Source organism: Streptomyces sp. NPDC048337 (genome assembly GCF_043201175.1).
Lineage (GTDB): Bacteria > Actinomycetota > Actinomycetes > Streptomycetales > Streptomycetaceae > Streptomyces.
Window position 1 is genome coordinate 1 of record NZ_JBICYR010000038.1, and the last position, 51,582, is coordinate 51,582.

Sequence of the window (51,582 nt, forward strand, 5' to 3'; positions counted from 1 at the left end):
CCCCGCAGCGGTCAGACCGCCGCCATCCGCGTACCTCATGACGAGGATGTAGCACCGTCAACGCCCGCTGTCACCCCACCCTTTCAACCTCAGCGTCGCCGGTGTGTCGGTGTTGCCGATCCGTCTTAACGGCTGCCCCATCGAAGGAAGAACGCGAAATAGGGATCTGAAATATAGAGAGTTGCCAGTTCTTTGTCGTAATCGACGACGGGCTCGCCCTCTAGATCCTTTTTTGCAATCTTGGACATGGCTTCGAGTACGCGAATTACCTGATGTCGCTGCGGGATGTCGCTGGCGAGGATCTCTCGGATGGCGGCGCGAATCTCTTCGTACGTCAATGCGACCTTGGGGCCTGTGTGGGAAATAGCTTCCAGGATTACTCCATAAATGTCCTTCTCCAGTCCATTCTTGAGTTTCCTGGCTTGCCTGTCCGTCCGCTGTCTTGGGCCTCGTGCGAGCAAGTCGAATGCCGTCTTCGATGTCATCGAAGAGCGCTGCCTGAAAAATGTAGCCCAGTCGGGGGCTGTTAGTTCTACAGGATGGCCCTGCTTCGTTCGATATCTATTCTTCTTGCAGAGTTGCAAGCAGAAATCTTGCATGAGGTGTGGGCTTGCGAAGCTCTCCTGGGCGAGGCGGTCGCTCAGGGTGCCGTCCTTGTCGTTGAAATCGAGGGCATCGAACCCTTTTCGGGGAATGCTGAGGAGTTCTTCCTCGGACCAGAATCCCACCTCAATCTGCTGAACTCGCCCGGTCATCTCCTTCTCGACGCGAACGACATCGTAGGCTCGGTGGGGGACTGCAATCACGATGAAGCGCAGGCCGTTGAAGACGAGATCCTTGATCGCTCGGACGATGTCGAGCTGAACATCCGGAGGGACATAGTGGAAGTCGTCGATGACGATCGGCTGGAGTAGGCCATCTAGCGCCTCGCGTACCTGATTTGAGACGTGGCGGGCACGGGTGACTTTATTTCCCTTTGTGTCGCCGACGATCTCCTTGCGTTCGAACACCGCCTTGAGGCTGCTGAAGCCGAAGCTTCCCTGTCGAGTGCGCCACTCTTCATCTTTTATGTCACTGGAGTATTCGATGCCAGTAAACCGTCCGAGCTTGTCGGCTACTGTTTCCCAGAAATCATCAGTGGACGTGATTGATCCACCGGACAGCCAAAGGGCCTCCGACTCTGGTATGACGTTCCGCACGATACGGTCTTACCTGTCTTCGTGGGTCCCGAGACTGAGAGGATCTTGTATCCCTCGTCAAGGTAGTCCTGAAGCTCTTCTTCCAGGTTCCGCGTAGACCGTGGGTTGTATGTGATCGTGGGCAGGCCGCCAGCTACGAAGACCTGAGCAACGCGAAGATCAGACGACTCCATGGCCCAAGCCTAACGCGACCAGGGTTTGTACGTGCGGCAGTTGGAGCGAGGCCGGTGGAGTGGCTCTGCCCGTCTCCCACCCCGGCTGGCGGTCAAGCATGATCAGGAAGCTCGCGAGGTTGGAAAGGCAGCTGAACGACGTGCTCATCGGCCGCGATGAGATCGGCACCGACGTGGAGCGACCACACCGGCCTCTGCCACATCGCGGCAGCAGCTACTCTCCGCCCCCCATTCCCGGTAGTGCGGTCGCCTCACCCTCCCGTCATCCGTGACGGCGTGGGGTAGGGTGCCCGGCCCGACTCAGGCCCGTCTGACGGCTGGCCGTGCGCAGCATGACGGGAGCGCAGGCCCGGGCGACGGGCCGCGCTCGCCGCGCCGTGCACGGCGGGTGCCTTGACGAAGTAGGGAAACTCTCAGCGCACTGTGAACAGCTGGCGTCCGTCATGGCACCGTAAGTGGGTCCCGGCCTCGCCCAAGGCATCCACTTGCCGGATGGCGTAGACCTCGGATCCGGGCCAACGCCACGATGGGACGGGTACGTTGTCCACATGGCTGACTTCTTGATCGTGATCACTACCGTGGACAGTCAGGACGCCGCGCGGAAGCTGTCGCGCTCGGCAGTGGAGGCGAATCTGGCTGCTTCCGGGCAGGTGACCGGGCCCATCGAGACGACGTACCGGCACCTCGGAGAGGTCTCCGAGGGCACGGAGTTCCAGGTGGCCTTCCGTACGGCCGGTGACCGGCGCGAAGCGCTGGAGAAGCACTTGGTGGACAACCATCCCTACGACTCGCCCGAGGTCATCGCCTTCACCATCGACGCCGGCCGAGCCGAGTACTTGGACTGGATCACGCGGGCCACCCGCTAACCCTTGGCCCGTTCCAGCAGCGCACCGACCGGGGCGAGGGACCGGTGGGGCTCCAGTCGCTTGACCATCAGGCGGGCCCGCACCATCGGCCGGATCGAGGCGAGTCCCTCGGAGAGGTCGAACACCCGGGTCGTGATCGTGGTCGCGTGCTCGATCTCGCCAGCGTCCAGATAGGCCGCCGCGAGCCACGACAGGTAGAGCGCCTTGTCGCGGGACCGGGAGTCGTCGTACCGCCCGAGGGCGTCCTCCAGTGCCGGGATCGCCCGCAGGGGCCGGTGCAGCTCGGACCAGCACCCGGCCCGTCATGATCGCGATCTCGTCGCGGTCCACCCAGTACGCCCAGTCGGGGCCCGGCTCGTCGCCGGGCTTGTGGATCTCCTCCTCGGCGAGGCCCAGCGCGTAGTCCGCTTCCCGGGCGTTCCCCGAGGTCGCGTGCTGCCAGGCCAGCCGGTCGGCCAGCAGTGCCCGAACGACGGGGGCCGTCCCCGAACCGAGCGCCTCGTACGCGGCCGTGGCGAGCCGGATCCCGGAGTCGCCGCCCACGGTCCATTCGAGGTAGGCGAGGAAGGCCAGGGAGTTGCCTTCCAGAGAGCTGTCCTCGGCGGCACGCGATGCGGCCAAGGCGGTCATGTAGTGCCCACGGGCCTCCTCGTACTGACCCGCGTCGTACGCTGACCAGCCCGCGAGTTGGGCCTGTTCGGCGATGATCCCGCGCAGGCCCCGGCCGGTCGCGTCGCTGTAGGCCCCTTCGTCTGCCAGCCGGGTCGTGGTCGTCAGCTCCCGGACATACATCTGGTACGTGTCGCCACCGCCCACGAAGTCGTCCAGGCGCCGGAGCCGGGCGGTGCGCTGGCTCAACTGCCTTGGAACGTCGGCCCCGATTCTCCGCCCTGACGAGAGCAGGGAAGAGGGTTGTATGACGGCGATCCCGGCGCCGGCCGAAGCCGTCATGAATCCGCGGCGGTCGAACACTTCGTTCTCCTGGTCGGTCTGGTCCTTCTGCTCCTGTCGGCGAAGGCGCCGGGCGAGAGCCACGGCCCGGCGGAGCTCCTCCTCCGGTACACCGAACTCCGCGGCCAGCAGCGCCCGTGAAGCGGGATCCGGCAGCCGCTCGTGGGTCTCCCACCTGGAGATCGCGCCCTGCTCCAGCGGGTACCCCCGCCGCGCGGAGAGATCGGCCGCCAGAACCTCCTGTGTGCGTCCGCCGGCCATGCGCAGGCGCCGCAGCAGCGGCCCGATCGGCTCCACGCCGTCGCCCTCGTTCGTGGTCATCATCGCCATCCCCCGACCGTCGGCAGAGCCCTGATCCCAGCCTGGCCATAAAACCTGGCCATGTCCCCGGAATGGCCATGCCTTCTGGCACATCCATCCAAACGCGTAGGGCAGTTGACTGGTCGCAGCCGCCCGGGAAAGGCGGCCTCCCCCTCGCAGCGGGCCGCAAGGCCGCACCCCATGTCGCACCTGCGGCCCGCTGCGTCCCCCGGAGCGAAGAGCCAGCCCGAGCCCAAGGAGAGAGCCGTGGCCCCTCAGATCCGTCCGCGCCAGCGTCAGACCGTGCCCGGTTGGGTCAGCGAAGGAACGCCGGTCTTCGACCCGCTGGAGAACCGGCGGGGCATCGTCCAGTTCATCGGCGAGTACGAAGACCCGGCCACCCGTGTCTCGTACGCGAACGCGGTCTTTGCCCGGCCCGAGGGCGGAGGCTCGGAGTGGATCGTCAAGGATCCCTCCAGCCTGGAGCGAGGCTGAACCGCAGGGCCCTGCGGGGATGGCGCCAGCAGCTCGCAGTCCTGCTCTACATCGCAGCCACCTGCGTCCTGGTGGTCGCTCTCGCCCTCGCCGGCGATACCGGGCCCTGACCCCGCGGGTGCACGCGCAGGACCATCCCCACCCCCAGATTTCCCGCAGGAACCCCTGCGGGCCACATCAAGGATCAGGAAGGAGTACGGGATGAAACGAGAACGCTCCCACCGAGCAGGCCAGCGGTCTGCTGATCGGTGTCCGCCGGATCAACGCGGCGCGGTCGCGCGCCGAAGAGGCTTCGGATAACACCGGTGGCAAGTCGGACATGAACGACACCTGATCGACTGAGGAGACCCACGGTGATTGATTCCGCATCGTGGGCGCAGCGTCTGGGCGGGGACACGTTCCTCGCCCAGACGTGTTTCCGCGCCCACGCAGTGATCCGTTCAGCCGGCACCGCCATTCCCACCCTGCTGACCTGGGACGAAATCAACGAGATCGTTGCCGCGCACCGGCTGGAGCCGCCCCGCATGCGACTCTCCCGCGCGGGGGAGGCCGTCCCCGCGACGGCGTACTCCGTCCTGCGCACGAACCGGCGCGGGGTGTCCTGGTACCAGCCGCAGCCGACGGAGTTCCACGCACGCCTCGCCGAGGGCGCGTCCCTCGTCATCGACGCGATCGACCAGATCCACCCGCCCGTCCGGGCAGCCGCCGCCGGACTCGAACGGTTCTTCCGGACCCCCGTGCAGGCCAACGCGTACGCCTCCTGGACGTCCGAAGAGGGCTTCGGTACTCACTGGGACGATCACGACGTCGTGGTCCTCCAACTTGAAGGCTCCAAGCGATGGAAGATCTACGGACCCACCCGGCAGGCCCCCGCCTGGCGTGACGTCGAAGCCCCCGAGGCCCCGACGGGCGAGCCGATCGCGGACATCGTCCTGACGCCCGGCGACCTGCTCTACCTGCCGCGCGGCTGGTGGCACGCGGTGAGCGCCGACCAGGGCACCGCATCGCTCCACCTCACCTTCGGGCTGGCCACGCAGACCGGTGCGGAGTTCCTGGGATGGCTGTGCGACGACCTCCGGACCAGCGCAACCGTCCGCTCCGACGTCCCCCGCTTCAGCACCCCCGAAGAGCGGGCCGACTACCTGGGCGCCATACGCAAGGAGATGCTCGCCGCTCTTGAGGACCCAGCCGTTCTGGACCGGTGGGAGACGTCGCTGGACACCACACACCCGGGGCGCCCACGCCTTTCCTTGCCGCACCTGGCGACGGTTCCGCCCGAGCCAAGGATCACCGTCCAGGTCACCGTGCCCCGCGCCCGGGTAGACCAGGATGCCGAGGCGGTGACCTTCTCCGGCGCCGGGCGTGAGTGGACCTTCGCACTGCCCGCCGCACCGCTGCTGCACCGCCTGGCCGACGGGCCCCCGGTCACGCTCGGGGACCTCGCCACCGCATCCGGCCTCACCATCGCCCAGAGCGCCGAGATCGTCTCGGCCCTGGTGGGCGGACAGGCCGCCGCCGTGATCGGGGCGACCAGGTGACCGCCGCCCTCGGGCTCGGGACGTACCGGGTGCGCGCTGTCGAGGAGCCGGCGCGCGCCGCGTGCTCCGACGGGCTGGTGTGGCTGGACACGGCACCCAACTACGCCACGGCTCACCAGACACTCGGCCCAGTCATCGCCGACCACCCCCGCGCCATGGTCGCGACGAAGACCGGGTTCTTCACCCGGCAGGAAGGCGAGGCCGCCGTGGCGGCCGGAGTCCTCGCGCCCGAGGAAGCCGCAGTCGGCCACAGCCTCCACCCCGGCTTCGCCCGCTGGCAGACCGATCGCTCCCTCGCGGCCCTGGGCCGCGCCGACATCGTGTTCGTCCACAACCCGGAGCACGCCGACCAGGACCGTGCGGTGCTGCACGCGCGGCTGCGTGATGCGTTCGCCGTGCTGGAGGAGTACGCCACCGAAGGCCGCATCGCCGGGTACGGAGTGGCCACCTGGTCCGGCTTCCAGCACGAGGCATTCACCGTTCCCGAACTCCTCGCCCTGGCCAAGGAAGCCGCCGGATCGGGTGAACACCACCTCGGCGCCATCCAGCAGCCGGTCAGCCTCGTCATGGTCCGCCCGATCGCGCTCGCCCTCGATGGGCGGGGCCCGCTCGTCCAGGCTCGCGCCGCCGGCCTGCTGACCTTCGGCTCCTCTCCCCTGCACGGCGGCGAACTCCTCGACTTGGCCACACCCGAACTCGCCGAGTTCATCCGCCCCGGCACCAGCACGGCCGCCGCCTGCCTCCTGGCTGCGGCGTCCTGCCCGAGCCTGGACGTGGTACTGCTGTCCGCCAGTACGCCGCAGCACTGGAAGGCCGCCAAAGAGGCCATCGCCTCCCCGCTTGAACCGGACCAGCTCAGGAGGGTCACCGATGTACTCGCCCAAGGATGAGACCACCAGGGCCCGCATGGAGGAGGCCCTCGCCACTGCCTCCTCACACCTGGCCACCGCTCCGACGGGCCCGCTGTCCTGGGGATGGCTCGGCCGGACCGTCGGCTCCCGCACCGAGAACGGCCACTGGCTCCGCGTCCACTGCGGTGAAGCCGCCAAGACCCCCACCACCCGGAACGAGGGCATCGCGCTCGCCGAGGAAGGGGTCTCGGACAAGGTGTCCCGCCCCCACCTCCACGACCTGTACCGGTGGGGGCGCGGGGAGTACGTCTTCGAGGCCGAGCTGATCGACTACGTCGCCCAGCCCGTCATCTCCCCGGAAACCCCGGACCTTACGGAAGACCCGGGACTCCCGGACTCCTGGTGGGCGACGCTGCGGGAGAGCCTGGACGCCCTCAGCGCTGCCGAGCCGCCCCGCGAGACCATCCGCCAGTCATGGGCGGACCGCGTGTTCCCCGAGTTCCTCGGCATCCCCGCGCCGACCATCACCGAACGCGTCACCGGCCACGCCGACCTCCAGTGGGCCAACGTCACCCACTACCCCCTCGTCATCCTCGACTGGGAACGCTGGGGCGCCGTCCCCGTCGGCTACGACCCGGCCATGCTCTACGTCAACAGCCTTCGCGTCCCCTCAGTCGCCGCACGCATCCGCACCGAATTCGCCGACGTCCTGGACACCCCCGCAGGCCGGATCGGCGAACAGATCGCCCTCGCCGAAATGCTCCAGGCCGTCGGCCGTGGCTGGTACAGGGAGCTGGCTCCACTGTTGCGCCGGCGCGCGGAGGAAGTGACGGGCATCCTTCCTCGCTGAGCGTCAACAACTAGGGAGACAGACCGACATGATGGAACGAGTCCGAGCTGTCCTCGTCACCGCGGACGACACGATGCTGGTCATCCGCCGCACCAAGCCCGGCCGCCCCGTGTACTGGGTGCTGCCCGGCGGTGGCGTCGAGGAGAGCGACGAGTCCCGGGAGGCAGCTCTCCACCGGGAGATCCACGAGGAGATCGCGGGGAAGGCCGACATCGTCCGCCTCCTGCACACGATGGAGTCCGACGACGAGCGCCAGCTCTTCTACCTCGCCCGCATCGCCACCTGGTCCTTCGAGGACCGCACAGGCCCCGAGTTCAGCGCCGAGGGACGCGGCGAATACGCGCTGGAGGAGATCCGGCTGACCATGGAGGGGCTGGATGGCATCGACCTGAAGCCCGAGGAGATCGCCCACGTTCTGCGGGGCGCTATCGGCGCCGGCACGCTCGGGGCTGGGGTCGTGGTCTAGCCGTACGACATGCGGACATGCCACCGGGGCCAACGCTGACTTGCGTTGGACTCGGTGGCATTGCTCGGATGACAGCCGAGGTGGTCGGGATGGGGCTCGATCGCGGCCCGTTCTGCTGCGTGGCGAGCAGCACGAGCAAGGGCGGTGCGTCCGCAGCGGCGGCTGCGCTCAGTCTCCTCATGCTCATCGATCCGCCCCCGGTCGAGGCTAGAAGGACCTGCGCCCCTGGTGCAGGTCCTCTCCTGCCCCTCAGGGGTGGGTTCGACGGAAGCTATGCTTCCGTCCCAACTTGCTGCGTCTGAAGCTGGGGTGGAGTTCTTCGACTGCGGGTTGGTGGTGCCTTCGGGGTCGTGCTGGTCTGGCATGCGGATCTCCTCTTGTGATGGCGTTGTGTGGGCGGGTCGGATGGCAGGGAGGGGGAAGCCTCGGTCTGGCCACCTTCACGCTGGTCAGGGCAGGTGCGGGTGGTGTGGTGGCGCCTGGTCGAGGGCTGCGTGACTCGTCCCCGGGTTCCGCCGGGCCTGGCGTGTGTCTGGTTGGCACCGGCCGGAGAGGTGGCCGGGTGGGGCGTTAGGAGCCTCCGGGACCCGGTTGGGGACCGAGTCCCCAAGCAGGTGCCCGGTCCCTGGACGGTCCCGTGTTGAACGGTCCCCAGCACTCTGGGGTCGCGAGTCGCCGCTATGGACGCCATTCATGAACGGCTTGTTGGCTGTTCGGTCCCCGGAGTTGGTCCCGGTCGCCTGAACCCCGCTGAGTCCCCGGTCCCCGGTCCCCGTCCCCGGTCCCGATCCCGGTCCCGGTCCCGGTCCCGGTCCCGGTCCCCGGTCCCCGTCCCCGATCCCGGTCCTGTGCGGTCATCCAGGCATCCGGACCCTCGGTCCCCGATGCGCCACCGTCCGCTGGTCCGTTGACGGGAAGCGGCGCGGCGAGAGCTACAAGACGCGCGCCCTCGCCGACTCTTTTCGCGCCTCGCTCCTCGCTGCCGCGAACAACGGCGAGCCCTTTGACAGCGAGACCGGTCGGCCCGTTTCCCACGCGGCGCTGGCGGCCGAGGTCAGCTGGTACGAGTTCGCGCTCCAGTACGTCGACATGAAGTGGCCGCGCATTTCCGCGAACAACCGCAAGAGCACGGCGAAGGCCCTGACGAAGGTCACCCTTGCACTTCTGCGTGCCCAGTTGCCCGAGCGATTCGATCCGGTGGAGGTCCGTACGGCGCTGCGTGAGTACGCCTTCAACGCGGGGCGCCGCGAGGCAGCCCCTCCGGAGGTGGCGGCGGTCCTTTCCTGGATCCGGCGCAACTCCCTTCCCGTGCAGGCCTTGGAAGACACTCAGTACGTCGACCGCGTCATGCTCGCGCTGGGCACGCTGCTCGACGGGTCGCCGACGGCTGCCAGTTCGGTCAACCGCGACCGGCGGATCATGAATGTGGTCGTGAAGTACGCGATCCGCCAGAATGTGCTCTAGGTCAACCTGCTGCCCAAAGGCAGGCAAGAGGGCGGCGCTGCCAAGACTGCGGAAGCGATCGACAAGCGTTCTCTGCTCAACCCTGACCAGGTGGCCCGGCTCCTCTTCTGGATCGGAGGCCGCCCCCGCACCGGATATAGGCTCCGCGCCTTCTTCGCCACCCTCTACTACGCAGGTCTCCGCCCGGAGGAGGCCGTAGCCCTGCGGGTTGCCGACGCAACGCTCCCGGAGGCCGGCTGGGGGGAGCTTCTCGCTCACGCGGCCGAGCCCGAGGTCGGCAGCCAGTGGACGGACGACGGCGAGGTTCACGAAAGCCGTCAACCTGAAGGGCCGGGCTGTCGGCGAGACCCGTCCGGTACCCGCGCATCCGGCGCTCGTCGCGGTCCTGCGTGAGCTGGTGGAGCGCGACGGGCTCGGACCCGGGGATCTGCTGTTCCCTGGGGAGAAGGGCGGTCTGCTCGCCGGCTCGGTGTTCCGGAGGGTCTGGGGCAAGGCCCGCGAGGCAGTGCTGGACGAGCACGAGTACGCCTCGCCCGTCGGCAAGCGCGTGTACGACCTGCGGCACACCTGCCTGACGACCCGGCTGAACAACGGTGTCCCGCCGGCGCAGGTCGCCGCATGGGCGGGCAACAGCGTCCCCGTCCTGCTGTCGACCTATGCCCGATGCGTCACTGGACAGTTGGCCGACCTCCAGAAGCGCGTCGAGGGCCCGCAGGAACTGCCCGCCGTGGTCTCGCCGCCCGCTGACCGGTCAGGGCAGAACTTCGGGAAGTTTTCGGGAAGAACGGCCGCCACGAGCCGTCCGAAGCCGGTTTCAGTCGGACTGCCGCCGCCGGTGCCAGGGGCCTCGGCTGGGCTTACGTCACCGCTACGACGCTCACGCTAGGGTGCCCTGACCTGGACGAAAGCCCTCCGCATGGGAGGGCTTCGGGGTGGTGCGGAAAGAGTGCCCCCGGCAGGACTCGAACCTGCGGCCAAGTGCTTAGAAGGCGCCTGGCACGTTTGAGGCAGGCATGCCTCTGACGCGTAAATAGCAGCAGGTGAGGGTGGGTGCGGGCAGGGCTGGGTGCCCGGTGACCGTCGAAGCCGCCGGGTATCGGGGTCTGTACCAGGAATTCTGACGCACGTGCTCACAGCAACACTCCACGGTTCCCGCGGACGGCCCCCAGCACCACGCTGACCTGCGAGCTCAACGGCGTCACAGAAGCACCGGTTTCGGCCGGAACGAACCCCACCACGATCCCGAACCGGGAGAGGCCCACATCAGGGGCAGACGGAAGCACCCCCCAGCGCGCGCCAAGGCATTTACCACGCCGCCGGCGCCCACCGAAGGTGCGCTGAATCGCTGACCTGTACAAAAGGGGGTACCGGCCGAGCGGAGTCTGAGACCTTCGGCTGTTCTCGGGAAACAGGCGCTTCCCACCCATCCGGGTTGCTGGCGGCTACGGCTAGCGTGCATCCCGGACTGGTGCACGGGTGGAGAGGCTCATGTGCCCCTACGGGACCTGGCGCTTTCCTTTCCGCTGGCCCTTGTGATGGCGGACGGGTCCTTCCGTCTGCGGCCGACCGACCGATGATGTTGAGGCGATCACCGCTTGCAGCGGATACGCCGTGGTGACGCTCGGCGATCAGCTCCCGCCCTGAACCCCAGTTCGGAGTCAGAGCAGGCAGCACTGCTGGTGGTCCGCTTCGTGAGAAGTCCTGCCATTCGTGGAGCGAATGACTTCCCTGTGGCTCTGACCTGGGCGTTCTCCTTGAAGTACGTCCTGACCAGCGAAACCCTGCTCGTGAGTTCTCGTCGTTCCGCACCTCTTCCGAGTCTCATGTGCCGGATGTGCTCTGGCCGGAACAGTGCCTTTCCTGCAGGCCCGCCCCTGACCGCACCGCTCTGGATCGCGGCCCCGGGTTCAGTCCTGCTGGGCACGGGCGGCGCGCCCGGCGAGCTCCGCCCCGCCCGCCGCGGTCAGAGCGCCGTGCAGCCGAAGGCGGGCCAGCCCTCCGTCCGGGTACACGTCCAGGCGGGCGTGAGTGGCGGTGGCCGGAGCCCGGAGGGGGAGCCGGTGCAAGGCGTCGGGCTGGAGCGGGACGCGGGACAGGACCTCGGTCCAGGTGCCGGACTCCCCGTCCTTGACCGACAGGGAGACCCAGCCCGCGGCGTTGCCCTTGAGGTTGGCGGTGTCGACCTCGACGGCGCGTATCTCGCTCTGCGCGGCCAGCCGGTAGACGATCCAGTCGTTGCCCTTGTCGCGGCGGCGACGCGTCTCCCAGCCGTCGTCCTGCTTCTGCGACAGCCCCGGCATGATCGTGTTGCCCGGCGAGGAGTAGAAGCCGTCGGACGTGTCCTGCACGCTGCCGCCGTTGGTCACGCAGGCCACGTCGACGGTGCCCAGGAGCGCCAGCCAGGCCGGGTCGGGAACGACCTCGCCGTGGACGCGCAGCCGGGCGATGCCGCCGTCCGGGTGCTGCCGGATCAGCAGATGGGTCCACCGGCGCTCGGAGGCGATGGCGAACCCGTTGGCGGCGTGGCCCCGTACCGGCGTACGCGGCAGGATCTCGTGCCAGCTCCCGCTGTCCCGGAGCACCTCGGCCGCGGAGGGCGTGCCCTCGAAGGCCGCGGCCCGGATGCTCACCTGCTGGGGGAAGTTGCCCCGGAAGTGGGCTGTGTCCACGATGATCCCGCGGATGATTCCCGGTGCCCCCAGACGGATCAGCGCCCAGTCGTGGTCGCTGTCGGCGGGGAAGGGGTTCGCGCCGTCCGTGCCGCGGCGCCGGCGGGTCTCCCAGCCGTCCATGACCTTGCCCTTGTTCCCGTAGTCGTGGACGTCGAAGACCGCCGGGGTGCGGGAGAGCAGGTTCTCCCGCTCGGCGAAGAACTCGTCGTTCGTCGCGACCACCGCCGCGCCCAGCCGGCGGTCGGCGAGGTCGGTGAGCCGGGTGAAGGGGAAGCTCGCGTCACGGTAGTCGGCGTAGGGGTCCCCGGACACGTACGGGGCCGCGTACACGGACTCGGCGGAGGAGCGCTGGGAGGATGACGATTCCTGCATGCGAGGGAGCCTTTCTGGCGTTGCCGACCGGCTGGTCGGAGCGACGCCGTCAATCTCGCAGCGAGGGACGACCCAGGTCCATCGATCATTTTCGACGGAACTGTTCAGTGCTGACGAACGGTTCGGATTTCCGCCAGATACGCTCGAACTCCTCGGCCAGCGCCAAGACATGACCCCGGGCCCGCGTCACAGTGACCTCCTCGCGGCAGACGAGCGCCAGCGAGCCGTCCGCGAGCACCGTGTGCGGGGCGGGGACACGGCCCAGCCGTACCTCCGCTCCCAGCGCGACCAGTTCGCTCAGGTACCCGGCGCCCCCGAGGTCGTCCCCGACCTCGGGGGCGACCACCTTCCGCACCGCGACCCCACGCCGCAGGAACCTGCGGTACAGCGGCAGCGCGGCCACCATGTGCCCGCGCCCCAGAGGTGCCGCAGGATGGACGACCAGGACCTCCCGGTAAGCGGGATACGCGTACCGGCCGAGCAGGTCGCCCCCGCCCGCCGGGGGCATGGCGGCGGGCGGACCCGCGGCGAGCCCGCGGGTCCACGCCTGCCGCAGTCCCGGGACCGCGGCGCGGAGGGCTTCGACACGTTGCGCTTCGCGCGCCAGCGCGGCCGTGCGCTCGGCGATCAGAGGTTCCAGCGCCGGCCCCGGGTCGGCCGCGACGATCCGCTGGTCGCCGGTGAGGGTGACCAGTCCGCGGTCAAGGAGTTCCGCCAGAGCGCTGTCGAGTACGGCGAGTTCCAGGCCCAGCCGCCGCGCGGCGTCCTCCGGCAGCGTGCCGGGACAATGCAGGAGGCTCTCGTACAGCTCGGCGGCCGGCTCCCGCAGCCCGAGCACGGCCGGATTCATCTGGTACCTCCGGAACCACAGGGACCGGGGCCGCCGGAGACCAGATCCGCCAGCTCGTCGGCGGGAACGTTCCGGTCCGCGGCTGCCAGCAGGACGGCCTCCACGGCACGCAGCCACGACTCGATGTCCTGCTTCCCCAGGCACCGGCCGTCGGCCCACAGGGTGATCTCCGCGATCTCGTCCAGGCGATAGACGGTCAGATAGGCGTGCACGGGCATGAACGTGGTGGGCTCGACCCGGATGTCGGCGTGTTCACCCCGGCCCGCACCGGCCGGCAGCGGACCGGTGGCCCCGGGATAGGCGCTCATGTCGTTGTAGACCACGTCGCGCGCGAACGGGCTGCCCCGCTCGGCGTCGGCCGCGGAGCGCGCGCTGCGCCGCCGGGTCGACGGCGCTGTAACGGTAGGCGCGCAGGGACTCCTCCCTGGTCCGGCCGATCAACTCGTCGAACGAGCCCGCCCCGGACGTATCCACAACGATGAGCGCGTCCTGAGCGAGGGTGGTCACCGCAGCTGCGGTGCTCGGGGTCGACCGGTTGGCCGAGATGGACGTGACGGCGGTACGCCCGGTACCCCCAGCGCGTCCGGTGCGTGTCCGGGCGGCGAGGACGGCTTGGAAGGCGGCGAGGACTACCGTCGAGCGCCCGGTCCCGGTGCGCCCGGCGACGGCCCGGACGGCCTCGGCGAGGCGGGCAGAGAGCATGAACCCTTCGTGGTAACGGGGTTCGGCCGGTTGCGCGAGCCGCCCAGCGGTGAGCATGACCGAGGGTGTCCTCCGGTAGGCGGTCTCCCAGTGGGCCAGCGCTCGGGCACCCCGGCGCAGCCCCTTGGGGGAGTGCTGCTCGAGAGCCAGGTCGATGGGCGCCTCGGTACGGTCCCGCCCCGTGCGCGCGTACACCGCGTCGGACATCAGGGCGACTAGGTGTATTGCCCTGTGAGGTTGGGGACGCGGCCGGCGGGTGGTTTGCCTGCGAGCGCGGTGTGTCCGCGGTGGTGATTGTAGGTGTGCAGCCAGCCGGGGAACGCGTCGCGTCGTTCCTGCTCTGACCGGTAGGGGCGGGCGTAGGCCCATTCGTCGAACAGGTGCGGTTGAAGCGTTCGACCTTGCCGTTGGTCTGGGGCCGGTAGGGCCGGGTTCGCTTGTGGGCGATCCCGGCCAGGGCGAGGGCGTCGCGCCAGTCGCGTGAGCGGTAGCGGGAGCCGTTGTCGGTAAGGACCCGTTCGACGGTGATCCCGGCAGTGGTGAAGAACTCCTGGGCCCGCGTCCAGAAGGCGGTGGCGGTCTCCTTGCGCTCGTCGGCGTGGATCTCGCTGTAGGCGAGGCGGGAGTGGTCGTCGACGGCGGTGTGCGGGTAGCTGTAGCCGGCGTTCTTGCGGGTCTTTCGGCCTGCTTGCCTGCCCAGGACCTTGTGCCCGCCGCCGTCGGGGATGTTGCCGAGCTTCTTGATGTCGACATGGACGAGTTCGCCCGGCTTCTCGCGTTCGTAGCGGCGTATGTTCCGGCCGGTGGCCCGGTCCAGATGCGTCAGGCGGGCCAGGCCGTATCGGGTCAGCACGCGGTGGACGGTGGAGGGCACCAGGTCCAGCAGGTGCGCGATGCGGGCCGGTCCCCAGCGGCGCAAAACGCGGACCTTGATGATCCGGCGTTCGGCGCGGGTCGGTGTCCGCCGGGGGCTGTGGTGCGGGCGGGAGGAGCGGTCGGCCATCCCCGCCTTGCCCAGGGCTCGGTAGCGGTCGGCCCACCGCTGGGCGGTGGTGGGCGAGACCTGGAAGCGTTCCGCGGCCCGGCGCAGCGGCCGGCCGTCCTCGACCACACAACGGGCCAGACGCAGACGTCCAGTCTCGGTCAGGGGTGCATTACGGTGGGGCACGAGGGCCTTTCTGGTCGCCGGTGCAGATGTCGCAATCCACACCAGGCCAGAAGGCCCTCATCCATTTCACGATCCCTCAGCCGAGACCTGCATCACCCGTCCGCAACCTTCCGGGACAGAACAGCTAGTGCGTCAACGCGACCAACGCGGGCACTGCCAACCTCACCCTGCTCGAACTGAGGACCTGCGGTGGCACTCCGGCCCCGTCCCAGAAGTTCCTGCCCCGCTCCGACGGCTCGATCTCCACCCCGGCCTCCGGCCGGTGCGTGGACCTCGGCAACTTCGACACCACCCCGGGCCGACAGCTCTGGCTCTATGGCTGCAACCCCTCCAACGCCCAGCGCTGGAGCGTCATGACTCTGGGTACTGCGCCTCTGCCTGGACCGCAGCCGAGCGTGCCGCCGTCACTGGGGGAGCGTCGCCGGGAAGCCGCAAAGAGCCCAATACTCGCTGTGCGATTACCGATAAATGGTGGATTCCCGAGTAAGAGGACCCTGGCGCTCCAGATCGCCCACAACCGGTCGGCGCGCGGGCTCCAGGGCGTGATCTTCACCCGTGACGACCGTGCGGGCGAGGGGAAGCTGTCCTCCCGGCTCGGGCTGGTGACGGAGGCGGTGGAGGCGCCGGAGGGCATGGACCTGTACGCGCATCTGGTCACCGAGCTGTCCAAGGGCGGCAAGGCGGACTACGTGATCGTGGACGAGGCCCAGTTCCTGGCCCCGGAGCAGATCGACCAACTGGCCCGGATCGTCGACGACCTGGACATGGACGTCTTCGCCTTCGGCATCACGACCGACTTCCGCACGAAGCTCTTCCCCGGCTCGCAGCGGCTGATCGAGCTGGCGGACCGCCTCGAACAGCTCCAGGTCGAGGCCCTGTGCTGGTGCGGCGCCCGGGCCACGCACAACGCCCGTACGGTGGGCGGTGTCATGGTCGTCGAGGGCGAGCAGGTCGTGGTCGGCGACGTCAACCAGGCCGCCGCCGAGGTCGGCTACGAGGTCCTCTGCCGCCGCCACCACCGCAAGCGGACGACCTCGGCCACGGCCCACGCGGGCGCCCTCTCCCCGGACGTCCTCCCGGTCAACCACGCCTGACCGGGCTACAGGCAGGCCGGAGCCGACCTGGAACTGGGCATGTTCGCCGCGGAATCACTGGAGTTCCGTAGCGAACTCCTCAGCTTGCGCTGCTTGGTCGAACCGGATTACCTCCGGATGCTCCCGCCGTGCAAATCTTGCCGGACGAAATCCGGGCAGGGGGAAACCCCCCACCACTGAAGGGGCCTTCATGGCCGACGCCCCGTCAACCGCAAACCCCCGACCAGCGGACGACGAGATCCGAAGACGCGTCACCGCCGCCCTCCAGGTCCTCGCTGACACCCGGCAGTCCGGCCATCCCGAACTCGACGAGGCCCTCGCCCACCTCGCCCGCTTCCTCGCCGGAGGGAAACGCATGAGGGCCGCCTTCGCCTACCGCGGATGGCAGGCCGCCGGCGGAAAGGGAGACGACCACGCCGTCATTGCCGTCGGCGCCAGCCTCGAACTCACCCACGCCTTCGCCCTCCTCCAGGACGACGTGATCGACAGCTCCGCCACCCGCCGCGGCCTGCCCACCATGCACCACCACGTAAGCGCCCGGCACGCGCGCGCCCACTGGCGCGGCCTTCCCGACCGCTACGGCGCAGCCGTCGCCCACCTGTGTGCCAACCGCTGCTGGGGATGGGCCGGCCAGCTCGTCGACCAAGCCGTAACCAACCGAGCCCAGGCCGCCGCCATCAAGGCCGTCACCGACCAGATGCTTCTCGACGGCACCCACGGTGAACACCTCGAACTCGTCCTCCAGGCACAGCGTTCCTTCAACGCCGCGCGCTGCCGCCAGGTCTCCCACTACAAGACCGGCCTGATCATGTTCAAGCCCCCGCTCCTGGCCGGCGCCCTCCTCACCGGTGCCGAGAAACCCCTCCTCGACGCCTACGCCGCTTTCGGGACCGCCATCGGCGAGGCGTACCAGCTCCGCGACGACCTCCTCGGCGTCTACGGCGACCCCGCCGTCACCGGCAAACCCAACCTCGACGACCTGCGTGAGGGGAAGCCCACCCCGCTGGCCGCCGAAGCCCTCCAGCGCGCCACCCCCGACCAGAGCGCCGTCTTCCACCGCCTCTACGGACGGCCCGACCTCGACGAGGAAGGCGCGGGCATCCTGCGCTCCCTCTTCCGCGACACCGGCGCCGTGACCGCCATCGAGCAGGACATCACCGACCGCCTGCGCACGGCCGTCCAGGCCCTCATCGACGCCGAGCTCCCCGCACCCGCCATCGAGCTGCTGACCACCACTGCGCGGACCGCCCTCGACCGCACTCACTGAAATGGGCTCTGCGGGGTTCGGCTTCAGCGCCGCAACGCCGTAGTAGACGTCGCTTCGCTTGCCCGCCCCGCCGGCCTCGGGGCCCCGCAGGTCTCGACTCGCAGAATCATCGAATTGCAGAAGTCTGCAATTTCATAGATGCTGTGGGTGCTGTGCCCGTAGGTAGCCGCGGGCACAGCACCAAACCGAAGGGTGCGAGGCCATGCCGGTTCCGCTGTATCAGGCGCAACAGCTCGCGGTTCTGCGACGTTCGGGGATCGTCACCTCGACCCGTGACGGCTCGACCGTCGTGTACGAGCCGGCGTGCGGGGACGTCGCGGAGCTGATGAGTGCGGCGCGGCGGATCCTGACCGAGGTCCTGACGGGGCAGAGCGAGCTGCTGGAGGAACTCCGCGAGTCCGAGGTTCCGGCCTCGTGAGCGTGAACGCCGCGCCGGCGGCCGTGCTGGCCCGGGTGCGTTCGGTGCTGCCGGCGCGGGCCGACTACGTGGTCATGGCCCGCAGCCCCCGCCGCGACCTCCTCGCCGGACTCACCGTGGCGATCGTCGCGCTCCCCCTCGCGCTCGGGTTCGGGCTTTCCTCCGGGCTGGGCGCGGAGGCGGGGCTGGCCACCGCCGTGGTCGCGGGTGCGCTGGCCGCGCTGTTCGGCGGGTCGAACCTCCAGGTGTCCGGACCGACCGGTGCCATGACGGTGGTCCTGGTGCCGATCGTCGCCCAGTACGGACCCGGCGGCGTCCTCACCGTCGGCCTGATGGCCGGCGTGCTCCTGATCGGTCTCGCCCTGCTGCGGGCCGGCCGGTACATGCGGTACGTGCCGGCGCCGGTGGTGGAGGGGTTCACCCTCGGGATCGCGTGCGTGATCGGCCTCCAGCAGATACCGGGCGCGCTCGGGGTGGCCAAGCCTGAGGGTGAGAAGGTCCTGCTCGTGGCCTGGCGGGCGCTCGTGGAGTTCGTGGCCTTCCCGAACTGGACCGCGACCGGCCTCTCCGTGGGTGTCGCGGCGGTGATGCTGGCCGGCTCCCGGTGGAAGCCGACGATCCCCTTCTCGATCCTCGCGGTGATCGCCGCGACCGTGATCGCGCGGCTCTTGCACCTCGACGCGGCGGCCCCCATCGGGGATCTCCCCTCAGGGCTCCCCGCCCCGTCCCTCGCCTTCCTCGACGCCTCCGCCTTCGGCTCTCTGCTGGCCCCGGCAGTCGCTGTCGCGGCGCTCGCCGCGCTGGAGTCCCTGCTGTCAGCGACCGTGGCGGACGGGATGACGGTGGGGCAGAAGCACGACCCGGACAAGGAGTTGTTCGGGCAGGGCGTCGCCAACCTGGCCGCCCCGCTGTTCGGCGGTGTCCCCGCCACCGCCGCCATCGCCCGGACCGCGGTCAACGTCCGCACCGGAGCCGCCTCCCGGCTCGCCGCCCTCACGCACGCCGCGGTGCTCGCCGTGATCGTGTTCGCCGCGGCCCCCCTCGTCTCGAAGATCCCCCTCGCCGCGCTCGCGGGGGTGCTCCTGGCGACGGCGATCCGGATGGTGGAGGTCGGCTCGCTGCGCGCGATGGCGAGGGCGACCCGCTCCGACGCGGTCGTCCTCGTCCTGACCGCCACTGCCACGCTGGTACTCGACCTCGTGTACGCCGTGATCACCGGCCTCGTCGTCGCGGGCGCCCTCGCCTTGAAGGCGGTGGCGAGCCAGGCCCGGATGGAGCAGATCGACTTCCGCCCGGACCTGCCCGGGGAGCACAGCGACGAGGAACGCGCCCTGCTCGCGGAGCACATCGTGGCCTACCGCATCGACGGACCCCTCTTCTTCGCCGGTGCGCACCGCTTCCTCCTCGAACTCTCCGAGGTCGCCGACGTGAAGGTGGTCGTCCTGCGCATGTCCCGCGTCACGACCCTGGACGCCACCGGCGCGCTCGTCCTGAAGGACGCGGTGGAGAAACTGAACCGGCGCGGCATCGCCGTGATGACCTCCGGTATCCGGCCGGGCCAGCGTCAGGCCCTCGATGCGGTCGGCGCGCTGGAGCTGCTGCGCCTGGAAGGCCGCGAGTACGCCACCACCCCCGAGGCGATCGCCGGGGCGCGAAAGCACCTGGAGCAGGCGGGCCTGCTGCCCCGTACGCATCACCGACCGCACCGCATCCGGAAGGCCGCACGATGACCGTCCCCGCCGACCGCCGCCTGATCGAGGTCTCCGGCACCGAGGCCCTCTGGCTCCTCGAAGGCTCCGCCGAGGGCCGCCTGATCTACCTCCAGCGCGAGACGGCCATGGTCCGCCCCGCCGCGCACGTCATGGAGTACGGGCGCCTCGTCGTCCGCGCCCCCGTCCAGTCGGCTGCCGTGCTGGGCCGGTCCCTCCTGACCTACCAGGTCGACGAGATCAACAGCCCGGCCGGCACCGGCTGGACGGTGACCGCCCACGGCCCGGCCGACGTCATCGGCAACCCGGACGAGGCCGCCCACTACCGCCGTACCCTGTCCGGCTGGTCCCATGGTCCGCACGACACCCTGTTGCGCCTGCACCCACAGCAGGTGTCGGGGTTCCGCCTGGCCCGCACGGTTTCGGGGGCGGGCCGGTGAGCGTCCAGGTCGAGGTGATGCCCTATCGGCACGTGCTGGACGTACCGGCCATGGGCTCGGCCGTGCGCATCGCCCGGGAGACCACTGAGCTGGTCCTCGTGGAGTGCGGGGTGGGGCTTCGCCATCCGAGTGTCGGTCCGGCGCTGCTGATCCTGGCGGAGCTGGTGACCAACGCGGTCCGCCATGCCGCCGCCCTGTCCCCGATCATCACGGTCACCTACGCGCACGGGCAGGGTGCGTTCGCGTTCGCCGTCCATGACCGCCACCCCTACCGGCCCGCCCTGTTCGGGGCGCTCGCAGGCGCCCCGGGGAGCGGCCTGGCCATGGTGGTGGAAATGACGATGGAGCTCGGCGGCACCGCCGTCGTACGGGCGGATGCGGATGGGCGTGGCAAGGCCATCTGGATCACCCTTCCCCTGTGAGTCGAACGTCACGAAGGTGCCCCGCCAGGTCCCAGGAGTTGCAGGGATCTGCAATTGTGGAGGTCGCAAGGTGTGAAGAGGGGCGAACGATGCCCCTGCGAAGGAACGGTTCCGGTTGGATGAGATGGGCAGTCGCGACAGGGGTACCCAGGTGAGCACACCGCTGTACCAGCTCAAGGCGGAGTTCTTCAAAACGCTGGGGCACCCGGTCCGCATCCGCGTCCTGGAACTCCTGTCCGTACGCGAGCACGCGGTCGCCGAGATGCTGCCGGAGGTCGGGGTGGAGGCCGCGAGCCTCTCCCAGCAGTTGGCCGTCCTGCGCAAGGCCAACCTGGTGGTCACCCGCCGCGAGGGCTCGAAGGTGTACTACAAGCTCACCCACCCCCAGATCGCCGAGCTCCTGCGGGTCGCCCGCGGCATCCTCTCAGGCGTTCTGGAAGGCCAGGCCGAACTGCTGGCCGACCTCCGCGCCACCGGCCCCACCTAGGCAGCGCGATCGCGGCGCGGGCCCGACCCGGTCCGCGCCCCATGTACGGCGGCCGTCTTCCGTTAGTGCGGGTTCACCTGCGCTTCTGACACCGGAAGGCGGCCGCTCCCTGCGCTGGTCGGATTGCTGGACTATCTTGCTGCCGTGGATCAGTTGATCGCCGGAGACCCGGCCCGCATAGGCCCGTACCGACTGATCGCCCGGCTGGGGGCGGGCGGCATGGGCCTGGTCTATCTGGGCCGGTCCGAGGGCGGGCGGACCGTCGCCGTGAAGGTCGTCCAGGCCGAGCACGCAGGGCACCCGGAGTTCCGTTCGCGCTTCGCCCGGGAAGTGGCCGCCGCCCGGCGGGTGGGCGGGAGTTGGACGGCGGACGTGCTCGACGCGGACCCCGAGGCCGCCGTGCCCTGGGTGGCGACCCAGTACATTCCGGGGCCCGACCTGCAGACCGTGGTCGCCCAGGACTTCGGGCCGCTGCCCGAGCACTCGGTCCACACCCTCGCCAACCGGCTCGCCCTCGCCCTTCAGGCCGTGCACGAGGCGGGCCTGATCCACCGGGACCTCAAGCCGTCCAATGTCCTGGTCACCGTCGACGGCCCGCGCGTCATCGACTTCGGGATCGCCCGGGCGATGGACAGCCTCGGCGGGGACAGCCTGCACACCCGCACCGGCATGCTCATCGGATCGCCCGGCTTCATGTCGCCGGAACAGGCCCGCGGCCTCGAACTCACCCCCGCCAGCGATGTCTTCTGCCTGGGTGCCGTCCTCGTCTACGCCGCCACCGGGCGGATGCTGTTCGGTGCGACGGACACCGGGCTCAACGCCCACCTCTTCCGGGTCGCCGAGGAGGAGGCGGACCTGACCGGCGTACCGGAGCCGCTGGTCGACCTCGTACGCGCGTGTCTGGACAAGGACCCCGCCAAGCGGCCCACGCCCCGGGAGATCGCCGCGCGTACGGCTACGGATCAGGCCGCGGAATGGCTGCCGGGTGTGGTACTCGCTCAACTCGGGCGTCATGCCGCTCAGTTGCTCGACTTCGCACCCGAACCGCCCGCCGGGCCCTCCCTGGAGAAGGCCGCCGCACCGCAGCCGGACCCCCGTGTCGCGCCGCTCGCCCAGCCGCAGCCACTGCCCCCGCCGCCCCCCGCGTACGCTCCGACGGCCCCGGTGTACTCCGCCCCCGGACAGGGCTTCGGTCCGCCTCCGGTCACGGACTCCCCGCACCCCAGGCGGTGGTGGGGGCTGGCCGTCATCGCCCTGGCCCAGTTGATGGTGCTGCTCGAAGCGACGAACTTCAGCGTGGCGGCGCCGTCCATCCAGGCGGACCTGCACATGGACTCCGGCGGTCTGAGCTGGATGCTCAGGGTCTACGTGTTCACCTTCGGTTGCCTGCTGCTGATCGGGGGGCGCCTCGCCGACCGTGTGGGGCACAGGCTCGCTCTGATCATCGGCCTGGCCGGATGCGCGGGGGCATCCGCTGTCGCAGGCTCGGCCGGCGCCCCCGTCGTGCTGATCACCGCGCGCGCCTTCCAGGGCGTGTTCGCCGCTCTGGTGACACCGTCGGCACTCGCACTGGTCGTCGGCGGCTTCACCGATCCCGGGGAACGCCGCCGGGCCTTCGGGATCTACGCCGCGATCGCCGGCGGCGGATCGGCGTTCGCGCTGCTCGTGGGCGGATGGCTCCTGGAGTTCCTGGGCTGGCGCGGCTTCCTGTACGGCGGCACCCTCATCGCCGTGATCGCCCTGATCGGCGCGATCACCCTGCTGCGCGACCGCCCGGGACCCACTGGAGTCGGCCTCGACGTGCTCGGCCTGGTGTGGATGCTGCTCGGCACCACCGGGCTCGCCGCCGTCATCTACGGCCTCAGCGAAGCCGACCGGCGCGGCTGGACCGACCTCGTGATCCTGGTCCTCTTGGTGGCGGGCGCGGGCCTGCTCGGGGGCTTCCTGTGGGCGTACGCCAGGACGCCGGGCCCGTCCGGTCCGCCGTCGACCGTCAGGGGCCGCGACCGCGTCGGGGGCGTCCTCGCCCTGTTCCTGGCCGGCGTCGGCGCCGCCACCGCGTTCTCGGCGCTGGTCTTCTACCTGCAGAGCGTCTTGGGCTACTCCCCGCTCAGCATCGGATTGGCCTTCGTACCCCTCGCCGCCACGGTCGTCATCGGCTCCACCCAGGTCTCCGCCCGTATGCTGCACCGCGTCGCGCCCCGCGTCCTGATCGTCGCGGGCCTGGTGGTCGCGGCCCTCGGGCTGCTGCTCCTGACCGGCCTCGAACCCCACGGCACCTACATGGCCCACGTACTGCCCGGCATGCTCCTCACCGGCTTCGGCATCGGCCTCGCCTTCATGCCGGTCTTCGCGACCGCGACCGACGGCGCCGCCCCGCAGTACTCCGGCGCCGTCTCGGCGACCGTCACCGTGGCCCAGAACCTCGGCGGGCTGATCGGCGCGGTGCTGCTCAGCAGCGCCATCACCGCCCGCCTGAGCCGTGACGGGGAATGGATCTCCGGGCCGATCCTCAGCGCGGTGCTGCCCGGCCACACCGACACCCTCTGGTGGGGAATCGGCGCCCTGCTGCTCGGGGGCCTGCTCGCCGGCCTGCTGATCACCACCAAGGCTCCCCAGGGCGCGCCGGCTCCGGTGCACAAGGCGAGCTGGTGAGCTAGTCGACGGCGACGACCGACGCCACGAAGGTCATCCAGCTCTCCGTGGTGCAGGTCAGCGGGCGCCGGGTCAGGTCCTTCGAGTCACGTATACGGGTCTTGCCGCGTTGGGGGGGGGGTACGCAACTCCAGGCAGCCGTTGGTCTCGCCGCTGTACGTGCTCTTGTGCCAGCGGAATCCGAAGTCGTCGTTCACGAAGCCTCCTCGGCGGTGCGCAGTACGGCCCGGCAGCGCTCGGTGCGGGGGTGATCAGGGCCGAGTGTACGTACGTATCCGTCGAGGGCCGCGAGGGCCACCGCCCTCGCCTCCCGCGCACGGCCGCTACCCGTCAGGACGGCCGCGAGATCGGTGCGGGCGGACAGCGTGTGGGAGTGCTCGGCGCCGAGCATCGACTCGCGCGCCGCGACGACGTGACGGAGCGTCTCCTCCGCCTCCTGCCGGCGGCGCAGCCGGATCAGGACCGTCGCGTGCAGGTGGCAGGCCGCCAGGGTGCGGGGGTGGTCGGGTCCGAACACCTCCTCCGCGGCCCGCACCGTCTGCCGGGCCAGCGGCTCCGCCTCCTCCCACCTCTCCTGCCCGGCCACGGCCCACGCGTGGGCGAGGCGGCTGAGCACCGTGTTCGGATGGCCGGCCCCGAGGGCGGTCTCCGAGCGTTCGAGCGTGGTACGGGCCAGGGCGCGGGCCTCCTCCCACCGGCCCAGTTCGCCGACCGCCTCGGCGAGCCGGCCGCGGGTGTCCAGCGTGTCCGGATGGGCGCCGCCCAGGACCCGCTCGCGGCCGTCGAGGGCGCGCCGCAGCAGCTGTTCGTCCTCGGCCCAACGCCCCAGCCCGTACAGGGTGATGCCCAGGGCGTGGACCGTGTCGAGGGTGAGTGGATCGTCCGCCCCCAGCAGGGCCTCCCGTGCGCCGAGGACATCGCGGAGGGTCGCCTCGGCCTCGGCGAACAGTCCGAGCGCGCTCTGCACGCGGCCGGTTTCGTACGCGTCCGCGAGGGCCTCGCCGTGCCCGCCGCCGAAGTGGCGCCGGCTGAACCGTGCCGTGGCCACCGCGAGGTCGAGGGCGGCGGTGAACCGGCCGCGTTCGTAGTGCAGGGAGCGCAGGCGCCGGACCACCGCGAGGGGCTCCGGACCGTCCGACCGGCGCAGCAGGGCGACCGCGTGCGGTGCCAGGAGCCGCAGGTCCTGGTCGTCCGGCGCGTCCGGCAGGGCGGCTTCGAGCAGCCCCGCCGCGGACCGGACCAGGTCGTCGCGGACTTCCCTCGGCATCCGCCCGGCGACGGTGTCCAGGAGCAGCCCGTGCGCCTGGAGGCCGCGCACGGGCGGTCGACCCCGGTCCCCGGGCACGTCGAGCAGGGAGACGAGCGAGGTTGCGACGAGCCCCCGCAGCGCGGCATCGGCGCGGGCACCCCTCAGCGGCGGGTCCAGGTCGGGCAGGGCCGTCGCGTCGAGCCGGGCCGGAGCGAGCAGGCCGAGCGGGACGGTGGCCGGCTGGGGCGCGAGGCAGGACAGCAGCCGGAGCAGGGTGACCGCCTCCGGCAGGTTCTGCCGGTCGAGGGCGTCGAGGGACAGCTGCCAGGTGCTGCTGAAGCGTGCCCGGGCGTGCTCCTCGGAGGGGTCCGAGGCCTGGTCCAGGAGCTCGCTGGGGTCCTCGGGAAGCCGTTCCAGGTAGTCGCTCACGGTCCACCTCTCCAGCAGTTGGCGACGCAGGTGGTTGCCCGCGAGGGAGAGCGCCAGAGGGTGCCGGTCCAGCCGGTGCGCCAGCCGCTCGAAGTCCTCCGGTGCCCCCGCGTCGGGCGCCAGGTCGAACAGCACCTGCGCGGCGGCCGTGAGCGGGAGTACGCCCACGGGGTGGGTGTCGCAGCCGCGCCAGACCTCGGCCGCGGTGTCGCGGGTCGTGACGAGAACGGTGCCGCGCGGACTGCGCCGCAGCCAGCCGCCCTCCTGGAGCAGGTGCGGCTCGTCGGCGTTGTCGAGGACCAGCAGCCACGGCTCGGCGGAGCGCGACAGGCAGTCCCACGCCAGATCGGCGGCAGGGCGGCGGCCGGCATGGGCCGCCTCCAGCTCGGGGGGCGACGCACCGCGGTCCGCCGCGATGCCGATCATGAACGACCGCAGCGAGGCGGCGGACGAGGCGTCGACCCAGAACCCGACGACCCCCTCGTGCTCCACGGCCCGGGTGAACACGTGCCGGGCCAGCGCGGTCTTCCCGCAGCCGGCCATGCCGTGGAGCACCTGCGCCGGCCCGCCGCGACCGTGCGTCACGGAGTGCAGCAGCCGCGCGCGGAGCTCCACGCGGTCCCGCAGGGCGGTGGCGGGCTCCGCGGTCAGCGGCACCCGCACCGAGTGGGGCACCGGCCCCATCCAGTCGCCCGGAGCGGGGGCGTGGTGATGGTGCTCGCTGATGTACTGGTCGCGCTGCGCCTGGTAGACGCGGCCTTGCCCGACGGCGGACCCGGAGAACCGTGCGCGCTGCGGATCCATCGACCCCCCGATCGGCTGTGTCGCCGTACGACATCTGTGAGGGATCGTATGGCCTGCCACCCCATCTCGCCCGTGCGGTACGGGCATTGGGCGGCGGCCCTTCAAGCCGCGCCGGCCGCGCGACCGCTACGGCATCACGCTCCGCCCGGCTCCCGTCCGGGCGAACGTACGAGGCTGAAGACCGCCCCTTCCGGGTCGGCGACCGTGGCCACCCGGCCGCTGGGCCCCTCGTGGGGCGGCTCGATGATCCGTCCGCCCAGGTCGGTGACCCGGCCGGCGGCCTCGTCGGTGTTCTCGACCTCGAAGTACGTCATCCAGTGCGGCCCCCGGTCGTGCGGCAGCGAGCGGCCGACCCCGTGGACGGCCGCGACCGGGCGGCCCTCCAGACGGAGCGTCAGATAGTCGAAGTCGTCGGAGGCCGTCGCGTGGGTCTCCGCCTCGTGGCCGAAGACGTGCTGGTAGAACTTGCCGACCGTCGAGGTGTCCTGGGTGACCAGCTCGTTCCAGACCGGGGTGCCCGGCGCGCCGTGCAGCCGGGTCCCCATGTGGCTCTGCGCCTGCCACAGCCCGAAGATCGCGCCCAGCGGGTCGGAGCAGATCGCCACCCGCCCCGCGATGCCGGCGTCCAGCGGGCCCACCGCGACCGTCCCGCCGCACGAGCGGACCGCCTCGGCCGTGGCGTCGGCGTCGTCCGTGGCCAGGTACGTGGTCCAGGCGACCGGAAGGTGCCGGTCCGGCGGCATCTCGCCGATGCCGGCCACCTCGCGGCCGTCCAGCAGGGCGCGGACGTACGGGCCCAGCTGCGCGGGCCCCGGTACGTACTCCCAGCCGAACAGATCCGCGTAGAAGTCCTCGGTGGTCCCGAGGCTGTGCACCATGAGGCTCACCCAGCAGGGCGTGCCGGGCGTGCGCCGCGTTGCTTCCGCTGCCTCGGTCATGTCAGCCGTCTCCTCCGTCGCCTCGCCTGCCGGTGCTGATGCTTCCACTCCGGAGGGCCCGGCGCGCCCCGACCGGGCCGCATCGCAGGGGCCCGGGACAGAGATGACCGGATCGGTGCGCCCCGCCGATGACGGGCTTGTTACGCGGGCGGCGGGACGGGGAGGAAGATGGCCGGCATGACTGCGAATTCTGCGATCCTCTCCGTCGCCGATCTGAAGAGCGAGCTGGCCGGTTCCCGGCCGCCGGTGCTGCTGGACGTCCGCTGGCAGCTCGGCGGCCCCGACCAGCGGCCGGCGTACGAGGCCGGGCACCTGGTGGGCGCGGTGTACGTCGACCTCGACCGTGAACTGGCTGGTCCGCCCGGGTCGGGCGGACGGCACCCGCTGCCGGACCCGGACTCCTTCGGTGCGGTGATGAGGAGGGCCGGGGTCTCGGCGGACGTGCCGGTGGTCGTGTACGACGGCGGCCAGGGCTGGGCGGCCGCCCGGGCGTGGTGGCTGTTGCGCTGGACGGGGCACCCGGACGTGCGGGTGCTGGACGGCGGCCTGGCCGCGTGGACCGCCGAGGCGGGTCAGCTGTCGGCCGAGCGGGTGACTCCTGCGGAGGGCGATTTCAAGCCAACTTCCGGGCCGGCCGGACTGCTGGACGCGGACGGGGCCGCCGCGCGGGCCCGCGCCGGGGTCCTGCTGGACGCCCGGGCGGGGGAGCGCTACCGCGGGGAGGTCGAGCCGATCGACCCGGTCGGCGGCCACATCCCGGGCGCGGTCTCCGCACCGACCACGGAGAACGTGGGCCCGGACGGCCGCTTCCTGCCGGCGGACGTCCTGCGGGAGCGCTTCGCCGGGCTCGGCGTGTCGGACGGTACCCCGGTGGGGGTCTACTGCGGGTCGGGCGTCTCCGGCGCGCACGAGGTGCTGGCCCTGGAGGTGGCGGGCATCGCCTCCGACCTCTACGCGGGCAGCTGGTCGGAGTGGTCCTCCGACCCGGACCGCCCGGTGGCCACGGGCCCGCTGCCGCAGTAGCGGCGGGAGCCGGTGCCCCGGGCCGGGGCTATTCCTGCTTCTTGCGGCGGGTGCCGAAGACGATCTCGTCCCAGCTCGGCACCGCCGCGCGGCGGCCCGGGCGGACCCCGTCCGCCTCGGCCTGCCGGTCGGTGGTGCCCGTCAGGCGGTCGCGGTGCCCCGCGACGGTGCGCGGCATCAGGACGTCGGCGTACGCGGAGCCCGCGCCCGCCGAGGCGGCCGGGGCCGGCGGCTCCTCCACCTCGGCTTCCTCGGCCGGGGGTTCGGTCCGGTCCGGGACCACCATGTCGCCGCGGAAGCTCGGGACCGCCTCCAGCAGGCTGGTCAGGGTGTCCCGTTCCTCCTCCGGCTCCGGCGGGGGCGGCGCGGGCCGCTCCAACTGGCGGTCGAGGGCGCGGTCCAGCGGCCGGTCGCGTGGCAGCCGCGCGATCCTCGGCACGAAGGGGAAGCTCGGTTCCGGCGTGGCGGGCAGGTCGTCCGCCTCGCCGATCAGGGAGCGGGCCTCGTCGTCCACGGCCACGACCAGCCGGCGCGGCGGGTCGTACGTCCAGCTCGCCGAGTGCGGCTCGCCCGCGACCCGGTAGACGAGCAGGACCTCCCAGGTCCCGTCGTCGCGGCGCCAGGAGTCCCACAGGACGGATTCCTTCTCGGCGCCGCGCAGCGTCAGCCGCTCCTGCACGGCCTCGCCGAGCTGCGGCCCGGTGTTCTCGCCGGGCCGGCGGACGGGGGTCTTGCGGGCCCGCTCGGCCATGAACGCGCGCTCGGCGAGCACGGGGCCCTCAAAGCGGCGTACGCGGTCGACGGGGATGCCGGCGAGCTGAGCGACCTCCTCCGCGGAGGCACCGGCCCGTATGCGGGCCTGGATGTCGCGGGGGCGGAGGTGGCTCTCCACCTCGATCTCGATCTGGTTCAGGCGCGCGCGGTCGTTGCGCACGGCAGCGCGCAGCCGCTCGTCGATCGGAAGCGTGTACTCCGTGCTGTCCCCAGCCTTGAGCACCAGTCGTGTGCCGTCATTTGAGACGGCCACGACACGCAGTTCGGGCATGGGGACCTCCCGGGTGGTGCCTGCCGACGTCACGTGCGTCGCTGCTTCCGCTAGTCGAGTGTGGCCTGCCCGGGTGCAGCCTGCCACAACCTTGCCGAGTTAAACCGGCGTGTCGGGCATGCGCCCTTGATCGCCGTTATGGCACGGTTACCTGTTGGGCACGCTCAGTGACCGAGTGGTTACTGTGCGCAGCAGGAGCCCGTGCGATACCGCGGCATCACCGGTCTTTGAGTGCCGTTTTCCATCCGCCGGCCCCCTCTCCCGAGTCCGGACATCCGAAAGGAAGGACGGCCCCAGGGCTCGCCACAGTACTCCATTCGGGCCACCTGGGTGGACCGCCGCGCCGCCGAAGTTCTCCCGGACGGCGGGAGTTGGGCTGCCCTCCGACGGGGCCCACCAGCACCCGTGCCCGATTCATGGTGTCTTGCTTCACAGAATCCCCAGAAGCGGAACTATCCGTTTCGCTCAGGTGTCAGTAACTGCAGAAGCGTCAGGTGCGCGAGAGGCAGGACACACAGGGGATGGCGATGGGTCAGAAGGCGAAGCACCCGGCGGACGGGGCCGAACCGGAGAAGAAGAAGCTCGACCTGAGCGCGACTCAGGTGGCCGGCAGCTCCCTCGCGACCGTCGCGGCCGCCCTCCTCGCCTCGAAGATGGGCGTCTACGGGACCATCCTGGGCGCCGGTGTGGTCAGCGTCGTCGCCACCGCGGGCGGACCCGTCATCCAGCACCTCTTCCGGCGCACCGGCGACCAGCTGCGCGAGACGGCCCGGCCGAAGGCCCGCCAGGTCCCGGTCCCCCCGTCGGGGGAGTCGTCGTCCGACGGGGAGTTCGGCGAGGCCACCGTCCACGGCACCCGCGTACGGGGCTGGAAGCGGACCGCGCTCGCCGCGGGGGCCGCCTTCGCCATCGCCCTGGGTGCTCTGGGGACGTACGAGGCGATCGCCGACACCTCGGTCAGCAAGGGCGGCGGGACCATCTTCTCCGTCGGCACCCGCAAGGTGAGCCATGACGAGCCCGCCCCGTCCGGAAACGAGTCGGAGACCGGCGAGAGGAGGGACGGGAAGACCCCGGGGTCCGGAACCTCCCCGGACCCCTCGGGCTCACCGAGCGGCGGCGGCCGGAGCCCGAGCCCCGACCCGAGCCCCTCGGACTCCGGGGACCCGTCGCCCAGCCCTTCCCCGTCGAAGCGGACCCCGACGCCCACGCCCACGCCGACACCCACCCCGAGCACGGACCGGCCGACGCCGCAGAACAGCCCCTGAACCGGTCGGGTCAGTCGCCCAGGACGCGCCGCAGGTAGTCGTTGCCGAACACCCGGTCCGGGTCCAGCCGGTCCCGGAGCGCGGTGAACTCGGCGAAGCGTGGGTAGACCTGCGCGAAGTACTCCGCGTCCCGCGTGTGCACCTTGCCCCAGTGCGGCCGGCCGCCCAGCTCGGTGAAGATGCGCTCGGCCGCGGTGAAGTACGCCTGGTACGGGGTGCCCTTGTACATGTGCACCGCGACGTACGCCGTCTCGCGCCCCGAGGCCGTCGACAGCGCGATGTCGTCCGCCGGAGCCGTCCGCACCTCCACCGGGAAGCTGATCCGCAGCCGGGAGCGGTCGACCATCGCGCGCAGCTCCCGCAGCGCCCCGACCACCCGCTCGCGCGGGAGTGCGTACTCCATCTCCACGAACCGCACCCGGCGCGGGCTGGTGAACACCTTGTACGGGATGTCCGTGTAGGTGCGCGCCGAGAGGGCGCGGCTGGCCACGCGGGCTATGGAGGGGATGGTGGCGGGGACCGCGCGGCCCAGCGAGTTGACCGCCTGGAAGAGCCCGTTGGACAGGAGCTCGTCCTCGATCCAGGCGCTGACCGGTCCGGGCGGGGCGGCGGGGCCCTGGCTGCGGTTGTTGCGCTTGGTGTTGCAGTTGCCGGTGTGCGGGAACCAGTAGAACTCGAAGTGCTCGTTCTCCGCGAAGTGCTGCTCGAACTCCGCCGTCACCCGGTCGAAGGCCATGGGCTCCTCACGGGCGGTCAGGAAGAAGACCGGCTCGACGGCGAAGGTGAGGGAGGTGACGATGCCGAGCGCGCCGATGCCCACCCGGGCCGCCGCGAAGACCTCGGGATTCTCCTTCTCCGAGCACGTCAGCACCTGGCCGTCGGCCGTGACCAGCTCCAGGGCGCGGATCTGGGCGGCTATGGAGGCCGAGTCGCGGCCGGTGCCGTGGGTGCCCGTGCTGGCGGCACCAGAGACGGTCTGCTCCATGATGTCGCCCATGTTCGTGAGCGACAGGCCCTCCCGGGCCAGGGCCACGTTCAGGTCCTTGAGGACCGTGCCCGCCGCCACCGTGACCGTGCCGGCGGCCCGGTCGATGGACCGGATCCCGGCCAGTGCCTGCGGGCGTACGAGCACGCCGTCGGTCGCGGCGGCCGCCGTGAAGGAGTGGCCGGTGCCGACCGCCTTCACCCGCAGGCCCTGCTCGGCGGCCCGGCGGACCGCCTCCTGAAGCTCCCCGACCGAGGTCGGGGTCACCGTGCGGACGGGCGTGGCGGTGACGTTGCCCGCCCAGTTACGCCACGCGGTCGGTGCGGTGCTCTTCCCTGCTGTCGCCGTCCCCATCAGTTGCTGGCTCCTCCCCTTGCGCCGGCCTCGTCAGCCGGCGGTAACCCGCGAACGCAACCGCCGCCGCGGCCGCCCCCGACGAGATCGCGACGACGTACCCGCTGCGCGCCCCGGCGGCGTCGATGACCAGGCCGGTCACCGAGGAGCCGATCGCGACGCCGACCGCGAGGCCGGTGCTGATCCAGGTCATGCCCTCGGTCAGCTTCGCGCGTGGTACGTGCGCCTCGATCAGGGCCATCGTGGTGATCATCGTGGGAGCGATGGCGAGGCCCGAGACGAAGAGCGCCACGGCCAGAATCGGAAGGTTCCCGGCCAGTAGGAGGGGGATCATACTCACGGCCATCGCACAGACGCCCAGTACCCATCTGCGTTCGGTCCTGCCCTTGAGGTGCAGCAGACCGAAGACGATGCCGGCGAGGCAGGAGCCGAAGGCCCAGATCGCCAGGATGACCCCGGAAAGGTTCTTGTGGCCCTGTTCGTCGGAGAAGGCCAGGGTCGCCGCGTCGATGGACCCGAAGATCGCGCCGGTGGCCACGAACGTGGCGGTCAGCACCTGGAGGCCGGGTGAGCGCAGCGCCGAGGTCCGGTCGGCCTGCTGGTCGCGCGGATGCGGCTCCGGCTCGGTGGCGCGCTGCGCGGTCAGCGTCCACACGCCGACCAGCAGGCAGAGGGCCGCGATCAGCGGGCCCGCCTCGGGGAACCAGGCGGTGGACAGGGTGATGGCGAGGATCGGGCCGAAGATGAAGCAGACCTCGTCGATCACGGACTCGAAGGAGTACGCGGTGTGCAGATGGGGGGTGTCCCGGTAGATCACGGTCCACCGGGCGCGGACCATCGAGCCGACGCTGGGCACGCAGCCCGCGACGGCGGCGCAGACGAAGAGCGTCCAGTCGGGCCACCCGTTGGCGGCGGCGGCGAGGAGGACGGCGATCGAGGCCACGGAGATCACCGTGGCGGGGCGCAGCACGCGCCGCTGGCCGTACTGGTCCACCAGGCGGGAGACCTGGGGGCCGATCACCGCGGCGGCCAGCGCGAGGGTGCCGGTGAGGGCGCTCGCCATCGCGTAGCGGCCGGTGATCTCGGAGATCATCGTGAGGATGCCGACGCCGACCATGGATATCGGCAGGCGGCCTATCAGGCCGGCGGCGCTGAACCCCTTGGTGCCGGGGGCCTCGAATATCGCGCGGTAGGGACTGGGCAAGGGGGCTCTCCGTAAGGGACGACATCGGCCCGTACAGGTTACGACTGCCGACACGGCCTCGCACGGGATTCCGCAGACCGGAACTTAGGCTCACCTTACCTGTGGCGCGCGCGGCCTCACGGCCGGGCCGGTTCCCGCAGGAGCGGGCCGGGTGGCAGGATTCGATGCATGTCAGACCAGCTCCTTACGCCCCCCGACGGGCCCGCCGCCCCCTACGACGCCCTGCTGCTGCTCTCCTTCGGCGGCCCCGAGGGACCCGACGACGTCGTGCCGTTCCTGGAGAACGTCACGCGCGGGCGCGGCATCCCGCGCGAGCGGCTCAAGGAGGTCGGACAGCACTACTTCGGCTTCGGCGGGGTCAGCCCGATCAACGCGCAGAACCGCGAGCTGCTGGACGCGCTGCGCAAGGACTTCTCCGAGCACGGCCTGGACCTGCCGGTCTACTGGGGCAACCGGAACTGGGCGCCCTACCTGACCGACGTGATGCGGGAGATGGCGGCCGACGGGCGCCGCCGGATCGCGGTGCTCGCGACCAGCGCCTACGCCTCGTACTCGGGCTGCCGGCAGTACCGCGAGAACCTCGCCGACGCGCTGGCCACCCTGGCGGAGGAGGGCGTGGAGCTGCCGCGGGTCGACAAGCTGCGGCACTACTTCAACCACCCCGGCTTCGTGGAGCCCATGATCGACGGCGTGGTCGACTCGCTCGCCGCGCTGCCCGAGGAGGTGCGCGCCGGCGCGCACCTCGCCTTCACCACGCACTCCATCCCGAACTCCGCCGCCGACACCTCGGGGCCGGTCGAGGAGCACGGTGAGGGCGGGGCGTACGTCAAGCAGCACCTGGACGTGGCCCGGGTGATCGCGGACGAGGTGGCCGTGCGGACCGGCGTCCAGCACCCCTGGAAGCTCGTCTACCAGTCCCGCAGCGGCGCCCCGCACATCCCGTGGCTGGAGCCGGACATCTGCGACCACCTGGAGGCCCTGCACGAGGCCGGGGCGTCCGCCGCCGTCATGGTGCCCATCGGCTTCGTCTCGGACCACATGGAGGTCCTGTACGACCTCGACACCGAGGCCACCGCCAAGGCCGCCGAGCTGGGCCTGCCGGTCGAGCGCTCCGCGACCGTCGGCGCCGATCCGCGGTTCGCCGAGGCCGTACGGGAGCTGGTGCTGGAGCGCGCCGCCAAGGAGCGCGGGGAGCGGCCCGAGGAGTGCTGGGTGGGCACGCTGGGCCAGAGCCACGACCTGTGCGCGGTGGGCTGCTGCCCGGCGCGGGAGCCCCGGCCGGCGGCCGCGGGCGTGGACAGTCCGTACGCGTAGGGAGGGGCGGGGACCGTGATCTCCGAAGAGCTGAAGGCCGAACTGCTGGACGTGGGCCTGGAGGCCGCGCGGCGGGCCGGCGAGCTGCTGCGGGACGGCCGGCCGGCCGATCTGGCGGTGGCCGCCACCAAGAGCAGCCCGATCGACGTGGTGACCGAGATGGACATCGCGGCGGAGAAGCTGATCACGGGCATCCTCGCGGAGCGGAGGCCCGAGGACGGGCTGCTCGGCGAGGAGGGCGCGGACAGCCCGGGCAGCAGCGGGGTGCGGTGGGTCGTCGACCCGCTGGACGGCACCGTGAACTACCTCTACGGGCTGCCGAGCTGGGGGGTGTCCATCGCGGCCGAGTACCGGGGCGAGACCGTGGTCGGGATCGTGGCGGCGCCGATGCGCGGGGAGACGTACCACGCCGTGCTCGGGGGCGGGGCGTGGCTGGGGACGGCGCGGCTCGCCTGCCGGGCGGCGGCGCCGCTGGACCAGGCGCTGGTCGGGACCGGCTTCGCGTACGTCCAGGCACGGCGGGCCCGTCAGGCCGATGTCGCGCAGCGGATCATTCCGCTGGTGCGGGACATCAGGCGGGGCGGGTCGGCGGCGCTGGACCTGTGCGATGTGGCTGCCGGACGGCTGGACGCGTACTACGAGCGCGGGCTGAATCCCTGGGACCTGGCGGCCGGTGAGCTGATCGCCCGGGAGGCCGGGGCCGTGACCGGCGGTCGGCCGGGTGAGCGGGCGTCGGGTGAGCTGGTGCTCGCGGCCACCCCCGCGGTGTTCGCCTCGCTGCAGCCGCTGCTGGACGAGGCCGGGGCCTGGCACGACTGACCGTGACATGACGGAACCCCGGTCGCCCGTGGGGCGACCGGGGTTCGGGTGGAGGTCGGGTCAGGCGGACACGGGGACCCCGTGTTCGGCGGCGAGGCGCTGGAGGTCTTCCAGCTCCGCCTGTTCCACTTCCGCGAGGAAGTCGTCGCCCGATTCGCGGGCCTGCCTGAGGTCCGACTGCGTGGCCCTGATGCGCTGCAGGAGACCCGCGGTGAATGCGTCCATGATGGGTTCGCCCCCTCTTCGTGGGTCGGCGGCGGCACGTGGCAGACCGCCGTCAGGGAGTGGATGGGGTGTTCTGACGTCCTCCCCGGCACCCTGGGCCCAGAAACCTCGGAAGGCCAGGGAATCCTCACTTCCGTCCCGCCAGACCCCTGCGAGCGACGTCTTACAGCCGGTTTACGGCCGAAACGGGCAGGATGGACGACGCAACACACGTGTGCCCTGACGGGCTCGGAGGAAGGAAACGACGTGCGCGTACTCGTCGTCGAGGACGAGCAGCTGCTCGCCGATGCGGTGGCCACCGGACTGCGCCGGGAGGCCATGGCGGTGGACGTCGTGTACGACGGCGCGGCCGCCCTGGAGCGCGTCGGGGTGAACGACTACGACGTGGTCGTCCTCGACCGGGACCTCCCGCTCGTGCACGGTGACGACGTCTGCCGGAAGATCGTCGAGCTCGGCATGCCCACCCGCGTGCTGATGCTGACCGCCTCCGGCGACGTCAGCGACCGCGTGGAGGGGCTGGAGCTGGGCGCGGACGACTACCTGCCCAAGCCGTTCGCCTTCACCGAGCTGACCGCCCGCGTGCGGGCGCTCGGGCGGCGCACCACGGTGGCGCTGCCGCCCGTGCTGGAGCGGGCCGGCATCAAGCTGGACCCGAACCGGCGCGAGGTGTTCCGCGAGGGCAGGGAGGTGCAGCTGGCGCCCAAGGAGTTCGCGGTGCTGGAGGTCCTCATGCGGAGCGAGGGGACCGTCGTTTCCGCCGAGCAGCTGCTGGAGAAGGCATGGGACGAGAACACCGATCCCTTCACGAACGTGGTGCGGGTGACGGTCATGACCCTGCGGCGCAAGCTGGGGGAGCCGCCGGTCATCGTGACCGTGCCTGGTTCCGGGTACCGGATCTGACGCGGGTGGCAACGACTCCGGCACCACCTCCGGCGCCACCGAAACCGACCTGGGACCCCGGCCAGCCCGAGGGTCCTTTCCCTTGGCTGCGGCCGACCATCCGCATACGCCTCACGCTCCTGTACGGCGGCATGTTCCTGATCGCCGGCATTCTGCTGCTGTCGATCATCTACCTCCTGGCGGCGCAGGCCCTGCGGGAGGGCAACGCGATGCCGTACGAGATCGTCAGCGGGAACGCCCAGGTCACCAGCACCACCTGCCCCGGCGTCGCCACCATCAACCAGTCGCCCTCGCAGTTCAACGCGGCGATCAGCCAGTGCATGGCCGAACAGCGTCGGCACTCCCTGGACGATCTGCTGAGCCGGTCGCTGATGGCCCTGCTGGGCCTGAGCATCATCGCCTTCGCCTTCGGCTACGCGATGGCCGGCCGGGTGCTCTCGCCGCTGGGCAGGATCACCCGTACCGCCCGCCGGGTGGTCGGCTCCGACCTGACGCGGCGGATCGAGCTGGACGGGCCGGACGACGAGCTCAAGGAGCTCGCCGACACGTTCGACGAGATGCTCGACCGGCTGGAACGGGCCTTCACCGCACAGCAGAGATTCGTGGCGAACGCCTCGCACGAGCTGCGGACGCCGCTCGCGATCAACCGGACCCTGCTGGAGGTGCACCTCTCCGATCCGGGTGCTCCCGTAGAGCTCCAGCAGCTCGGGAAGACCCTGCTGGCCACGAACGAGCGCAGCGAGCAGCTGGTCGAGGGCCTGCTGCTGCTGGCCCGCAGCGACAACCAGATCATCGAGCGCAAGCCCGTGGACCTGGCGGAGGTCGCCTCGCGCGCCGTCGACCAGGCGCGGGCCGAGGCCGAGGCGAAGGGCGTGGAGATCCGCGGCGAGCGCGGGCTCGCCGTGGTCCAGGGCAATGGCGTGCTGCTGGAGCGGATCGCCCTCAACCTGGTGCAGAACGCCGTCCGGTACAACGTGCCGGAGGACGGCTGGGTGGAGGTCACCACCGAGGTCCAGCACGGACAGGCGGTGCTCCTGGTGTCGAACACGGGTCCCGTCGTTCCCGCGTACGAGGTGGACAACCTCTTCGAGCCCTTCAGACGGCTGCGTACGGAGCGAACGGGCAGCGACAAGGGTGTCGGGCTCGGCCTCTCCATCGCGCGCTCCGTGGCCCGCGCACACGGCGGCAGGATCCAGGCGATCCCCCGGGAAGGCGGTGGCCTCGTGATGCGTGTCACTCTTCCTTTGTGAGTCCCTCGCCCCGTGTTCGCTCTTGGCTGAATACTTGCCCTGTGAAGGCAGTCGGATCTGTGTGATCGATCACAGTGTCGAGTGTCGGTGCATGTGCGTTCAGTGACCCTGGGCGGCCGGAACGCCCGGGAAGTCCGGGTTTCCGGCCCCCCTGATGGCGGGAAATACACGGGGTGGCGTTTGTGCAAGACGGCCCCCGGACCGTGTACGGTCCCGGTCGTCATCCCAGCCAATCGCTCCTTCAGGCGTGCGGCTGGGTGTCGATTGAGTAACAGACCTTGATGTGAGGCAAAATCTCCGCCTCAGGTCGGGCACAAGTCCGGCCTCTCGCGCGTTACGTGCGCTGAGACACCGCTAACACCCAGAGGGGGAGAGCGAACAATGGCAACGGACTACGACACCCCACGCAAGACGGACGACGACGTCGACAACGACAGCATCGAAGAGCTGAAGGCCCGGCGTAACGAGAAGTCCACCTCGTCCGCGGACATGGACGAATTCGACTCGGTCGAGAGCATGGAGCTGCCCGGCGCGGACCTCTCCAACGAGGAGCTGGCCGTTCGGGTCCTGCCCAAGCAGGCCGACGAGTTCACCTGCATGAGCTGCTTCCTGGTGCACCACCGCAGCCAGCTGGCACGCGAGAAGAACGGTCAGCCGATCTGCCGCGACTGCGACTGAGAGGCGTCGGCCGTGGCTGGCTCGACACCCTTTTTTCGGAAGCACGGTCGGAAGCGTCGCTTCCGGACATCGGGTGACCCGGCGGAGGCGCAGGCGGGAACCACGGACCCGGCAACGGGTCCTGGAGCCCCCGGCGACCCCGCCATCGAGGAGAGTGCCGTGCCCTCCACAGAAGCCGACGAGGCGTCCCGGCAGCGGTCCGGGACTCGTCGGCTGCAAGCCGTCAAGAACGGTGTACGCAAGGGCGGCGGAAGCGTCAGGGACGCCGCCCTGTACATCACCGACAGGATCATCGAGAACGCACCACGCGTTCCCGTTCGGGACCTCGCGACGCTGCGCGCGCAGTTCCCGGGCCTGGGCCCCGATCAGCTGGCCGACAAGCTGATCACGGGCGCCGCGAACGCCACGTCCGCCGTCGGTGCGGGCATCGGAGCGGCGGCCATGCTGCCCGTCCCGCCCGCGATGCCGGCGGAGCTGGCCGCGGAGATCACCGGGGTCGCGGCGATCGAGCTGAAGCTCATCGCCGAGCTCCACGAGGTCTACGGACTGCGCCCGCCCGGCACCCTCCGGGAGCGCAGCCTCTCCTACCTCACCGCGTGGACCGAGGAACGCGGGGTGGACCTGACCAAGCCGACGACGCTGAACGCGGCGCTCGGCGGTCAGATGAAGCGCGAACTGCGCCAACAGATCATGAAGCGGATGTTCCGCAACCTGCCCAACCTGATGCCGTTCATGGTGGGCGCGGCCGTGGGGGCGGTCATGAACCGCCGGGACACCCGGAAACTCGCCGAGAAGGTGCGTGGTGACCTGCGGGGGCGGGCGGTGGCGTGGGATGCCCTTCCGGCGCAGCCGGCCCTTGAGCGGCCCTCCAAGCCCCTTCCCGAGGCCACCAGGCGCGCCCTTGAGGGGTTGGACCCTCGCTCGCACGGCTGAGGCCGTCTGCCGCGGGGCGGGACGGTCAGGCCGTGGGGGTGCGCGCAGCGCGTACCGCTGCCGCCAGGGACTCGGGCTCGCGGGTGGACACGTATACGTACGGGGTCGGGTCCGAGGGGTCGGTGATCTCGATGCGGACGGCAGTCGGAACGTAGCCGCGCATCAGCATGAAGGCGCGGGTGTCGGCCTTGTACGTGCGCCAGGCGCGCGACTCCTCCGCGTCCAGGACCTCGGGCTCGCCCAGGGCCGTCACCGGGATCCGGGCGTCCCCGGCCGCCAGCGCGCCGTTCACCACGCGCACGCGCGCGGAGCCGTACGAGCTCACCAGCAGCCCCGCCAGCGCGGTGCCGCCGACGAGGCCGGCCAGCAGCGGCAGCGTGCCCAGCGGCAGCAGCATCAGCGCGCACGCGAGACCGATGAGTACGGCGATGCCCCACCAGGAGCGGGGTGCGGTCAGACGTTCGTCGTGGTGCGCGGGGGAGAGCTGCATGCGCTCAAGCCTGCCACGAGGCGACCGGCGGGTAGCCGCGCGGGTAAGGTCTGCGCCTGTGAGTGGACGAAACACAGCGTTGACGCCCCCGGCCGATGCCACCGCGCCGGTCCGGCACCCCGATGCGCCGGCACCCGGCGAGCTCCTCGGCGCGCACTACGAGCACTGCTTCGGCTGTGGCGGGGGACAGGCGCACGGGCTCCAGCTGGAGGCCCGGGCGGGGGACGGTGTGCGCATCACGGCCGAGTTCACCGTCAAGCCCGCGCACCAGGGCGCACCCGGCCTCGCACACGGCGGCGTGCTGGCCACCGCGCTCGACGAGACGCTCGGCTCGCTGAACTGGCTGCTGCGCGTCATCGCCGTGACGGGACGGCTGGAGACCGACTTCCTGCGGCCCGTCCCCGTGGACACGGTGCTGTACCTGGAGGCCGAGGTCACCGCCGTCGCCGGGCGCAAGATCTACTCCACCGCCGTCGGCCGCATAGGCGGGCCCGACGGCCCCGTCGCCGTGCGGGCGGACGCGCTCTTCATCGAGGTGAAGGTCGACCACTTCATCGACAACGGTCGGCCCGAGGAGATCCAGGCGGCGATGGCCGACCCGGACCAGGTCAGGCGCGCACGCGCCTTCGAGGTGAACCCCTGATGGCTTTGAACAACCACGCCCCGGTGGACGTGCTGATCCGCCGCCTCGACCCCGAGGTGCCCATCCCCGCTTACGGTCACCCCGGCGACGCCGGCTGCGACCTGGTCACCACGCAGGCCGCCGAACTGCAGCCCGGCGAGCGTGCCGTGCTGCCCACCGGCGTGTCCATCGCGCTGCCCGACGGGTACGCCGCCTTCGTGCACCCGCGCTCGGGCCTGGCCGCCCGCTGCGGGCTCGCGCTCGTGAATGCCCCGGGGACGGTGGATGCCGGGTACCGTGGGGAGATCAAGGTGATCGTGGTCAATCTCGACCCTCGCGAGAGCGTCCGGTTCGAGCGTTTCGACCGCATTGCCCAGCTGGTTGTCCAGCGGGTCGAGAAGGTGCGCTTCCACGAGGTGGCGGAACTTCCCGGCTCGGCCCGGGCCGACGGGGGTTTCGGCTCCACCGGCGGTCATGCGGCCGTGGCCGGATCAGGCGCTGGTCAGCAGGGTGGGAATGGCTACGCTTCGGTCGTAACCGACCGGGAAGGACAGTGACGTGTTCGGACGTCGCAAGAAGAACGACTCCGCCAAGGACGGCGGCGCGGCCGAGCAGGTCGTTGACGGCGCCGGCGCCGACGAGCTCGACGGTGCCGAGGAGCAGCCGCGCCGCGTGAACCTGCCTCCGGCCCCGCGGCCCGACGGCCCGTGGGACGTCACCGAGGTGCTCGGCAACCCGGCCGACGGCCGGGTCGACCTGGGCGGCATCCTCGTACCGGGTGTCGAGGGCATGGAGCTGCGGGTCGAGGTCGCCGGTGACGCCATCGTCGCCGCGACCGTCGTCCTGGGCGACAGCGCCGTGCAGCTGCAGGCCTTCGCCGCGCCCCGCAAGGAGGGCATCTGGGGCGAGGTCCGCGAGGAGATCGCCTCGGGCATCACCCAGCAGGGCGGCATCATCGACGAGGTCGAGGGCCCGCTGGGCTGGGAGCTGCGCGCGCAGGTGCCCGTACCGCTCCCGGACGGGCAGACCGGCGCGCAGCTGGTCCGCTTCGTCGGCGTCGACGGTCCGCGCTGGTTCCTGCGCGGGGTCATCTCCGGCCAGGGCGCGGTGCGCCCCGAGTCGGCGGGTGTCCTGGAGCAGATCCTCCGCGACACCGTCGTGGTCCGCGGCGACGGCCCGATGGCCCCCCGCGACCCGATCGTCCTGAAGTTGCCGAACGACGCCCAGATGGTGCCGGACGGCGTGCAGACGGAGGAGCACGAAGGCTCCCGCTTCGGCGGCGGCATGGGCCAGCTGGAGCGCGGCCCGGAGATCACCGAGGTGCGCTGACCCCGGTCCGGCACCCTCGCACAGGGGTGTCGTCACGTTTTCGGCCGGTGGGCCCCACTCCTTCGAGGGGTGGGGCCCACCGGCTTTCGCGCGGCCGCGTCAGGGATGCGCTAGGGATCTCCGTGCGGGCCCCCATCGGTGCGTGCAGGGGACAAACGTCCCCGAGAATGGGCGCATGGGACGCGGCAAGCTAAGGATCTATCTCGGCGCGGCACCCGGTGTGGGCAAGACCTACGCGATGCTCTCCGAGGGCCACCGCAGGGTGGAGCGGGGCGCCGACTGCGTCGTCGGCTTCGTCGAGCACCACGGGCGGCCGCGCACCGAGGTCATGCTGCACGGACTGGAACAGGTGGAGCGCCGGGAGCTGGCGTACCGCGGCGCGGTCTTCACCGAGCTGGACGTGGACGCGGTGCTCGCCCGCAGACCCGCGATCGCGCTCGTGGACGAGCTCGCGCACACCAACGTGCCCGGCTCCCGCAACACCAAGCGCTGGCAGGACGTGGAGGAGCTGCTCCAGGCCGGCATCGACGTCGTCTCCACCGTCAACATCCAGCACCTGGAGTCCCTCGGGGACGTGGTCGAGTCGATCACCGGCGTGCGGCAGCGGGAGACCGTGCCGGACGAGGTGGTGCGGCGGGCCGACCAGATCGAGCTGGTCGACATGTCCCCGCAGGCGCTGCGCCGGCGGATGGCGCACGGGAACATATACAAGCCCGACAAGGTCGACGCGGCCCTGTCGAACTACTTCCGCCCCGGCAACCTCACCGCCCTGCGCGAGCTCGCGCTGCTGTGGGTGGCCGACCGCGCGGACGAGTACCTCCAGCAGTACCGCGGGGAGCACGGCATCCGCTCCACCTGGCAGGCCCGGGAGCGGATCGTCGTCGGGCTCACCGGCGGGCCGGAGGGGCGCACGCTCATCCGGCGCGCCTCCCGAATGGCGGCCAAGGGCTCGGGCAGCGAGATCCTGGCCGTCTACATCACACGCAGCGACGGCCTGACCGCGGCCTCGCCGAAGGAGCTCGCGATCCAGCGGACCCTGGTCGAAGACCTAGGAGGAACGTTTCACCATGTGATCGGCGACAACGTCCCCGACGCCCTGCTGGAGTTCGCCCGCGGGGTCAACGCCACCCAGATCGTGCTCGGCTCCAGCCGCCGCAAGGCCTGGCAGTACGTCTTCGGCCCCGGGGTCGGCGCCACCGTGGCCCGCGACTCCGGACCCGACCTCGACGTCCACATCGTCACGCATGAGGAGGTGGCCCGCGGGCGCGGCCTGCCCGTCGTCCGCTCGGCGGCCCGGCTCGGACGGCCCCGGATCGTGGCCGGCTGGCTGGTGGGCGTGCTCTTCCCGGTGCTGCTGTGCCTGCTGCTCACGCACATCGACGCGGATCCCGGCCTCGCCAACGACATGCTGCTCTTCCTGGCGCTGACCGTGGCGGCCGCGCTGCTCGGCGGACTCTGGCCGGCCCTGGCCTCCGCGGCCTTCGGCTCACTGCTGCTGAACTACTTCTTCGCCCCGCCGCTGCACCGGTTCACCATCTCCGACCCCAAGAACATCGTCGCCATCGCGATCTTCTTCTGGGTGGCGGTCTCCGTGGCCTCGGTGGTGGACCTGGCAGCCCGGCGCACCCACCAGGCCGCGCGGCTGCGGGCCGAGTCCGAGATCCTGTCCTTCCTGGCGGGCAGCGTGCTGCGCGGGGAGACCACGCTGGACGCGCTGCTGGAGCGGGTGCGGGAGACCTTCGCCATGGAGTCCGTGGCCCTGCTGGAGCGCGCGAGCGACGTCGAGCCCTGGAAACCGGCGGGCAGCGCCGGCCCCCGGCCCGTCGGCCGGCCCGAGGACGCCGACGTGGACATGCCGATCGGGGACCACATGGCGCTCGCCCTCTCCGGGCGCGTGCTGCCCGCGGAGGACCGCCGGGTGCTCGGCGCCTTCGCCGCCCAGGCCGCCGTGGTCCTGGACCGGCAGCGGCTGGTCGGGGAGGCCGAGGAGGCCCGCCGGATGGCCGAGGGCAACCGGATCCGGACCGCGCTGCTGGCCGCCGTCAGCCATGACCTGCGTACGCCGCTGGCCTCCATCAAGGCCTCCGTCAGCTCCCTGCGCTCCGACGACGTGGACTGGTCCGAGGAGGACCGGGCCGAGCTGCTCGAAGGCATCGAGGACGGCGCCGACCGCCTCGACCACCTGGTCGGCAACCTGCTGGACATGTCCCGGCTCCAGACCGGAACCGTCACCCCGCTGATCCGCGAGATCGACCTCGACGAGGTGATCCCGATGGCGCTGGGCGGCGTACCGGAGGACAGCGTGGCGATGGACGTGCCCGAGTCGCTGCCGATGGTGTCGGTGGACCCCGGGCTGCTGGAGCGCACCGTGGCCAACGTGGTGGAGAACGCCGTCAAGTACAGCCCGCCGGGGGAGCGGGTGCTGGTCGCGGCCAGCTTCCTCGGGGACCGGGTCGAGGTGCGCGTCGTCGACCGCGGGCCGGGCGTGCCCGACGAGGCCAAGGAGCGGATCTTCGCCCCCTTCCAGCGGCACGGGGACGCGCCGCGCGGAGCCGGGGTGGGCCTCGGGCTCGCGGTGGCCCGCGGCTTCGCCGAGGCCATGGACGGCACCCTGGCCGCCGAGGACACGCCCGGCGGCGGGCTGACCATGGTCCTCACCCTGCGCGCGGGGACCGGGGGCGGGCCGCCGCCCCCCGTCGTGGTGGACGGCGAGGGCCGCGGCACCGCCGACACCGCGGGAGAACCCGTAGATTTCGATCTTGACCGGATACGACAGAAGGCAGGACCTCAATGACCCGGGTGCTCGTGGTGGAAGACGAGCCGCAGATCGTCCGAGCCCTCGTGATCAATCTGAAGGCACGCAAGTACGAGGTCGACGCGGCCGCCGACGGAGCGAGCGCCCTGGAGCTGGCCGCCGCCCGCCACCCCGACGTGGTCCTCCTCGACCTGGGCCTGCCCGACATGGACGGCATCGAGGTGATCAAGGGCCTGCGCGGCTGGACCAGGGTGCCGATCCTCGTCCTCTCCGCCCGCCACACCTCCGACGAGAAGGTCGAGGCCCTGGACGCGGGCGCCGACGACTACGTCACCAAGCCCTTCGGCATGGACGAGCTGCTGGCCCGGATGCGCGCCGCCGTCCGCCGGGCCGAGCCGTCCGCCGGCTCGGGCGACGGCGAGGTGATCGTGGAGACCGAGGACTTCTCCGTGGACCTGGCCGCCAAGAAGGCCGTGCGCGAGGGGCGCGACGTACGGCTCACGCCCACCGAGTGGCACCTCCTGGAGGTCCTGGTCCGCAACGGCGGCAAGCTGGTCAGCCAGAAGCAGCTGCTCCAGGAGGTGTGGGGGCCCTCGTACGGCACCGAGACCAACTACCTGCGGGTCTACATGGCGCAGCTGCGCCGCAAGCTGGAGGCGGACCCGTCGCATCCGCGGCACTTCATCACCGAACCGGGCATGGGATACCGCTTCGAGAGGTAGGGGGCGCGCCGGTACGCTTCTTGTTATGAGTGCTGAACCGCGTCCCGAAAAGCCCGCCAAGCCGGCCCGGCCGGCGGGCCGGTTCCGCCGGATGATCGAGCGGCTGTCCACCTCGCAGGAGGAGCTGCATTCGGCGGAGCTGCAGGAGGACGCAGAAGCCGCGGGGTGTACGCGGATCTGCGACTGCCACGACCGCCAGATAGTCAAGGTGACCGGGACCCTGCGTACCGTGACCCTGCGGCCGCGTGCGGGCGTGCCCGCGCTGGAGGCGGAGCTGTTCGACGGCTCCGCCGCGCTGGACGTGGTGTGGCTCGGGCGTCGCTCGATCGTGGGAATCGAGCCCGGTCGCCGCATGATCGCCTCGGGGCGCATCTCCCTGACCCACGGCCGTCGGGTGCTCTTCAACCCGAAGTACGAACTCCGCCCGCTCGGACAGGAGCATTGACCGGTGACGTCACTCGACAGACCGAACACCCCAGAATCCGCCGCCGCGCCTCCTGAAGACCAGAAGGCGGTGACGCAGGCGGCGCTGTTCGACGCGTTCGGCGGCGTCCGGGGCACCGTGGAGACGATGCTCCCCGGACTGCTCTTCGTCATGATCTACACGATCAACAAGGACGTGAAGCTCTCCGCCATCGCCGCGGGCGCGGTCGCCGTACTGCTGGTGATCGTCCGGCTGCTGCGCAGGGACACGGTGAAGCACGCCTTCAGCGGGGTCTTCGGCGTGGGCCTGGGTGTGGCCTTCGCCCTGTTCACGGGCGATCCGAAGGGCTTCTACCTGCCGGGCATGATCTACGGGGTCTGCCTGGGCGTGGCCTTCACGGTCTCGGCGCTGGTGGGCTTCCCGCTGCTGGGTGTGATCCTCGGGCCGGTGTTCAAGGAGAACCTGTCCTGGCGCACGCGCAACCCGGGGCGCAAGAAGGCGTACGTGAAGGCCAGCCTCGCGTGGGGGCTGATCTTCCTCGCCAAGTACGCGATCATCTTCCCGCTGTACTGGTGGGGGGACGCGGCGCAGCTGGGCTGGGTGCTGATCGCGCTGAAGCTGCCGCCGATGGTGCTGGCGGTGTACTTCACGTGGGTGTTCCTGGCGAAGGCCCCGCCGCCGATCGATGTGATCGCGGAGTGGGAGGCGAAGGAGGCGGCCGCCGGGGAGCGGAAGTCCTGACCGGAGCGACGAAGGGGCGGGGGTGACCAACTGGTCACCCCCGCCCCTTCGTGTTTCGCAGATGCGGCGCCGCCGGCAATTTCAGCCTCGCCGGCGTTTGAGGCGCGGGGGACCGGGGGCAGAGCCCCCGGCAGCGGCGCCGCGCCTGGCGAGCGGGCCCCGCCGAGCGTGCCCGCAGGGCCAGCGGCTACCTCCGGGCCTGGAGGAGGTCCTCCAGTTGTTCCTCGCGGGCCTGGGCGGCCACGAAGAGGAGCTCGTCGCCCGGCTCCAGGGTCTCCTCCGCGTGCGGGGTCAGGACCCGGTTGCCGCGGATGATGGTGACCAGGGAGGTGTCCTCGGGCCAGGTGATCTCGCTGATCTGGGTGCCGGCGACCGAGGAGTCCGCCGGGAGCGTCAGCTCGACCAGGTTGGCGTCGCCGTGGCTGAAGCGCAGCAGCCGTACCAGGTCGCCGACGCTGACGGCCTCCTCGACCAGGGCCGACATCAGGCGCGGCGTGGAGACGGCGACGTCGACGCCCCAGGACTCGTTGAAGAGCCACTCGTTCTTCGGGTTGTTGACCCGGGCGACGACGCGCGGGACGCCGTACTCGGTCTTGGCCAGCAGGGAGACGACCAGGTTGACCTTGTCGTCGCCCGTGGCCGCGATGACCACGTTGCAGCGCTGCAGCGCCGCCTCGTCCAGCGAGGTGATCTCGCAGGCGTCGGCCAGCAGCCACTCGGCCTGCGGCACCCGCTCCACCGAGATGGCGGTCGGGGCCTTGTCGACCAGGAGCACCTCGTGGCCGTTCTCGAGCAGCTCGCCCGCGATGGAACGTCCCACCGCGCCTGCCCCGGCGATCGCGACTCTCATGCGTGTGCCTCCTCGGGCCCCTCGGCGAAGGCCGCTTCCACCTTGTCGATCTCGTCCGTGCGCATCATCACGTGGACGAGGTCGCCCTCCTGGAGGACCGTCGACGACGTGGGCAGCATGGCCTCGCCCAAGCGGGTGAGGAAGGCGACCCGGACGCCCGTCTCCTCCTGGAGCTTGCTGACCTTGTGCCCGATCCAGGCGGCGGAGGTGTGCACCTCGGCGAGCTGGACGCCGCCGCTCGGGTCGCGCCACAGCGGCTCGGCGCCCGAGGGCAGGAGCCGGCGCAGCATCTGGTCGGCGGTCCACCGTACGGTGGCGACTGTCGGGATGCCGAGGCGCTGGTAGACCTCGGCGCGCTTGGGGTCGTAGATGCGGGCGGCGACGTTCTCGACTCCGAACATCTCGCGGGCCACCCGGGCGGCGATGATGTTGGAATTGTCACCGCTGCTGACGGCGGCGAAGGCGCCCGCGTCCTCGATCCCGGCTTCCCGGAGGGTGTCCTGGTCGAAGCCGACCCCGGTGACGCGGCGCCCGCCGAATCCGGCTCCCAGCCGCCGGAACGCGGTGGGGTCCTGGTCGACGACGGCGACTGTATGCCCCTGCTGTTCCAGGGTCTGGGCGAGGGCTGAGCCCACTCTTCCGCAGCCCATGATGACGATGTGCACGGCCGTCCTTCCGGCTGTCAGCGGCTCGCTGGTTCCCAGCCTCATTGCATGCTCTGGCTTAACAGGGTCTCAGACCATGGCCCAAGCTACACACGGGCGGTCACCAGTGTGACCTCTTGTGGTGCAGTCGGGGTCCAGTCGGGGTCTAGTCGGGGAGGAATTGCGGCGGGATTGCAGTGTGAAGGGGTGGGGGGTTCGTCAGCCTGATTTCGACCGCATACGATCCTCTGCGTGTCCAAACTGACCGACGTGCCCAAACGGATCCTGATCGGCCGGGCGCTGCGCAGCGACCGCCTCGGAGAAACACTCCTCCCCAAGCGGATCGCCCTCCCCGTCTTCGCCTCCGACCCGCTCTCCTCCGTGGCATATGCCCCCGGCGAGGTCCTGCTGGTCCTTTCGATCGCGGGTGTGTCGGCGTACCACTTCAGCCCATGGATCGCCGTCGCGGTCGTCGTGCTGATGTTCACCGTGGTGGCCTCCTACCGGCAGAACGTCCACGCCTATCCGAGCGGCGGCGGCGACTACGAGGTCGCCAACACCAACCTCGGGCCAAAGGCCGGTCTCACCGTGGCGAGCGCCCTGCTCGTCGACTACGTCCTGACCGTCGCGGTCTCGATCGCCTCGGGAGTCGAGAATCTCGGCTCGGCCGTGGACTTCGTCGTGGAGCACAAGGTGCTCTCGGCCATCGTCATGATCCTTCTCCTCACGCTGATGAATCTGCGCGGCGTGAAGGAGTCCGGAAAACTCTTCGCCATTCCGACGTACGTGTTCGTCGCGGGCGTGTTCATCATGATCGCCTGGGGTGCGTGGCGGGGAATCGTCCTCGACGACACCATGAAGGCCCCCACGGCCGATTTGGAGATCAAGGCCGAACACCAGGGACTGGCCGGCTTCGCGCTGGTCTTCCTGCTGCTCAGGGCGTTCTCCTCGGGCTGTGCCGCACTCACCGGCGTCGAGGCGATCAGCAACGGCGTCCCCGCGTTCCGCAAGCCCAAGAGCAAGAACGCGGCGACCACCCTCGCCCTCATGGGCGGCTTGGCCGTCACCATGTTCTGCGGCATCATCGGCCTGGCCATGGCCACCAACGTGCGGATGGCCGAGAAGCCGGCCACCGACCTGCTGCAGAACGGCACCCCGGTCGGTGACGGATACGTCCAGAACCCCGTGATCTCGCAGGTCGCCGAGGCCGTCTTCGGCAACGGCAGCTTCCTCTTCGTGGTCCTGGCGACCGCCACCGCGCTCGTCCTGTTCCTGGCCGCCAACACGGCGTACAACGGCTTCCCGCTGCTCGGCTCGATCCTGGCCCAGGACCGCTACCTGCCGCGCCAGCTGCACACCCGCGGCGACCGCCTCGCCTTCTCCAACGGCATCGTGCTGCTGGCGGGCGCGGCCATCCTGCTCGTCTGGATCTACGACGCGGACTCGACCAAGCTGATCCAGCTCTACATCGTCGGCGTCTTCGTCTCCTTCACCCTGAGCCAGATCGGCATGGTCCGGCACTGGAACCGGCACCTGAAGACCGAGCAGGACCAGGCGGTGCGCCGCAAGATGTTCCGCTCGCGGGCCATCAACGCCTTCGGCGCCTTCTTCACCGGCCTGGTCCTGGTCGTCGTCCTCGCCACCAAGTTCACGCACGGCGCGTGGGTCGCCCTGCTCGGCATGGTGATCTTCTACGGCACGATGACCGCGATCCGGAAGCACTACGACCGGGTCGCCTCCGAGATCGCCGCCGCCGAGGGCCCCTCCGAGGACAGCATCCGCCCCTCGCGGGTCCACTCCATCGTCCTGGTCTCCAAGGTCCACAAGCCCACCCTGCGGGCCCTGGCCTTCGCCAAGCTGACCCGCTCGGACACCCTGGAGGCGCTGAGCATCAGCGTTGACCCGGTGGAGACCAAGGCCCTCAAGGACGAGTGGGAGCGGCGCGGGATCAACGTCCCGCTCAAGATCCTCGACTCGCCCTACCGCGAGATCACCCGCCCGGTGGTGGAGTACGTCAAGGGCCTGCGCAGCGAGAACCCGCGCGACGCGGTCAGCGTCTACATCCCCGAGTACGTCGTCGGACGCTGGTACGAGCACGTCCTGCACAACCAGAGCGCGCTGCGCCTCAAGGGCCGGCTGCTCTTCACCCCCGGTGTGATGGTCACCTCGGTGCCCTACCAGCTGGAGTCCTCGGAGATCGCGAAGAAGCGGGCCAAGAAGCGCCAGGAGTGGAACGCCCCGGGCGCGGTGCGCCGTGGTCCCGTGAACACCCCGCGCGCCCCCAAGGACCCCGCCGCGAAGGGCTGACCACCTGCTGGTGAACGGCCGGACGAGATCCACGTAAACTGGTGGGTCGGCTGTCCGGCCGTTCAATCTTTCTTTCCCATTCCACTTGGAGTCTCCCCACCATGACCGAGCAGAACGAGAAGCAGTCACTGGTCGGGGAGGAGTACGAGGTCGAGGTCGGCCCCGTGGCACACGGCGGTCACTGCATCGCCCGGACCGCCGACGGCCGGGTGCTGTTCGTCCGCCACACCCTCCCGGGGGAGAAGGTGATCGCGAAGGTCACCGAGGGCGACGTGGACTCCCGCTACCTGCGCGCCGACGCGATCACGGTCCTCACGGCCTCCAAGGACCGCGTCGAGGCCCCGTGCCCGTACGCCGGTCCCGGCAAGTGCGGCGGCTGCGACTGGCAGCACGCCAAGCCCGGCGCCCAGCGCCGGCTCAAGGGCGAGGTCGTCGCCGAGCAGCTGAAGCGGCTCGCCGGGCTCACCCCGGAGGAGGCCGGCTGGGACGGCACCGTCATGCCGGCCGAGGGTGACAAGCTGCCGGCGGGCCAGGTCCCGCAGTGGCGCACCCGCGTCCAGTACGCGATCGACGAGACCGGTCGCGCGGGCCTCCGCAAGCACCGCTCGCACGACATCGAACTGATCGACCACTGCATGATCGCGGCCCCGGGCGTCAGCGAGCTGGGCATCGAACAGCAGGACTGGCCCCAGATGGCCACGGTCGAGGCGATCGCCGCGACCGGCTCCCAGGACCGCCAGGTCGTCCTCACCCCCCGCCCCGGCGGCCGCCTCCCCCTCGTCGAGCTGGACAAGCCGGTCTCGGTCCTCCGGGTCGAGGAGAAGGACGGCGGGGTCCACCGCGTCCACGGCCGCCCCTTCGTCCGCGAGCGCGCGGACGGCCGCACCTACCGGGTCGGCATGGGCGGCTTCTGGCAGGTCCACCCGCAGGCCGCCGACACCCTGATCAAGGCGGTCATGCAGGGCCTGATGCCGCGCAAGGGCGAGATGGCCCTCGACCTCTACTGCGGCGTCGGCATCTTCGCGGGCGCCCTGGCGGAGCGCCTCGGCGAAACGGGCGCTGTCCTCGGCATCGAGTCGACGAAGCGCGCTGTCGAAGACGCCCGCCACAACCTGGCGGACTTCCCCCGCGTACGCATCGAGCAGGGCAAGGTCGAGACGGTCCTCCCGAAGACCGGCATCACCGAATGCGACCTGGTCGTCCTGGACCCGCCCCGCGCGGGCGCCGGCAAGCAGACGGTCCGCCACATCGCGGGCCTCTCCGCCCGCCGCATCGCCTACGTGGCCTGCGACCCGGCGGCCCTCGCCCGCGACCTGGGCTACTTCAAGGAGAACGGCTACAAGGTCCGCACCCTGCGCGTCTTCGACCTGTTCCCGATGACCCACCACGTGGAGTGCGTGGCGATCCTTGAACCGGCCGTGAAAAGCTCCTGACCAGCGACTTTGCCGATGTGCATTATGTGCGCAATGAGCGTTACGGGCGTTATCTTGACGCTGATCTGACGCTCGTGACGCTCGTTTGACGCTCGCCCGGCCTATTTTCTGACGGTGCATCAGCGACGGGATGCCGCCTCTCCGGCGTGGCAGCACAGCTGTATGGGGAGGCGGCTTCTGTGCGCCGTGAAGGGCTGAGGGGTGTCCCGGGGCGGCGTTGGCCGAGCTCTTTCCGTTCTCACGCTCTGTAGCGGAGGCCGTAGGGTCTGCCGCCTCTCCGATCTCCTCCGCAGACCATGTACGGGCAGCGGTGAGCCTCGCCGATGGCGGTCGGGACGGGGGCACTGATGGTGTCCCGTGGAGTGGTGTAGCTGATCTTGGCTGGGATGTGCGCCGTCCTGGTGCTCCCGCGTGCATCGGCTGTGGGTGAATACTCCTTGA

Annotated in this window: 47 protein-coding genes and 3 pseudogenes; 34 read left to right on the forward strand and 16 right to left on the reverse strand. The window is 70.8% G+C overall.

Annotated features, from left to right (window positions below; all coding sequences use genetic code 11):
* Positions 1-125: 125 nt before the first annotated feature.
* Entirely contained in the window at positions 126-1,199 is a 1,074-nt protein-coding gene (locus ACGFYU_RS35670; RefSeq protein WP_393831466.1) for a hypothetical protein, read from the reverse strand.
* A 721-nt stretch (positions 1,200-1,920) separates the two neighbouring features.
* Between ACGFYU_RS35670 and cutA the strand changes: the two genes are divergently transcribed.
* Positions 1,921-2,238 carry a divalent-cation tolerance protein CutA gene (cutA, locus tag ACGFYU_RS35675; RefSeq protein WP_393831467.1) on the forward strand — a complete coding sequence of 106 codons (318 nt, stop codon included), beginning with the start codon at positions 1,921-1,923 and terminating at the stop codon, positions 2,236-2,238.
* Here the strand turns inward: cutA and ACGFYU_RS35680 are convergent.
* Positions 2,235-2,363, reverse strand: coding sequence for a hypothetical protein (locus ACGFYU_RS35680; protein WP_393831468.1), 129 nt, complete (start codon positions 2,361-2,363; stop codon positions 2,235-2,237). The genes cutA and ACGFYU_RS35680 overlap by 4 nt on opposite strands.
* Positions 2,364-3,756: 1,393 nt before the next feature.
* On the opposite strand from ACGFYU_RS35680, the gene ACGFYU_RS35685 reads away from it, so the two are divergent.
* From ACGFYU_RS35685 to ACGFYU_RS35715, 7 genes are all read left to right on the forward strand, one after another.
* Positions 3,757-3,984: a hypothetical protein gene (locus tag ACGFYU_RS35685; protein WP_037929703.1), complete on the forward strand. Its 228-nt coding sequence runs from the start codon at positions 3,757-3,759 to the stop codon at positions 3,982-3,984.
* 353 nt (positions 3,985-4,337) lie between these two features.
* Positions 4,338-5,522 (forward strand): cupin domain-containing protein, encoded by a 1,185-nt coding sequence (locus ACGFYU_RS35690; protein ID WP_393831469.1) that lies wholly within the window; start codon positions 4,338-4,340, stop codon positions 5,520-5,522.
* Positions 5,519-6,412, forward strand: coding sequence for an aldo/keto reductase (locus ACGFYU_RS35695; RefSeq protein WP_393831470.1), 894 nt, complete (start codon positions 5,519-5,521; stop codon positions 6,410-6,412). Before ACGFYU_RS35690 ends, ACGFYU_RS35695 begins: the two co-directional genes overlap by 4 nt.
* A complete protein-coding gene (locus ACGFYU_RS35700; RefSeq protein WP_393831471.1) occupies positions 6,393-7,223 on the forward strand; it encodes a hypothetical protein in 831 nt (276 codons plus the stop codon). The genes ACGFYU_RS35695 and ACGFYU_RS35700 overlap by 20 nt, the downstream gene beginning before the upstream one ends.
* Before the next feature lie 28 nt (positions 7,224-7,251).
* Positions 7,252-7,689: an NUDIX domain-containing protein gene (locus ACGFYU_RS35705; protein ID WP_393831472.1), complete on the forward strand. Its 438-nt coding sequence runs from the start codon at positions 7,252-7,254 to the stop codon at positions 7,687-7,689.
* 1,089 nt (positions 7,690-8,778) lie between these two features.
* A complete protein-coding gene (locus ACGFYU_RS35710; RefSeq protein ID WP_393831473.1) occupies positions 8,779-9,153 on the forward strand; it encodes a hypothetical protein in 375 nt (124 codons plus the stop codon).
* A 397-nt stretch (positions 9,154-9,550) separates the two neighbouring features.
* Positions 9,551-10,039 (forward strand): hypothetical protein, encoded by a 489-nt coding sequence (locus ACGFYU_RS35715; protein ID WP_393831474.1) that lies wholly within the window; start codon positions 9,551-9,553, stop codon positions 10,037-10,039.
* Positions 10,040-11,060: 1,021 nt separating this feature from the next.
* Here ACGFYU_RS35715 and alc read toward each other — a convergent pair.
* The 4 genes and pseudogenes from alc to ACGFYU_RS35735 all read right to left on the reverse strand — a co-directional run bounded on the left by alc (position 11,061) and on the right by ACGFYU_RS35735 (position 14,917).
* The gene (gene alc, locus ACGFYU_RS35720) at positions 11,061-12,197 is read right to left on the reverse strand and encodes an allantoicase (protein ID WP_393831475.1); all 1,137 of its coding nucleotides are present in this window, start codon (positions 12,195-12,197) and stop codon (positions 11,061-11,063) included.
* Positions 12,198-12,282: 85 nt separating this feature from the next.
* Entirely contained in the window at positions 12,283-13,047 is a 765-nt protein-coding gene (locus ACGFYU_RS35725; protein WP_393831476.1) for a hypothetical protein, read from the reverse strand.
* On the reverse strand, positions 13,044-13,355 hold the full coding sequence (locus ACGFYU_RS35730) for a hypothetical protein (protein WP_393831477.1): 312 nt from the start codon (positions 13,353-13,355) through the stop codon (positions 13,044-13,046). The genes ACGFYU_RS35725 and ACGFYU_RS35730 overlap by 4 nt, the downstream gene beginning before the upstream one ends.
* Before the next feature lie 609 nt (positions 13,356-13,964).
* Positions 13,965-14,917, reverse strand: a pseudogene (locus ACGFYU_RS35735) (IS481 family transposase).
* A gap of 140 nt (positions 14,918-15,057) precedes the next feature.
* Between ACGFYU_RS35735 and ACGFYU_RS35740 the strand changes: the two are divergent.
* The 9 genes and pseudogenes from ACGFYU_RS35740 to ACGFYU_RS35780 form a co-directional block, all read left to right on the forward strand.
* Positions 15,058-15,261, forward strand: a pseudogene (locus tag ACGFYU_RS35740) (hypothetical protein); the annotation flags it as partial.
* Positions 15,262-15,360: 99 nt separating this feature from the next.
* Positions 15,361-16,011: a thymidine kinase gene (locus ACGFYU_RS35745; protein WP_393831506.1), complete on the forward strand. Its 651-nt coding sequence runs from the start codon at positions 15,361-15,363 to the stop codon at positions 16,009-16,011.
* Positions 16,012-16,201: 190 nt separating this feature from the next.
* Positions 16,202-17,278 (forward strand): polyprenyl synthetase family protein, encoded by a 1,077-nt coding sequence (locus ACGFYU_RS35750; protein WP_393831478.1) that lies wholly within the window; start codon positions 16,202-16,204, stop codon positions 17,276-17,278.
* 211 nt (positions 17,279-17,489) lie between these two features.
* Positions 17,490-17,696: pseudogene (locus ACGFYU_RS35755) on the forward strand (transcriptional regulator); the annotation flags it as partial.
* 74 nt (positions 17,697-17,770) lie between these two features.
* Positions 17,771-19,426, forward strand: coding sequence for a SulP family inorganic anion transporter (locus ACGFYU_RS35760; protein WP_393831507.1), 1,656 nt, complete (start codon positions 17,771-17,773; stop codon positions 19,424-19,426).
* Positions 19,423-19,845, forward strand: a complete 423-nt coding sequence (locus ACGFYU_RS35765) for a pyridoxamine 5'-phosphate oxidase family protein (protein ID WP_393831479.1) — start codon at positions 19,423-19,425, stop codon at positions 19,843-19,845. The genes ACGFYU_RS35760 and ACGFYU_RS35765 overlap by 4 nt, the downstream gene beginning before the upstream one ends.
* Positions 19,842-20,267, forward strand: a complete 426-nt coding sequence (locus tag ACGFYU_RS35770; RefSeq protein ID WP_393831480.1) for an ATP-binding protein — start codon at positions 19,842-19,844, stop codon at positions 20,265-20,267. Before ACGFYU_RS35765 ends, ACGFYU_RS35770 begins: the two co-directional genes overlap by 4 nt.
* A 151-nt stretch (positions 20,268-20,418) precedes the next feature.
* On the forward strand, positions 20,419-20,754 hold the full coding sequence (locus ACGFYU_RS35775) for an ArsR/SmtB family transcription factor (protein WP_393831481.1): 336 nt from the start codon (positions 20,419-20,421) through the stop codon (positions 20,752-20,754).
* Between the two features lie 144 nt (positions 20,755-20,898).
* Complete coding sequence (locus tag ACGFYU_RS35780; RefSeq protein WP_393831482.1) at positions 20,899-23,409, forward strand: MDR family MFS transporter; 2,511 nt, start codon at positions 20,899-20,901, stop codon at positions 23,407-23,409.
* Position 23,410: 1 nt separating this feature from the next.
* Here ACGFYU_RS35780 and ACGFYU_RS35785 read toward each other — a convergent pair whose 3' ends face one another.
* The 3 genes from ACGFYU_RS35785 to ACGFYU_RS35795 form a co-directional block, all read right to left on the reverse strand.
* Positions 23,411-23,503 (reverse strand): hypothetical protein, encoded by a 93-nt coding sequence (locus tag ACGFYU_RS35785; protein WP_393831508.1) that lies wholly within the window; start codon positions 23,501-23,503, stop codon positions 23,411-23,413.
* Between the two features lie 99 nt (positions 23,504-23,602).
* Entirely contained in the window at positions 23,603-25,891 is a 2,289-nt protein-coding gene (locus ACGFYU_RS35790) for a tetratricopeptide repeat protein (RefSeq protein ID WP_393831483.1), read from the reverse strand.
* Positions 25,892-26,025: 134 nt separating this feature from the next.
* Entirely contained in the window at positions 26,026-26,829 is an 804-nt protein-coding gene (locus ACGFYU_RS35795) for a VOC family protein (protein ID WP_393831484.1), read from the reverse strand.
* A 177-nt stretch (positions 26,830-27,006) separates the two neighbouring features.
* Here ACGFYU_RS35795 and ACGFYU_RS35800 point away from each other — a divergent pair, with 177 nt between their 5' ends.
* Complete coding sequence (locus ACGFYU_RS35800) at positions 27,007-27,852, forward strand: sulfurtransferase (protein ID WP_393831485.1); 846 nt, start codon at positions 27,007-27,009, stop codon at positions 27,850-27,852.
* Between the two features lie 28 nt (positions 27,853-27,880).
* Here the strand turns inward: ACGFYU_RS35800 and sepH are convergent, their stop codons facing one another.
* Positions 27,881-28,897, reverse strand: a complete 1,017-nt coding sequence (gene sepH / locus ACGFYU_RS35805) for a septation protein SepH (RefSeq protein ID WP_393831486.1) — start codon at positions 28,895-28,897, stop codon at positions 27,881-27,883.
* Positions 28,898-29,424: 527 nt separating this feature from the next.
* Here sepH and ACGFYU_RS35810 point away from each other — a divergent pair.
* Positions 29,425-30,162, forward strand: a complete 738-nt coding sequence (locus ACGFYU_RS35810; RefSeq protein ID WP_393831487.1) for a hypothetical protein — start codon at positions 29,425-29,427, stop codon at positions 30,160-30,162.
* Between the two features lie 10 nt (positions 30,163-30,172).
* Here the strand turns inward: ACGFYU_RS35810 and ACGFYU_RS35815 are convergent, their stop codons facing one another.
* Together ACGFYU_RS35815 and ACGFYU_RS35820 are read right to left on the reverse strand one after the other, a co-directional pair.
* Positions 30,173-31,501 (reverse strand): D-arabinono-1,4-lactone oxidase, encoded by a 1,329-nt coding sequence (locus tag ACGFYU_RS35815; protein WP_393831488.1) that lies wholly within the window; start codon positions 31,499-31,501, stop codon positions 30,173-30,175.
* Positions 31,452-32,705 carry an MFS transporter gene (locus ACGFYU_RS35820; protein WP_393831489.1) on the reverse strand — a complete coding sequence of 418 codons (1,254 nt, stop codon included), beginning with the start codon at positions 32,703-32,705 and terminating at the stop codon, positions 31,452-31,454. Before ACGFYU_RS35820 ends, ACGFYU_RS35815 begins: the two co-directional genes overlap by 50 nt.
* Before the next feature lie 168 nt (positions 32,706-32,873).
* Between ACGFYU_RS35820 and ACGFYU_RS35825 the strand changes: the two genes are divergently transcribed.
* Positions 32,874-34,019: a ferrochelatase gene (locus ACGFYU_RS35825; RefSeq protein WP_393831490.1), complete on the forward strand. Its 1,146-nt coding sequence runs from the start codon at positions 32,874-32,876 to the stop codon at positions 34,017-34,019.
* A gap of 15 nt (positions 34,020-34,034) precedes the next feature.
* Complete coding sequence (locus ACGFYU_RS35830; RefSeq protein ID WP_393831491.1) at positions 34,035-34,838, forward strand: inositol monophosphatase family protein; 804 nt, start codon at positions 34,035-34,037, stop codon at positions 34,836-34,838.
* Positions 34,839-34,898: 60 nt separating this feature from the next.
* Here ACGFYU_RS35830 and ACGFYU_RS35835 read toward each other — a convergent pair whose 3' ends face one another.
* Positions 34,899-35,063, reverse strand: a complete 165-nt coding sequence (locus ACGFYU_RS35835) for a hypothetical protein (protein WP_393831492.1) — start codon at positions 35,061-35,063, stop codon at positions 34,899-34,901.
* Between the two features lie 246 nt (positions 35,064-35,309).
* On the opposite strand from ACGFYU_RS35835, the gene ACGFYU_RS35840 reads away from it, so the two are divergent.
* The 4 genes from ACGFYU_RS35840 to ACGFYU_RS35855 all read left to right on the forward strand — a co-directional run bounded on the left by ACGFYU_RS35840 (position 35,310) and on the right by ACGFYU_RS35855 (position 38,824).
* Complete coding sequence (locus ACGFYU_RS35840) at positions 35,310-35,963, forward strand: response regulator transcription factor (protein ID WP_030036265.1); 654 nt, start codon at positions 35,310-35,312, stop codon at positions 35,961-35,963.
* A gap of 5 nt (positions 35,964-35,968) precedes the next feature.
* Positions 35,969-37,213, forward strand: a complete 1,245-nt coding sequence (locus tag ACGFYU_RS35845; RefSeq protein ID WP_393831493.1) for a sensor histidine kinase — start codon at positions 35,969-35,971, stop codon at positions 37,211-37,213.
* 381 nt (positions 37,214-37,594) lie between these two features.
* Entirely contained in the window at positions 37,595-37,891 is a 297-nt protein-coding gene (locus ACGFYU_RS35850; protein ID WP_030008769.1) for a DUF4193 domain-containing protein, read from the forward strand.
* Between the two features lie 12 nt (positions 37,892-37,903).
* Complete coding sequence (locus tag ACGFYU_RS35855; RefSeq protein ID WP_393831494.1) at positions 37,904-38,824, forward strand: hypothetical protein; 921 nt, start codon at positions 37,904-37,906, stop codon at positions 38,822-38,824.
* Positions 38,825-38,849: 25 nt separating this feature from the next.
* Here the strand turns inward: ACGFYU_RS35855 and ACGFYU_RS35860 are convergent, their stop codons facing one another.
* A complete protein-coding gene (locus tag ACGFYU_RS35860; protein WP_393831495.1) occupies positions 38,850-39,314 on the reverse strand; it encodes a DUF3093 domain-containing protein in 465 nt (154 codons plus the stop codon).
* 58 nt (positions 39,315-39,372) lie between these two features.
* On the opposite strand from ACGFYU_RS35860, the gene ACGFYU_RS35865 reads away from it, so the two are divergent.
* The 7 genes from ACGFYU_RS35865 (at position 39,373) to ACGFYU_RS35895 (ending at position 45,907) form a co-directional block, all read left to right on the forward strand.
* Positions 39,373-39,957: a PaaI family thioesterase gene (locus ACGFYU_RS35865; RefSeq protein WP_393831496.1), complete on the forward strand. Its 585-nt coding sequence runs from the start codon at positions 39,373-39,375 to the stop codon at positions 39,955-39,957.
* A complete protein-coding gene (gene dut, locus ACGFYU_RS35870; RefSeq protein WP_393831497.1) occupies positions 39,957-40,493 on the forward strand; it encodes a dUTP diphosphatase in 537 nt (178 codons plus the stop codon). Before ACGFYU_RS35865 ends, dut begins: the two co-directional genes overlap by 1 nt.
* A gap of 1 nt (position 40,494) precedes the next feature.
* The gene (locus ACGFYU_RS35875; RefSeq protein WP_393831498.1) at positions 40,495-41,265 is read left to right on the forward strand and encodes a DUF3710 domain-containing protein; all 771 of its coding nucleotides are present in this window, start codon (positions 40,495-40,497) and stop codon (positions 41,263-41,265) included.
* A 175-nt stretch (positions 41,266-41,440) separates the two neighbouring features.
* Positions 41,441-44,059: a DUF4118 domain-containing protein gene (locus ACGFYU_RS35880; protein ID WP_393831499.1), complete on the forward strand. Its 2,619-nt coding sequence runs from the start codon at positions 41,441-41,443 to the stop codon at positions 44,057-44,059.
* Entirely contained in the window at positions 44,056-44,742 is a 687-nt protein-coding gene (locus ACGFYU_RS35885) for a response regulator (protein ID WP_393831500.1), read from the forward strand. Before ACGFYU_RS35880 ends, ACGFYU_RS35885 begins: the two co-directional genes overlap by 4 nt.
* Positions 44,743-44,767: 25 nt before the next feature.
* The gene (locus ACGFYU_RS35890; protein WP_393831501.1) at positions 44,768-45,187 is read left to right on the forward strand and encodes an OB-fold nucleic acid binding domain-containing protein; all 420 of its coding nucleotides are present in this window, start codon (positions 44,768-44,770) and stop codon (positions 45,185-45,187) included.
* A 3-nt stretch (positions 45,188-45,190) separates the two neighbouring features.
* Complete coding sequence (locus ACGFYU_RS35895; protein WP_393831502.1) at positions 45,191-45,907, forward strand: DUF3159 domain-containing protein; 717 nt, start codon at positions 45,191-45,193, stop codon at positions 45,905-45,907.
* Between the two features lie 187 nt (positions 45,908-46,094).
* Here the strand turns inward: ACGFYU_RS35895 and ACGFYU_RS35900 are convergent, their stop codons facing one another.
* Together ACGFYU_RS35900 and ACGFYU_RS35905 are read right to left on the reverse strand one after the other, a co-directional pair.
* Positions 46,095-46,757 carry a TrkA family potassium uptake protein gene (locus ACGFYU_RS35900; protein WP_328928088.1) on the reverse strand — a complete coding sequence of 221 codons (663 nt, stop codon included), beginning with the start codon at positions 46,755-46,757 and terminating at the stop codon, positions 46,095-46,097.
* Positions 46,754-47,422 (reverse strand): potassium channel family protein, encoded by a 669-nt coding sequence (locus tag ACGFYU_RS35905; protein ID WP_393831503.1) that lies wholly within the window; start codon positions 47,420-47,422, stop codon positions 46,754-46,756. The genes ACGFYU_RS35900 and ACGFYU_RS35905 overlap by 4 nt, the downstream gene beginning before the upstream one ends.
* 231 nt (positions 47,423-47,653) lie before the next feature.
* On the opposite strand from ACGFYU_RS35905, the gene ACGFYU_RS35910 reads away from it, so the two are divergent.
* Both ACGFYU_RS35910 and ACGFYU_RS35915 read left to right on the forward strand, forming a co-directional pair.
* On the forward strand, positions 47,654-49,708 hold the full coding sequence (locus tag ACGFYU_RS35910) for an APC family permease (RefSeq protein WP_393831504.1): 2,055 nt from the start codon (positions 47,654-47,656) through the stop codon (positions 49,706-49,708).
* 101 nt (positions 49,709-49,809) lie between these two features.
* Entirely contained in the window at positions 49,810-51,141 is a 1,332-nt protein-coding gene (locus ACGFYU_RS35915; RefSeq protein WP_393831505.1) for a class I SAM-dependent RNA methyltransferase, read from the forward strand.
* Positions 51,142-51,582: the final 441 nt, after the last annotated feature.

Coding starts and splice junctions, on each gene's coding strand:
- alc (WP_393831475.1), bottom strand. CDS start 12,197: ATGCAGGAATCGTCATCCTCCCAGCGCTCCTCCGCCGAGTCCGTGTAC.
- ACGFYU_RS35795 (WP_393831484.1), bottom strand. CDS start 26,829: ATGACCGAGGCAGCGGAAGCAACGCGGCGCACGCCCGGCACGCCCTGC.
- ACGFYU_RS35815 (WP_393831488.1), bottom strand. CDS start 31,501: ATGGGGACGGCGACAGCAGGGAAGAGCACCGCACCGACCGCGTGGCGT.
- ACGFYU_RS35765 (WP_393831479.1), top strand. CDS start 19,423: ATGACCGTCCCCGCCGACCGCCGCCTGATCGAGGTCTCCGGCACCGAG.
- ACGFYU_RS35915 (WP_393831505.1), top strand. CDS start 49,810: ATGACCGAGCAGAACGAGAAGCAGTCACTGGTCGGGGAGGAGTACGAG.
- ACGFYU_RS35880 (WP_393831499.1), top strand. CDS start 41,441: ATGGGACGCGGCAAGCTAAGGATCTATCTCGGCGCGGCACCCGGTGTG.
- ACGFYU_RS35760 (WP_393831507.1), top strand. CDS start 17,771: ATGGCCCGCAGCCCCCGCCGCGACCTCCTCGCCGGACTCACCGTGGCG.
- ACGFYU_RS35860 (WP_393831495.1), bottom strand. CDS start 39,314: ATGCAGCTCTCCCCCGCGCACCACGACGAACGTCTGACCGCACCCCGC.
- ACGFYU_RS35700 (WP_393831471.1), top strand. CDS start 6,393: ATGTACTCGCCCAAGGATGAGACCACCAGGGCCCGCATGGAGGAGGCC.
- cutA (WP_393831467.1), top strand. CDS start 1,921: ATGGCTGACTTCTTGATCGTGATCACTACCGTGGACAGTCAGGACGCC.
- sepH (WP_393831486.1), bottom strand. CDS start 28,897: ATGCCCGAACTGCGTGTCGTGGCCGTCTCAAATGACGGCACACGACTG.
- ACGFYU_RS35835 (WP_393831492.1), bottom strand. CDS start 35,063: ATGGACGCATTCACCGCGGGTCTCCTGCAGCGCATCAGGGCCACGCAG.
- ACGFYU_RS35800 (WP_393831485.1), top strand. CDS start 27,007: ATGACTGCGAATTCTGCGATCCTCTCCGTCGCCGATCTGAAGAGCGAG.
- ACGFYU_RS35885 (WP_393831500.1), top strand. CDS start 44,056: ATGACCCGGGTGCTCGTGGTGGAAGACGAGCCGCAGATCGTCCGAGCC.
- ACGFYU_RS35705 (WP_393831472.1), top strand. CDS start 7,252: ATGATGGAACGAGTCCGAGCTGTCCTCGTCACCGCGGACGACACGATG.
- ACGFYU_RS35850 (WP_030008769.1), top strand. CDS start 37,595: ATGGCAACGGACTACGACACCCCACGCAAGACGGACGACGACGTCGAC.
- ACGFYU_RS35810 (WP_393831487.1), top strand. CDS start 29,425: ATGGGTCAGAAGGCGAAGCACCCGGCGGACGGGGCCGAACCGGAGAAG.
- ACGFYU_RS35790 (WP_393831483.1), bottom strand. CDS start 25,891: ATGGATCCGCAGCGCGCACGGTTCTCCGGGTCCGCCGTCGGGCAAGGC.
- ACGFYU_RS35825 (WP_393831490.1), top strand. CDS start 32,874: ATGTCAGACCAGCTCCTTACGCCCCCCGACGGGCCCGCCGCCCCCTAC.
- ACGFYU_RS35710 (WP_393831473.1), top strand. CDS start 8,779: ATGAAGTGGCCGCGCATTTCCGCGAACAACCGCAAGAGCACGGCGAAG.
- ACGFYU_RS35730 (WP_393831477.1), bottom strand. CDS start 13,355: ATGAGCGCCTATCCCGGGGCCACCGGTCCGCTGCCGGCCGGTGCGGGC.
- ACGFYU_RS35750 (WP_393831478.1), top strand. CDS start 16,202: ATGGCCGACGCCCCGTCAACCGCAAACCCCCGACCAGCGGACGACGAG.
- ACGFYU_RS35725 (WP_393831476.1), bottom strand. CDS start 13,047: ATGAATCCGGCCGTGCTCGGGCTGCGGGAGCCGGCCGCCGAGCTGTAC.
- ACGFYU_RS35900 (WP_328928088.1), bottom strand. CDS start 46,757: ATGAGAGTCGCGATCGCCGGGGCAGGCGCGGTGGGACGTTCCATCGCG.
- ACGFYU_RS35890 (WP_393831501.1), top strand. CDS start 44,768: ATGAGTGCTGAACCGCGTCCCGAAAAGCCCGCCAAGCCGGCCCGGCCG.
- dut (WP_393831497.1), top strand. CDS start 39,957: ATGGCTTTGAACAACCACGCCCCGGTGGACGTGCTGATCCGCCGCCTC.